Raw genomic sequence first — 44792 nt, forward strand, 5'->3', positions numbered from 1 at the left:
TTATCTTATAAAATATAAATTAAAACCTGGTCAAGGACTTCTTATAGCAAATGATAAAATATCTCATGGAAGAAAGGAGTTTATTGATTCTGAGCAATATAAAAGGATAATGACCAGGGGGTTGTTTATCCAGAGACCCCATAAAAACTGAGTTTAAAAGGGAATCTCTAAAATACGAGATTCCCTTTTCTTATTGTATACTTTGTTTTAGATAAGAAATTATCTCTTTTAGCTCTTCATGAGTACATTTATTTCTGGAATAAATATACTTTTCGTTCCCCTCGACTTCACCTATAACTAATGGAGAATCATCCTGAATATTATATGTTAAAGCTATGGTTGCTGTAAAATCACCTTCATCAACTTCCGAAGAATGAAAATCACCTCTTTTAACTGAATAATAGTCCCCTTTTTTATAGATTCCCTCAATCCTTTTCTCAACTATCACTTTTTGGCCTGTCTGCTTTATAATAGATTCTCTAGAATTATATTCTACATTATAAATTATATTTTGTTCAGAAGAGACGAAACTACTATCATAAATATAATTTCTTAAACTGCCGCTTAAAATATGACTTTTTAGCTCAAATTTATGAGTGTGTATTGGATAGAATGGTTTCTGACTTCTTCTCTCTCTGTGAGACCAAATATGCAACCTAATAGCATGGTCTTCGAATGTACCCAAAGGTATATGTATAAAACCCAGAGGATGCCAATTTCCTTCTATATATCCAGATTCTTCAAGATGATTAATAGCCTCTATAACAGAATTTAATATATTAAAATGGTTATCTTCGTTATTTATTTGATAGCAAATTTTTTTAAGAATATCATGCATAAGGGTTTTCCCCCTTTCTTATCAAACCAATAATTTCTTCAAGATTAATATCATTTAAACTTTCGTCATAAATTTCTAACTTTTTAAGAATATATATCAGTTTTTCTTTACTCAGCTCACTAAATATAAACCCCTTTATATCAGTTCTTAAAACTCTACTTTGTTCCAAGCTTAATCTTAGTTCCTCTTTATATGCTTTATGAAAAAAGGTTCCTTGAACGCAAAATAACGCAGGTTCGGCAGGATCTTCCTTAGTAATAACCAATACTGAAGAGGATAGATCAAAACGGAATAGTGATACTTCCTTTTTTAAACCAAGTGTTACCTCTATTAACGGCTGTTCTCTTTTCCATATATATACAGAAATGATAGTGGCGTAAATTTCCTTTTTAGCTCTTTCAATATTCCAAGGATCTTTTGCACCGGTCCTCACCCGATTTCTATAGTTTACATATGATTCTAAGACATCATTGTTTGTGGGATCAAGTACTTGAATATAAATTCTTTTAGTTGTATTCGAAGTCCTAGAAGCTTTCGCAAGTTCTGGTAACGTGACAGCTCTAGTATGTCGGCCAGTCCCACCACTATACCAATATTCATCCGCTTCTCGTCCTTCTCTTAACTTTTCCTTGATTTGATATGGAGAAATCACTTCCATATTTGAATTATTCATAACTTTTGGTGTCAACCAAAAAACTAAATAAGCTATTAAAATTGTGGTAAACCCTGTAGAAAACAAATTCTCTAATACGCTATTAATTAGTGCAATTTCTATTTTAAGATTTGGTAATAATAGATATCGAATCATTAAAATAAAAAACAAAATGAGTAAAGATAAAGCAAGAAATTTGTTTCTACTTGTTGCTGAATAGAGCAATTTCTCCAATTTCCAACCCCCAAAATCAAATTATAAATTCTCAGTAATTAACAATCTAAAATCGCGATAAAAACTCTTGGATATTCACCCTGTTTAATGAGATCTTATCCTAAGATTAATAGCAATTTCTATAAAATTTATAGTTCTAAATACATCTTACACCTTTTAAGTTGTATTACTCACTAAATCTTTTGCTCTCATTAATTTTTTGACGAGTTTCTTCTATTATATATTAATATTATCTAGGCCTTATTCTACTCCTGTAAAATCTTATCCTTATCCAAAATTATCTCGTTTATCTTTATGATGATATATTTTTAAAAATATAAATCTGCTTAATGTACCACCTTTTGTTTTCTTTTAGCCCTAATCAAGGTACTCTTAGAAATACCGGTCATGTTTTCCACTTGCTTATAAGAGTTAGAGTCTAATAGCTGAAGAGCATGTTCTATCTGTATCTTACTAAATTTCTTAGGCCTACCTTCTCTAAAATCATCACGCAGTTTCGCAATAGCTTTCCCTTCTTGAGTTCGCTCTACAATCATGTCTCGTTCAAACTCTGCAAAAGCACTCATCACGCTAAATATCAATTTTCCTGTAGGTGTATTCTCTACCAGACCCATATTCAAAATATGTACCTTGACTCCTTTTTCAAACAATGACTTTATTGTCTTAAGAGCATCCACCGTTGACCGTGCAAAACGATCCAGCTTGGTAACGACCAAGGTGTCCCCCACTTGTAGCAAAGAAAGTAATTCTTGAAATTGTGGACGATCTGATTTAGTACCCGTGAACTTTTCAGAGTAAATTTTTTCACACCCTTCTTTTTCTAATGCTTGAAGTTGTGCTGCCAAATCCTGGCTGACTGTACTGACCCTTGCATACCCGTATTTCATGTTCTATTTCCCCTTTTTACATAACATTTATAACCCTAAGTTATGACACCTGTCTATCTACTGATATTACTACACTAAAAAAATAGGGTCAAATCTTTTGAGTTATGCCACCAATCAAAAAAGCCAATTTAATTCATCTTGGATTATTCAATCAATTATGGAGGCACGTTTAATATACTTATATAAGGTCGATTCCCTAACTACAAAAATAAATACAGAAGTCAAAATAAGAAATACCAATTCTATCAAGATACGGAGGAAGGAAATTTTTTACAATAAAAATCAAACTACTCAACGCTACCTTTACCCATTTCAATTTTTTAACCGCCTTATGATTGGGCTTATTGAGAACCAAGTTCAAATGCTTATTGTTCAACAATCGGTCTATCTTCGAGTTTATTCAATATCGGTTTTTCGACAAATACCAAAAAAGAGACAGGCACAAGTCCTGTCTCAAATACTATTTGGTTATGCATGAAAATTCATACCGTCTGTTGTTGCTTTAATGACTCCCGTGCGGACGACGAAGTTTCCAAAGTGTTCGCCTTCTTGTCGTTCTTTTGCATAACGTGAAAGCAGTACACGCAATTCGCTTAATATTTCTTCTTCGCCAATATTTTCGCGGTACATTTTACTGAGTCGGCTGCCATCAAAAGCCGCTCCGAGATACATATTGTATTTACCGGGGGCTTTCCCGATAAAACCAATTTCTGCGAGGGCTGGACGGGCACAACTGTTAGGGCAGCCCGTCATACGGATGGTGATTTCTTTATCCCGTAGACCATTTTCATCAACAATGCTCTCGATTTTTTCAAGTAAATCCGGTAAATAACGCTCAGCTTCCGCCATCGCCAATCCGCATGTAGGAAGAGCTACGCATGCAAGTGAGCTACGACGGAGTGCTGAATAATGCTTGCCATCCGTCAAACCGTATTGTTCCATCAGTTCATTGATTATTTTCTTTTTTTGACTGGAGACATTGGCAATGATCAGATTTTGATTGGCTGTTAACCGGATATCCCCTGTATGGACTTTCGCAATTTCACGCAAGCCGGTCATCAGCTTGTAATCATCAAAATCGGCAATACGGCCACTTTGGACAAACAGGGTATAATGCCACTTACCTTGCACGCCTTTCACCCAGCCATAGCGGTCCCCATTATGATCGAAATGGTATTCCTTCGCTTCAGCCAAGTTCCAGCCAAGACGGTTTTCCAGTTCGGCTTTTACATTTTCCAAGCCAAGTCGATCAAGCGTATACTTGAATCGGGCATTTTTTCGGACGGAACGATTTCCATAATCCCGTTGAATCGTAATGACCTTTTCCGCCACATCCAAAATTTGGTCTGGTGTACAAAAGCCGATTACCTTGGCAAGCTGAGGGTATGTCGCAGTGTCGCCATGGGTCATGCCCATGCCCCCGCCTATCGCTACATTGAATCCGACAAGTTTAGCATCTTCAACGATTGCAATGAAGCCTAAATCTTGTGAATATACATCGATGTCATTCGATGGCGGAACAGCGATACCAATTTTGAACTTCCGTGGTAAATAAAGCGGTCCGTACATCGGTTCCACTTCTTCCACATCCGGTGTTCCGACCACCTTCTCTTCATCAAGCCAAATTTCATGATAGGCCCTTGTTCGTGGCAATAGATAGTCACTCAACCTTTTTGACCATTCATATACTTCCGTATGTATCTCTGATTGATAGGGATTCGAGTTGCACATGACGTTTCGGTTCACATCACCGCATGCTGCAATCGTATCAAGCATGGACGCATGGATATCCTGTATCGTCTTTTTCATATTCCATTTTAAAATGCCATGCATTTGAAACGTCTCACGTGTTGTCAGCTTTAACGTGCCGTTTCCATATTTCTGGGCAAGTTCATCCATGACAAGCCACTGAGCTGGCTGGGCCACACCTCCAGGCATGCGTACACGGAGCATGAATTGATAAGCTGGTTCAAGCTTTTGTTTTTGTCTTTCATTTCGAAGATCCCGATCATCCTGCAAGTAACTGCCGTGATGCTTCATCAAACGATTATCATCATCGGGAATACCGGCACTTATCCGGTCTTGCATCACTTCCTTAAGCGTTCCACGCAAGTAGTTGCTTCTTTCTTTTATCTCCTCGACGTCACTAGGCGGGCCGTCTGGTGCTTTTAGTATTGATTTTAATAAAGGATCCACCATATTATTTTATCTCCTTTCCGTCCGAAATCAGTATACATCTCGCTGATAGCGTTTTTCTTTTTGCATGTTGTTAAGATAGCTTACCGCTTCCTCACGGCTCATGCTGCCTTCTTTTTGGATAATTCCTATAAGGGTTTCATGGACATCATGTGCCATATTTTTCTCATCCCCGCAAATATAAACAGCAGCACCCTCTTGCAACCACTTGAATAGCTCATCACTATGTTCAAGCATGCGGTTCTGTACATATACTTTTTCATCGGTGTCACGCGAAAACGCAACATCCATCTTAGATAACACACCTGATTTCAACCACTTTTGCCATTCGGTCTGATAAAGGAAATCCGTGACGAAATGCTGATCCCCGAAAAACATCCACGATTTACCTTGTATTCCCGCTTCCTCACGTTCTTGCATAAACGAACGGAATGGAGCAACACCTGTACCTGGTCCTACCATAATGATTGGGGTGTCTGGATTACTCGGCAGCTTGAAATTTTGGTTAGATTGAATGTAGATTGGCAAGGTGTCACCTGGTTGTAACCGTTCCGCACATAATATAGAACAAACTCCATTTCGTTCACGTCCATACGTATTGTACCGCACTGTTCCGATTGTTAAATGGACTTCATCTGGATTCGCGGATAAAGAGCTCGCAATCGAATAAAGACGGGCCGGCATTTTCCGAAGAGTGGAGACGAACTCCTGTGCCGATTCCCCCCATTGACCAAAGTCGCGGATTAAATCAAGCAAATCTCTTCCTTGACGGTAGGCTTTTAGTTTTTCTTCATTTCCTGGTGACACTAGCTCCCGTAATTTTTCATTGCTTGAAAGCTGTGCCGCCTGTTCAAGAAGCGATTTAGTCAAAACAGTTATCTCCAAATGGGAGCTGAGTGCTTCTTTAAGCGAAAGAACATCTCCCTGTTTGTTTACGGTCACCTTTTCTTCAGGCTCCCACTCGATCTCCTCAAGAATAAGGTCTACAAGAGCAGGATCATTTTCTGGATATACACCAAGACTATCACCAGGCTCAAATGTGAGTCCAGAGCCTTCTAGCGACAACTCCAGATGACATGTTTCTTTATTTGAACCTCGGCCATTCAAATTCAAGTTTTCCAGAACTTCGGCTTTGAATGGATTTTTTCTTGAATATACGGATTCACCAACAACTGATTGCTCAGCAGGAGCAACAATAGCCGCTTCCCCGGCCTCACTTAAGCTCGCAATAACACCTTCTAGCCACTCCGTTGCAGGTTCATCATAATCCAAATCGCAATCAACGCGAGGATAAAGCCTTTTGCCACCAAGCTCTTCCAAACGCTCATCGAAGTCCTTGCCCGTTTGGCAGAAAAACTCATACGAGCTATCACCAAGCGACAACACGGAAAAATGGAGATCATCCAGTTTCGGTGCACGTCTTCCATTCACAAATTCATGAAACGTCAAAGCATTATCCGGCGGGTCACCTTCACCATGTGTACTAACTGCAATAAGAAGGTTTTTGACTTTCTTCAACTGATTCGGCTTGAAATCACTCATGGAGGAAACGGCTACTTGAAAGCCTTTTTCCTCTAACTTCTTAGCCGCGTTCTCCGCAATCCTTTGGGCGTTGCCTGTCTGGGACCCGTAGAGAATGGTCACTTCTTTTGATATTGTCTTTTCTTGTTGTTTAACAAGAAGTTCTTGCAGTGGTGCCTCTGTTATCGCAGAAAAAGACTGCGTCGCAGACAAATAACCGTTCAGCCAAACTTTTTGCGTTTCTGTCAAAGTTGGCAAAAGACGATTAAGAAGTTCTACTTGTTCTTGGTTAAACGGACTGTTCATTACCTGAAGTTGCAACGATTTCCACCTCGCAAAAGAATAATAACTATCATTTTATGTATAACGAATATTCAAATAATTATTGTTATAGTCGCAAAACCTTTTATTCTAGTATACAAGCATAACAATAATGAAACGACATTTTTTCAATTCTATATATTTCTAGTTAAACTTTACCAGATGTAAAATCATTAGTAAAATATATATATGTTATTTAAACTATTAGGAATACTAATGATTAGGTGGGATATATTTGTATTACGATGCATTAAAAACGTTTGTAACCCTTGTCGAAGTCAAAAATTTCACAAAAACTGCCGATAGACTTCTAATGTCACAGCCCAATGTTAGTTTACATATAAAAAAACTGGAACAAGAGTTTCAGACAAAATTGCTTCTGCGATCGCCAAAATATATAAAAATCACCCCAACCGGAGAAATTTTATACGAGCGGGCAAAGCAGATGATCACGATTTACGAACAAACGAGACGAGACATCGAGGAGCGTCACAACACGATAAAAGGAGAATTAAAGATTGGTGCTAGTTTTACAATTGGCGAGTATATACTCCCCTCTTTACTCATCGATCTACAAAATGACTATCCCGAACTCGAGCTTCAAGTCATGATAGGAAATACGGAAGAAATCGTTCAATCCGTCCAGTTATACAAAGTGGATATAGGCTTGATTGAAGGCCAGACCAATGAAAAGGAGCTTTCCGTGCACTCCTTCATGCAAGATGAGTTATTTATTATTTCATCCAACAAACATGAACTAGCCAAGAAAAAAGATCTAACGATATCCGACCTGCAAAATCAGGCATGGGTCACTCGAGAAGTAGGATCGGGTACCCGTGAATACCTGAACCACCTTATCCGTTCAAACGGGCTGAAAGTCAAGTCGCTCCTGACCATCAGTAGTAACCAAGGAATTAAAGAAACACTTATAAAAAATGGAATGGGCCTCTCTCTCCTGTCCCGTAGTGTCATAGAAAGAGATGTACAGCATCATACCCTTTCTATCTTACAGGTGAAAAATGAGACGTTTCCACGTACGCTTTCCTATGTTTACTCTCCTATTATGAAAGATAAGAAAAACGTTCAAACTTTTATAAGTTCGTTAAAACAAAAATGGCCAACACAATAAGAATCAAACGAAATATAAAGGGAGGAAACGTCATATAAGTATTAACTTCCAAATGCAACCTGTTCTTACTGGCATTGAAAAGTAATGTGAGTAATATACATCATGTAGTACTGTTTAATTTCAATTAAACGGGATGGATTAAGGAGGTAAATCATTGACGAAGCCGATTGATTTTACAGTGTATGCGGATAGAATACCTGAACCGATTCGAGCTGACGGTGCTGGTGCAACAGATCTCGGACCACGTGATATTTTACGAGCATTGGAAAATCCGGATATGCTTGTGCCCCCAGTGACGGATGAGGGAACTGTTCCGAATTTACGGTTTTCCTTCTCCGACACGAATATGGTTTTAAAGCACGGTGGATGGTCAAGACAGATTACAATACGTGAATTGCCGGTCGCCACGACACTTGCAGGAGTTAATATGCGTTTAACGCCAGGTGGCGTAAGGGAACTGCATTGGCATAAAGAAGTCGAATGGAGTTTTATGCTTGCAGGCAGAGCGAGGATAACCGCTGTAGACCAGAATGGGAAAAACTTCATTGCAGACGTTGGTGTTGGCGACCTATGGTATTTCCCACCTGGCATCCCCCACTCGATTCAAGGTTTGGAGGAAGGGTGTGAGTTTTTATTGGTGTTTGATAACGGGGCTTTCTCGGATTTAGACACCTTCGCAATCTCAGATTGGTTCGCCCATACCCCTAAAGAAGTTCTATCTGCTAATTTTGGTGTACCGGAAAGTGCATTTAAAGATATCCCGAAGCAGGAAAAGTACATTTATCAAGGGGAAGTTCCCGGTCCAATCGATCAAGTAGCGATTCCAGATCCTTTCGGTACCCGGAATTTTACGCATAGCCTCCTTGGTCAAGAGCCTGTTACATCTCCAGGGGGATCAGTCCGTGTGGCGGATTCCACCAATTTCCCTGTGTCGGAAAATATATCTGTAGCGCTTGTAGAAGTCTTGCCGGGAGCGATGAGGGAATTACACTGGCATCCGAATAATGATGAATGGCAATACTTCCTGACTGGCCAAGGACGGATGACCGGTTATGCAGCTGATGGAACAGCTCGTACGTTTGATGTAAGAGCAGGAGATGTTGGGTACATGCCGTTCTGCTTTGGACATTATATCCAAAATACAGGCAGCGAGACGCTTACGTACCTAGAAGTATTCAAAAGCCCCAAATATGCCGATATTTCATTAACACAGTGGATGGCATTGGTTCCTAAAGAAATTGTGGAAAGTAATTTAAATGTGGCATCTGAAGTGATGGACGCATTAAGGAAAAAGAAATGGGAAGTGGTCAAATTCCCTGGATATACGTACAATGATTTCGAATAATGATAAGAAACCTTTCATCTAACAAATACGATTACTTCTTCGAACAGGGTCCCTTTAATAAAGGAACTCTGTTTCTCTCGAACGCCTGGTGATCTACTTTCTCACTATACTTGTAGGTGGATCTGTTGCTTCGTTAAATGAAGTACTCCAGGAGTCTATTCTCGATAGCCAAACCATTTTTCTTAAGTTTCACAGGAAATAGAGCCCAAGCAGGTTCGCTACGGCTCTATTTTTTGACTTTTACATTTTTTCTTAATTCTCCTGTCCTGAACATCATTCACCGGCTTGATCACTCTATCAGGCAGGGTTTGAGCCAATCGCTTCAGAACAAACGAACAAGCTTCTGCTGCTATCCATGCATACAGAATACTGAAAACCGCTATGAGAAATAAGGATGGAAAATGAAAAGACGTACCAAAGCCTGGGCCTAACACAGGAAAGCGGAAAATGAAAAGAATCGCTATGATTCCCATAAATAAGGTAACTCCCGACAAGAAAACAACCATAAGCCTTGTTTTCGACTTATAGAAGGAAACACCAAGTACCCATCCTAGAATACCCGTTGTGAAGGAAAAAATAAGTAGTTCGCTAGGCTGGATAAACAATACCAGAAGGATTGTCACAGAATAAGAAAGAAATCCGTATCTAACCGATACAATCGTTGCTAAACATATAGGTAATGTCGTCATCGCACTTACGACAAAACCAATGCCGGGCATATATCCCCCTGCTGATTGAAATATGGCTGCAAACGAACTTAATATCGCGGTGAGTATTAGTTTAGTGGTAGGTAACCATTCCGTAAGGTCACGTTTGATTTCAAAAAAAGGATGCTGCCAATACTGTACGGCTATACTTTTTACCCTCTTCAGAAATCCCACCTCCATCAAATAGTAACCTAACTTTATACTATTCACTGTTTTATCTAAAAATCACTGGATATCTATCCAACTTAACGATAGATAGCTGATTTATGAAGGCATAGTACATTATGACAACCTCTTTTTCTAGCTGGCTACGAAAAGATGGTCAACTCCTAGTTCGCTCCTTCATTATTTGGTATTAATAAAACAGGTCTAATCATATCTTTATAAAAGAAAAACGAAGAAGGAGTGTAAATTTATTGAAAAGAGTGAAGGTTGGTTTACGGCCCATTGTAAGTAAGATAAATTTACCGACTGTTTTGAAAACAGCGATACTCCCGGGTGACTCAAAAGAAACAATATTCATCGCAACCCAAGTAGGGGAAATTTTTTATATAAGAGACGGAGTTATACGGACGTTTATAGATATTCGCCTGCGTATCGTAAAACTAGGTGCTTCTGGAGGTGGATATGATGAACGCGGATTGTTAGGACTAGCGTTTCATCCCCAATTTTATGATAACGGTCTGTTTTATCTTCATTATTCAGTAGCTGGAGCACAGGGCCCTGGTGCTCTTCCTGATTCTTTTTCACCTAACCCGTGCGATTTAAGGACGTTAAACCTAAAGTGGAACGATAGAGAAACTCGATATGACCATATTGATACTTTGGAAGAGTGGGTTTTACCTTCGAATGGTGAACCTCAACAACGACGGACATTACTAAACGTAAGAAGACCATTTTCTAATCATAATGGTGTAAATAGCTTAAACTTTTCACCTGAAACAGGAAGACTCGTTTTAACCACAGGGGATGGTGGATCAGGCTTTGATCCATTCAATTTAAGCCAGAACGACATGGAAATCGCCGGTAAAATAATTGAAATTGATGTAGGTAAGAATACATTCATCCAAAATCCCCCCATCGTCACACGGTTCAATGAACTTCCCCTACCTATTCAGGAAACACTTACGGTAATTGTTAAAGGAGTACGGAATATACCTGGCATTTCATTTCAAAGATTTAATAATCAGTACATCAAATATGCGGGAAATGTCGGACAGGATGTGGTAGAGTCCATTTTTTCATTCGGTCCGTATAAACCAATACCGGTCACCCATCTTGTTCGAGCTTTCCTCATGAAATTTGAAGCGGACCAAGAAGAATTGATTAACTTTGGCTGGCGAGCGTGGGAAGGTATCCTCCCTACTCCGATTGTAAAGGGTTGCTCTGCGAATCCAACATTGGAAGAGAAAATAATGGCTTATTATGATGAGGCCCTAAAGGTATCAGGAAATCGTCTTGAACCTGTGACTAGTTATTTTCATAAAGATCCCCGACCCGATAAATTTGGAGGAACTGCACTGACAGGAGTGCAACCCTATATGGGGGATAAAATCCCCGCCTTAGCAGGAAATATTGTGTTTACTGATCTTGCACGGAAGAAAGAAAGTCAATCTCCGGCTAGAGGGGTTTTAGCTTACACTAGTATAAGAGAAGATTGTAAACGAAATGATTATAACGTGATTCAAACCGATTATAATTTTGGTTCCCAATCAGCTTATTATGTGAGCTTGGGAACCAATCTTGATCAAACTACACTATATTTAGGGGTTTATGGCTCGATGAAAGTGACTGATTTTAACCAAGGTACTATTTTTGAAATTATTCCGTGAAGAACTTATCAAAGCAAGAACACCCTGAAGCCATTGAGGGCTTGTGAAATCAGTTTACTTAAAGAAAGAATTTATCTTATGTTTATTGAAATAGTCATACTAAATAAGATTTTTTAAATATTCTTAGGTATATTTTTACGGTAATTATTTTCTTATTGTGGAGGGTTGTGATTGAAAACACTTTTCAGATATAACTGGATGGTAAGAGAAGACTGGTATCGTTGGTGTGAAGAGTTAAGTGAAGATGAGCTTTTGCAAAACCGAACAGGTGGAATGGGGAGTATCTTGCACACACTTTTCCATATTGTTGATGTCGAGTGGAGCTGGATACGTCTCTTACAGGGGAAAACTGATTTTCAGGAGAGTTTCCATAATTATAAAAGCTTGAATAAGGTTCGACAATTGGACGCAGAATTTCATTTAGAAGTGGAGAACTTTGTGAATAACTGGGATGTTAGTATGGAAAATCAATTATTTTACGATACCCTGCCAGATGGAAGAATTGTAACGGATACTTGGGGCGAAGTTATGAGACATACCATTGTTCACGAAATTCATCATATAGGACAACTATCCATTTGGGCAAGAGAATTGGGAAGAAAGCCTGTTTCTGCAAACCTTATCGGACGAGGTCTTTCTTCTAATTCTAAAAAATAATCCAAATAGATAATAGTTTATTTTTCTGGTTTATTAGCGGAAACGATGCTCTAAAGTGCATCACCTTTATTGTTTACTGACGGGACTTTTTTTGTGGAGCAAAAAGTATTTGTGAAGCATTATAATTAAACAAACAGGGGCATTAGTTGAATGATCAAGTAGGAGGAGGCGCTTAGCCTCCGACCTCTCGCACGACCGTCAGCATTGTTCAATATACGGCGATTCAGGTAACTTCGACATAGTTTTTTTGTACTCGTTCCTATGCTTTTCTAATCCCTTATTATCAAGGGGGTTCAGGGGGTGTTACTTCCTATCATGATTCCGATTACCCCACCCAAAATGGATGCGAATAACTTATGAGCGACCGACTAAAAACGTAATGTGACCTTCCTGGTTTCGGTTATTTTTCCACACTCTTGCAATTATCAATATACTTGCTTCCCCATTCCGTGAGCTCATTAATCGTTGGGAAGAGCTTTTCCCCCAATTCGGTTAGGGAGTATTCCACTTTTGGCGGAACTTGATGATAGACCTCACGGTGAATAAGTTGAAAGTTTTCCAGCTGCCTCAGTTGTTTAGTCAGTGACGAGTGCGTTAGGCCGTCGAATTTCCTTAACAGTTCGTTGAATCGTATGGGTCCGTTCTTTAGATGAAAGATAATTACGAGGGACCATTTACCCGACAATACTTTCTGAGCTGTAGTGAACGGGCAAATTAAGTCAGCACTTGTTAATTCAATCATGGAACTCCACCTCTTCCTTTACTCTACGTTCATATTACCTCTATCATGCTAAAAAACAAGCCTGCATTTAACTGTTGTCCGCCATTCTTAATATCCCCTTTGATCGTAACGACACATAAATATCGTACTATTCAGAATCATTATAATCTTTTAATATTGATAATGCATTCAATTTATCTTTAAAGGAGTAGATGATATGTCGACGAATAAAGGAAAATTCAATGGTAAAGTGGCATTGGTTACAGGGGCAAGTCGTGGGATAGGGGCTGAAATAGCCAAAAAATTAGCTGTTGGCGGAGCGGCATTTATAGGAGTTCATTACGCCAATAATAAGGATGCTGCTTTAAAAGTTGTGGATGATGTCAAGTCCTTGGGTTCAAAAGCTGTGGCTCTGCAAGGAGATTTAACCACTGGTATTTCCGGTATAAAAAAGCTTTGGACCGCATTTGAAGATGCTACTCGCTCGGAGTTGGGGACTGTACACTTAGATATCTTAATCAATAACGCAGGTATCTCACCGGCCATTCCATTTGAAGAAACATCGATTGAAACGTTTGAAGATGTCATGAATGTTAACCTTAAAGCTCCGTACTTCATTACTCAAGCAGCTAGCCCATTTATTCGGAACGGTGGACGAATCATTAACATTTCTTCTGGCTTTACTCGTGTGGCTGGTCCCATGCATACCATTTATTCCGCTTCCAAGGGAGCCATAGACACACTTACTTTGGCCTTAGCTCCCCATTTTGCATCCAAAGGCATTACTGTGAATGCAGTGGCCCCGGGAATTACGGCTACTGATATGAACGAGGATATGCTCTCCACCCCAGAAGGACGTGCCGGAGCGGAGGCATTTTCTGCATTCTCTAGAGTGGGCACCACTGAAGATGTTGCCGATATCGTTGCATTTGTAGCATCTGAGGAAGCACGATGGATCACGGGGCAAGTTATCGATGCCTCTGGTGGAAGCAGGCTTTAAAAGCAAAAAACGACTAGAAGTTATGGGTTTTATGCGACTTAATAATATACGAAAAAGCAAAAGAAAATATAGATCATTTTGCTATTGGTCCCTTTAATCAGAATAAGAGAAACCTGCATTGTTTGGGGTTTCTCTATACTTCGTTCTTGTGATATTTATTTTTAAATCAAAGTATGAATCCTTCTAAAAATAATATTCTGCCATGTTTATGACATCGGAAGACTCATATATTACAGAAAGCTGCCTCGTAGTTACCTAAGCAGATAATTTTCAGTCGTTTAAATACAAATGAAGCTCTATATACATTCCCTATAACTCAATATTTTGACATGAATCAGCTAGAGTTAATTGGAGCGATATTCATTCAAACACAAGCAATCAGAAAGAAAGTGTCTGGGAACACACCGCCTGTTTAATGTTTATTAGGTTCTCATTGATGCAGGAATCCATTCTATGAATATACATCACTCGTGAACGTCCATTCAATCAGCCACAATTAAAACATCGAGGTGTCTTGCTTCTCTTAAAAGTTGTGCGACAATCGAACCTTGAATGATTTCTTGCCACCTTTCTTTTGCTGAATGTCCAATGATGACTTGTGTAGCTTTTTTGTCTTGTAATTGTTTAGTGACTTCACTTACCACCATTCGCCTGTTGGTTGTTGAATATATTTCGAAAGTGCCACCTAATCGTTTCGTAAGGTTCTTTATTTTATCCAATATAATTTGCTTGTCATTAGGTAATGTTCGTTGATCCTTCACATACACTACATACCACTTTGCTTTAAGTCGATAGGCTATCCGGAAACCCCTTCTAATCAAACGCTCAGAGTCTGGTTTAAGGTTAACGCAAACAAAGATTACTTCTGCTTTTCTCCAAGGGCCCCTTACTCCTTCTTTTCGCTTGAATGATTCTAACCTATCGTCTACATCATCTGCTAATTCACGGAGTGCAAGTTCTCTCAAGGCTATAAGATTTCGAGTCTTAAAAAAATTATTCAAGGACTGCTCCACTTTATCCATGGTATAAATATTCCCTTCTTGCATTCGCTGCCTAAGCGCCTTTGGGGAGACATCAATTAATTCAAGCTCATCGGCCAATTGTAGAATCCTGTCAGGAACCGTTTCACGTACGCGAACCCCTGTAATTTGCTCTACACTATCATTCAAGCTTTCTACATGTTGAATATTCATAGTAGAAATAACGGATATCCCAGACTCCAATATGTTCATAACGTCTTGATAACGTTTTTGGTTTTTACTTCCTGGCACATTTGTATGAGCCAATTCATCAACAAGCACAACTTCAGGATTACGGATGATGATTCTGTCAAGATCCATTTCCTCTAACAAGACGTTCTTATACGGCACCTGTTTCCGGGGTATTGTTTCTAACGTGTCAACTTGGGAAGCCGTTTCTTTACGACCATGTGTCTCCAATAATCCAATCACAATATCAATTTCACTTTTCTTTAATTGATTGGCCTCCCTCAGCATGGTATATGTTTTCCCTACGCCAGGAGCAGAACCAATATACACCTTTAATGTTCCTCTTTTCACTCCCTGTATTTTTTCTTTTATTTCTTCAGGCGAGAGTCTTCGGTATGGATTCTTTTTCTTTTTTTTTGACTGAACGGCAGGCAATACCCTTTCCCCTTCTCCTTTTGTCCTATCCGCTACAACACATACATCCATGTTTTTCGTTTGGCCCAATATCTTATTGACTATAGAACCATGGATGATTTCTTCCCATCTCGTCCTTTTGGATTGACCCAGGATAATCCGGGTTATATAGTGCTTCATGGCATACCCAACGATTTCTTTTGCAATATCACCCCCGTTTATGGCTCTTTCTTCAAACTTCCCATTTAGCTTTACGATAAGTTTTTGTATAGAACTTTTAAATAACGACTCCTCTTTAGATAGCTCTTTCTGACTTGGAATAAAGCTAACCACCACTAAATCTCCGCCTAATCGTTTGGCTATTTGATCGCCTCTTCGAATTAAAATGGAGCCATTCCAATGGTATTGTACACATACCAAGATTCGTTCAGAAGCACCTGATGGTCCCATTAACCCTTCCTGTTCTCTATGTTCAGTAAGATCTTCTTCCACTTCTCCAGCCAAAAAACGGAGTGACAGCTCCCTAAGAACCGCTAAGTTATCTTGATTATATAGTTTCATATCGGCTTCTGTTTTCTTGTTGTTTTCCATGATTTTTCCTTCTTGCAGACGTTTAAGTATTGCTTCGGGTGTCACATCCAAGAGGCGTACTTCGTCAGCCAGCGTCAACGTATTCTCGGGTAGGATCTCACTTACATGAAGCGGGAGATTCAGTAGATGTTCAGCAACTTTCTTTACTCCTTTCAATTCATAAATATTTATTGTTGTGATAACGCTGATATCACTTTTTATTAATTCCATAACATCTTCTAATCTAGTAGGATTTTTAGCAGACGGCCGGTTTTTGTGAGCTAACTGGTCAACTAAAACCACTTCAGGATTTCTTTTTTGAATTTCATCTACATGTAAATCTTTCCTAATAAGTCCATTACTCTTCCATTCAATTGTGGGCACTGCCTCTAGGCAACCTACTTGCTCCATTGTCATTTGGTTGCACCCATCACTAATAATCCCGATAACTACGTCAATACCACGCCCTTTCAACTCATTTCCTTCCATAAGCAAATGATAGGTTTTTCCGGACCCACTAACAGATCCGAGTATGATCTTCAGTCTGCCTTTTTTAATGTCGGAAATAGATTGTAGAATTTCATCTGGTGTTTTCCTTCGAAAGTGTTCGTTCATAAAACTCCCCCCAGATTCCTTTCTAGAGTGTTAGGAGAAAATAGAACTCTCCTAAACTCGATCATTTTAGATCATCCAAAGCAATATTTAATTTCAACACATTAATATGAGGTTCGCCGAAAAGTCCAAATGAACGATTTTCCGTATTTTCTTCGACTAGATTATATAAACTTTGTTCAGATATATCCCTCTCTTTTGCGATACGCGGAACCTGAACAAGTGCTCCTTTTGGAGAAATATTTGGATCAAGACCTGACCCAGAGTTTGTCATCAAGTCAGAAGGTATTTCCTCTTTTTTAATTGAAGGATTCGCTTTTAGAAATTCAGACATTTCATTTTTGGTTCGCTTGATCATTTCTTCATTAGATGGTGAATAGTTTGGCGACCCTGAGCCTGCAGCGTCATATTCTATAGAAGAAACCCGGCCATGAAAATAGCCAGCCTCTTCAAAAGATTGACCAATTAATTCTGACCCGATGATTTTCCCTTTTTCATTTTTAATTAAGCTGCCTTCAGCTTGTGCAGGCATCATCACTTGTGAAAGTCCTGTTATGAGTAACGGGTAAGCCATACCACATATCATGAATAGCACAAAAACTACACGTATATTTTTCAACATCTATTCTCACCCTTATATTTGATTTTAAGCTACTTTAAACAGTTCAAGTATTAGGTCTATACATTTAATGCCAATGAAAGGAACGACCACGCCACCTAATCCATAAAGGAACAAATTCTTAGTCAATAATCTTGAAGCGCTCATCGGAACATATTTTACACCCTTCATGGCTAACGGGATCAGGAGCGGGATAATAATGGCATTGAATATCAATGCTGATAATATCGCACTTTGCGGTGTGGCTAATCCCATTATATTTAAGGCATTCATTTGCGGGATAGCCAGCATGAACATGGCTGGTATGATCGCAAAGTATTTAGCCACATCATTGGCAATGCTGAACGTTGTTAATGCTCCACGTGTCATGAGTAACTGTTTTCCAATCGCCACTACTTCAATGATTTTTGTAGGATCTGAATCCAGATCCACCATGTTTGCTGCTTCTTTGGCTGCATTTGTTCCTGTATTCATTGCTAGCCCCACATCTGCCTGTGCCAATGCAGGGGCATCGTTCGTGCCATCCCCGGTCATCGCGACAAGTTTGCCTTCCGCTTGTTCACGCTTAATTACGGCAATTTTATCTTCCGGCTTTGCCTCTGCAATGTAATCGTCTACCCCGGCTTCTTTCGCGATTGTGGCGGCCGTTAAAGGATTATCTCCGGTACACATGACGGTTTTGATGCCCATTTTCCTCAATTCATCAAATCGCTCTTTCATACCTGCTTTAACGGTATCTTTCAAATAAATGACACCTAGGATCCGATTTCCTTCTGCGACTACTAAGGGCGTTCCCCCTTGGCTTGCTACTTCATCACTAATGTCTTGCAAATCGCTGGGAATGTTTCCGCCTTCTTGCTTTATATAGTTCTTTATTGAATCGACGGCACCTTTTCTGACGATTCTTCCATCGGAAAAATCTGTCCCGCTCATCCTCGTTTCTGCCGTAAAGTCAATGCCTTCCGAGTCACTTTTTTCCAATTCTTTTTCAAGTAATCCTGATCTTTTGGCCAATTCGACAACAGAGCGGCCTTCCGGTGTCTCATCATGTAAAGATGAATAGGCTGCGAATGTAGTAAGTTCCTTCTGATTCACACCCTGTACTGGTAGCAAGGCATGAGCCATCCGGTTACCATGTGTGATCGTGCCTGTTTTATCGAGAATGATAGTATTGATGTCTCCTGCAGCTTCTACCGATTTGCCCGATTTGGCAATCACATTGAATTGTGTCACTCTGTCCATTCCAGCTATGCCTATCGCTGAAAGAAGACCCCCTATGGTTGTTGGGATTAAACATACCAATAATGCCACCAAAGTTGCGATTGGCAATGTCACTTTAATATAGGAAGCAATAGGTACGAGTGTCACGCAAACAAGCAAAAAGATAAGCGTCAAACTCACAAGGAGTGTACTAAGTGCAATTTCATTCGGTGTTTTTTGCCGTTTAGCTCCTTCTACCAAGTCAATCATTCGATCCAGGAATGACTCCCCCGGATCACTACTAACTTTTATTTTTATATAGTCACTCATTACTTTTGTTCCTCCAGTAACAGAACTGAAGTCTCCACCCGGTTCTTTTATGACATTCGCGGATTCACCAGTTATGGCCGATTCGTCAACAGCAGCCACCCCTTCAATGACATCTCCATCACTAGGAATTAAATCATTGGCCTCCACTAAAACCATGTCACCTTTTTGCAGTTCCGTGGCATCGATTATCTTTACAGATCCATCTTTTTGGATTAACTTTGCTTTTGAATCAAGCTTTGTCTTTTTCAGACTATCCGCTTGTGCTTTACCACGACCTTCCGCTAATGCTTCAGCAAAGTTGGCAAACAGGATGGTTAGGAGCAAAATGAAAGTCACTGCACTGGTATATCCCCTATCTGATATTCCACCAAATAAATCGGGAAATATAGTCAGAAAAAGGGTCAAGACAAATCCTATTTCCACCACAAACATGACTGGATTTCGTGCCATGGCTCTGGGATTCATTTTTTTGAAAGCATCTTTTATTGCTTCAAAAAGCATTTCATTATTTACTTTTCCATTACGCATCGTATTCATCTGTACTACTCCTCTTCATCGTTTATCTAATCGTTAACCATTCTGCGACAGGTCCTAGGGTAATCACTGGGAAGAAAGTCAAAGCTCCAATAATTAAAACCGTACATAAAAGAATGACAAGGAATGTAGGATTATCTGTTTTAAATGTACCCATCGTCTCTGGGACACGTTTTTTTGCAAGTAATGATCCAGCAACAGCAATCATGGCTATCATGGAAAAATAACGGCCAAACAACATGACCAAACCTGTGGAAATGTTCCAAAAAGGTGTATTATCCCCTAAGCCCTCGAAACCAGAACCGTTATTGGCTGCAGCTGAAGTAAACTCATATACAATTTGAGAGAGCCCATGGAAACCTGGATTTGAAATGGCCGATGTCCCCATCTGTGCCGTTAGTGCAATAGCAGATGGTACCAAAATGATTAACGGATGTAGAAGGATCGTCATGGCTATTAATTTCATTTCCGGCCCTTCAATTTTCTTACCTAAAAACTCTGGCGTACGCCCGACCATCAGTCCAGCAATGAATACAGCCAATATGGAATACATAAGAATGTTCATCGTGCCTACCCCATCACCGCCAAATACACAGTTCAGCATCATCATGGCCAGTGGCGCTATACTACCGAGCGGTGTCAGCGTATCATGCATATTATTAACTGAACCTGTAGTGGCAGCTGTAGTCACCGTTGTAAATAGGGCACTCTGAGCCATCCCAAATCGGACTTCTTTCCCCTCTAAGTTTCCACTCTCTTGTGAAAGGCCTATTGCCTCCAATCGGGGATTGCCATTTTGTTCACTAGCGTAATTCACACTTTGGAAAACAAGCATCATGAGTCCCATTGCTGAAAATAAGATCCATCCTTGTTTGTTATTTTTCGCCATATATCCGAATGTTAATGGAAGGGCAGCAGGAATGAGAAACATCGATAAAATCTCTAATACATTCGTAAATCCATTAGGGTTCTCAAATGGATGCGCCGAGTTGACACCGAAGAATCCACCGCCGTTTGTGCCAAGGTGCTTTATTGACTCCAATGCAGCCACAGGTCCTCTTGCAATATGTTGGGTGGCTCCCTCTAACGTAGTAGCCATTACCGTAGAACCAAGGGTCTGTGGTACCCCCTGGGATACCAGAACCAAACTGACAAAAATGGAGAGAGGCAGTAGCACCCGAGTGATCGAACGAATTAAATCTACATAAAAGTTCCCTAAACTCCTCTGACCGGTCAAACCCCTGAAAAAAGCGATGCATAAGGAAAGACCGGTTGCTGGTGTCGTGAACATCAAGAAGATGATGACAATCATTTGTGATAAATACGAAAGTCCGGATTCTCCGCTATAGTGCTGTAAATTGGTATTAGTAAGAAAACTTGCTGCCGTATTGAATGCCAATGACGGATCCATGTTGGCTATCCCACTTGGATTACCCGGTAAAACTCCCTGAAGCCGTACAATCATGTATGAGATGACAAACATGACTAAGTTACTTAGGAGTAATGCCTGTGCATATTGCTTCCAATTCATATCAAATGTCTTAATACCAGATATTTTAAAAATGCCTCGTTCTAACCACCCGAACATACGATCTTGCCTTGTGGTTTCAAGGGAATATACTGCCGCTAAATATTGGGCCAATGGTATGGCTAGGATCACTACCAAAAACAACACCACAATGATTTGTAAAAAATCCATTTACATTTCCTCCGTTATCGTTCTATTAATATTTCTCTGGGTATAATAAAGCGTGAATTAAATACACGGTAACCGCTGGGACAATAAGAATGAATAACATGTTCTACTCCTCTCCTTTTTTCGTTATAACTTTGTTACAAAAATGAATGAATCCATAGAAAAGTAAAAAGGGTGTACCCATTAGAAAGATAGTTATAGCATCCATCCGAACCTTCCTTTCACTTTTTTAAAAATCTTTACAATTTACCTCCTTCACGATTAGTAGAGAAATTGGTGCCAAAAGAACACAAAAAATAGACCAATGCTTACCCCTTCTCCAATAGTCCGCATTGCATGGCTATCCTAGTTTCAATAGTGAAAAAAATGATTCACAATCCAAACAAGAATATTTGCAAAAGCAAACAGTATTAGTGGAGAAAAAGTACTCATTGGTCTACTTATCGCCCAGCAAGCTTTTCAGCGCTCTTTGCGATCTGTCTTCCAAGAAACCTTTTCATGTAATTATAGGCATAATAAAAAGACCTACTGAAATGACAGGTTGCTATTTTGCTACAAACACAACAAAAAAGCCTCCTGGATCAAGGTGGTCTTATGACCTCCTTCGCTTTAGCCGACGAAGTTAGCTGACGGGTAGGATGGCGAAAGAGTTCACATCCCTTCTGCAAAAGCAGAATTAACCCCATAAATAATGGGTCCTCCGTTCTCAATTACTTGAGATTTGGCCGATATCAAATTGTTATTGATGAGCATATTCTACGCTCATCAGCAAACCTTTGTAAACCCCATTAAAATTCCATATATTCGCAAATAGATTCATATTCGACCATATACTTCTGTTTTTCTATATAAAAGTATTATTTACTCATTAATCCTATATATTTCTAATATTTTAATATATATACAAACTTGTATTGACAAAAACTTGAATCCGGCATTATGATGAATCCCATATACGATCGATGAAAAAAATCGGAGGCATTATGTTAAACCAAAAAAAGAAAATTGAAGCCGAAATTAGTGCAGCATTCATTAAATTCCAGCGTGATTTAATAGGCAGAGGACCACAAGAAGTTAAAACCTACATTATTAATGACATGCTGATCACTCGTTTTAAAGGAGTCTTGACTGTCGAAGAAAAACACCTCGTCAGTCAGGATTCTGGAAAGAAGCTTGTAAAAAAAATGCGCTCTCTTCTACGTGAAATGTACAGTCAGGATTATGAAAAAATTGTCGAGGATCTAACAGGTTGTAAAGTCCTTTCTTCACACAGTGACATTAGTACCAAAACGGGAGAACGGATTGAAGTTTTCATAGTTGATAAGGATTTGGAGAAATACCTAGAAAATCTAAAATGAGTGGGGTGATTTAGTTGACATCGACTCAATTGGAAGAGCAGAAACATGGACAAAATTTCTGCTCTTCATGCTTTTATTATGACAACTCTATTGTATTTCACGCCTTCACCTTATCGGAAACGTGACTATTAATTTCTCTTTATACTCATGTAAAAAAAGCAATCCCTTAATCTTACCGATTAAGGGATTAACATCATTTATACCTAAAAATCACTTGGCTAATTTATTCTTCATTCACGTATTATCGCCACAATATTTAAGGTGATCTAGTAAACTATAAGACACAGCGTTACCAAACAAACAATCCAACAATCATGGCACTTAGCATGGAGACTGCCATTCCACTAAGCAATAGCTTCCACACATTTCTTCCAATGATACTCGATTTTTCCTCGTCTAGAATCGAATTGAACGTTCCGTAAATCATGCCGACTGTACTAAAATTCGCAAATGAGGTCAGGTACGTAACGACCACAGCTACTGTATGCGGGGCCAAACCGCTGATCTGTGTTTTCAAGTCGAGCAAGGCTACGAATTCATTCGTTGCCAGTTTGATTCCCATCAATTGAGCAACATACATCGTATCATCCCAGTTTAATCCAAACAAGAAAGCGAATGGGCTAAAGATGACAGAAAAGATTTTTTGGATTGTTAACCCATCTACCGCAAGCCCTAAAATACCGTTAAGGCTAGCCGTTAATGCGACATAGCCGATTACCATGGCCATAATGACGATCACCATCTTGACTCCAACTAGCATACTGTTTGAAATGGTTGAAAAGAAGTCTTTACGTTCCTCTTTTGTAGGAATATATACGACATCTTCCTCTTTACTGACAGTAACAGGATTTAACATATTGGCTATAAGTAAGGCATTTAAACAATTCAATGGAATAGCGACGAATACAAATTCAGCCGGAACCATGGATAAATACGCACCTATAATCGAACCGCTTATACTGCTCATACTCATAATTCCAAAGGTCAGCAAACGCTGATCCTTTAAAGAACTTAATTGCATCCTGATAACAGCGAGAGCCTCCGTATTCCCAAGAAACATCATCTGGATAGAAAAGAAGCTCTCCAATTTCGGTAATCCTGACACTTTCGAAATGAGCCAACCGACTTTGTCTATTATCCAGGTCAGGATGCCGAAATACGATAGAATATCAAAAAACGTAATAATGAAGATGATCGGCATCAACGCACTGAAAAAGAAATCCACTTGTTCGTTTGCCATAACAGAAGGAAAAACGAAAGAGATTCCTTCATTAGCACATGCAATCAACCAGGTGAAGAAAGTAGCAATCTGTTTAATGACCCATGTTCCGATGGTGGTCGACAACATGAACCATGTAATAATCAATTCAATGCCAAGCAACGTAAGAATGATTTTCCACTTCACGTTTTTTCTATTAGGTGAGCACAAGTATACGATACCCATGACAACCAATACCCCTAGAATATTCAATAAGAAATACATACGGCACCCTCTTCCTTTATCTTTTACTGTTGAATGCATACATAAAAAAGCCCTTATTTTTCATGCTTTCGGCCACTGGACAGAAAGCATGAAAAATAAGAGCCTCTTCAAAAAAACAAAGTAATAGTGGGACCTTCTGCAAGAATCACAAAGTGACTTACAAAATGCTACCTATAACTGTTTCATCTCTTTTATTCATGCTTCCCTGTAGTCCGGCTTTTTATGGCAGCCAGGTAGAAACTATCAGACCTTATCACTGATATTATACAAGGATATTTATATGATGATGATTCGTAGTAATGGGTATTATTCTAAATGAAAGTATTAACTATTACAATATGCTTTAAAATAGTCGGAATCATTCTACTACTATACTCTTTTCAGACAATTTATGGCGAAGTATATCGTTTAAAATATATAAGGCCATCTTGTATATTGTGTTACATTTTACCTTTTCAAAATTGCAATGTAGCAATCAATCCATTTAAGGGTACCTTTAACAAAAATAAATCATTGACTTGCAATATATATATTTTCTAAATTATTGAAACCTTATAGGTAATAGGGTTCACCCTTCACTTGCTCACATCAACATTCCGACACTTCGTAACATCCCTGTAATATAAGCAATGATAATTTAATGTTTAAATCAGAATTTTTTTCTATTTTTAATATTTTATTGGGTTAATTGCCTTATAATATTATTGCGCTATAAAAATAGTGCAATAATATTATAGAATATCAGGAGGAATCTTCCTTTTTATGAATAGTTCAAAAAAATCTTTCATTATCGCGGGTTCTATCATAGGTACCCTATTTGCCAGCAATTCAGCTTATGCTAGTACATACCATGTAAAATCAGGTGATAGTCTATATAAAATTGCTAAAGCAAATCATACAACCGTTCAAAAATTAAAATCGCAAAATAAACTTTCTAATAACCTTATCTTCCCTGGACAAGTGTTAAAGATAAATGAATCCACGGTGAAAAGTACAACTTCAACAAAGAAACATGTGGTTAAACTTGGGGATACGTTAAGTGGAATTGCTAAAAAATATAATCTTTCGCTAAATGCATTATTGAAGTTGAACCCTACCATTTCCAATTCGGACCGAATTCGTATTGGACAATCCATCATTGTTTCTGGAAAAGCTACTTCAACTAGTGCTACTGCTGCAAAAAGCAGTTCAACCAGTACATATAAGGTTAAGTCAGGAGACAGTCTCTCCAAAATTGCAAGCAAAAATAAAACGACCGTCAAAGCTATACTTTCATTAAATCCTAGCATCAAAAATGCTAATACTTTACGTATTGGACAGTCCATAAAACTTTCTGGAAAAGCCACTACATCTAGTGCAACCAGTACAGCAAACAAATCGGGCAGTACATATAAAGTTAAGTCTGGGGACAGTCTCTCCAAAATTGCAAGTAAAAATAAAACGACCGTCAAAGCTATACTTTCATTAAATCCTAGCATCAAAAATGCTAATACTTTACGTATTGGACAGACTATTAAACTTTCTGGAAAGGCAACTACAGCTGCTACAAAGACTGTGTCTTCTGCCTCTTCTGAAGTGGACCGCGTTTTAAACGCCGCTAAAAAATACTTAGGGGCCAAGTATCAATATGCTGCAAGCACATCGCGCACTGATGCCTTTGATTGCTCATCATTTACCATGAAAGCATTCCAAGCAGCAGGGATCTCCTTGCCTCGCACATCAACTGGCCAAGCTCAAATGGGAGTACCTGTTTCTTCATATTCATTGAAAAAGGGTGATTTGGTGTTTTATGATACTAATCATGATGGAGTGATTAATCACGTAGGAATTTATGCGGGGAATAATCAAATGATTAATGCTTCAACTTCCAAAGGTGTATCGTATGCAAACATCAACGGTTCATACTGGAAACCTCTTTTCGTAAAAGCCGTTCGAATTCTTAACTAATGATTTGAATGCCATTAAGCGCATTACAGAAAACCAACTAGAGTAAGCATCAAACACTGTAACTGTTTGATGTTTACTCTTTTTTTACTTCAGATTAGTATATCCCCGCTCTATACATTACATTAGAATGGGTTTCCCAGGATGAGTTCTTTCACCCCGCATACATACTTCGTCATTTGACACGTTATCGTTACATTTCTAAAATAATTAAGGTATGATAAGTTACATAGAATATGTCCAAAGAGTAAGCAAACCAGCTCTTTCATTTAAATCGCATATCGTAGCAAGTAGGAGGAAAGACGTTGAATAGTTTTATTGTCATGCAAGGTACTACTTATCAAGAAGAAAAACATTTAGGGATCATCTGGTCCCCTCAAATCGATAAATCCGGTTTAGTACCTCACTCATCTAAACTGATGCAAGAAGTTAAAAGTGGCGATCGGATTTTCCATTACGTAAAGGGATCGATTGTCGCGATAAGTATTGTAAAGAAGGGATGTCAAGAAGATAATAAACCTCAAAAAATTCGAAATCATACTAGATGGACAGATAATGGTTATCTAGTTGAAACCGAGTATCGTGAATTGGAGGTCCCCCTGAATATACGTGAATACTTTGACGGTATTGCTCCATATCTTCCTATTAAATATTCAGCATTCCAGGAGGATGCAACCGGCAATTCAGGATACCTATATCCTTGTAATGAAGAACTTACACTAAAACTTTTAGAATATATGAGTATGCTTAACATCTTCAATTCGGACGAAGATCAATTAGAACTCTCTGTCGATGAAGTCATTGCTAAAGAGCGGAATCCGCTACAAGCACTTCTTGCTGAAACAGAATCGGAAGCCAAAATGAACATTCGCTGTGGCCAAAAAAAATTCAGAAAATCGGTTATGCCTCTTTGGAATCATAAATGCCCGCTATGTGGAATAGAAATGGATGCCCTGCTAAAGAGTAGTCACTCTAAACCATGGAAGGACAGCACCGATGATGAGCGCCTTAACCCGTATAATGGATTATTATTATGCTTCAATCATGATGCCTTGTACGAAAAAGGCCTTATCTCCTTTGACGGTCAAGGCAGACTACATATTTCTAATCAGATTCCTGAAGAAGAATATGAGACGTACCAGCTAAGAAAGGGCATAAAAATCCCCCTTCATCCTGATAATAAACCATACTTTAAATGGCATAAGAGAAATGTATTCGTTGATTGAATACACTATTATAAGTTAACCACAGGAAAAGCCCTGTAAAATAAGCCACTCTTATTTACAGGGCTTTTTTTAATAATATTCTACCGAGATGTATGGAACAATAAGACGTTTAAGTCATTCATCCTCCTTAGTCCGTTTGTTCCTTCTTTTTCATATCTGCTTCATTTCTCTATCCTATCTTAGAAACATTAGGCTAACTATTACTACTGCCACCATAGATTGGGACTTACCTATATTTAGATTGCACCCAAGCCAGGCCGTACAAAAAAGCCCAGCCATTCCTTGAAATGGTTGAGCTTTTCTTATGAACCCATATCGACCCTAATATTTGTTTTACTTATCAATAAACACCAACATCACTTTCGGTCGTTTTGTAAATGTCTTCGATTTTCTTCCCTCTAGCTCGTGACAAAATTTCCATTCTGACTTTTAGCTGTTTCATAGCAAAATTCACGAATTCGTCGGGTTCATTATTGAACGCTTCCAGGTCAGGTTCTTGAAAGCCTTCATCTATAATCTTGAATGCCAAAGGAGTAAGCTCCTCCATTCGTTTCATGACGACATCATCATATATATGTGGATGTTCGCAAATCAATCGTTGCAACAGAAATGTTCCATACCCTATATGGCGAGATTCGTCTCTTTTCAAGTTACCGACTCCCTCAAGTAAACCAGGCATTAATTTCGATGTTTCCAAAGACTTATAGAATGAAAAATAACCAGTTTCAGCTAGAACCCCTTCGACAAACATGTTATATACAGTGGCTGCATCGGCAATGGCCTCTGGTGACTGATCTGTAATCAGACGCTCCATGGCAGTAGGTAATATAACATGGAAAACTTGCTTGTACGTGTCAGTTAACAAAGGGTTCAGTTCACCTTTTTCACCTATAGCATCCAAAACCGTCCTGAAGAATTCTGTATGCTTCGCTTCTTCAAATAGGAAAGTGGTCAGATACATCTCCTCTTCAATCCGTCCATCTTTTGCTATTGCCATGATGAGCGGTAATAAATCGAGGGTAACGGCTTCTTCTCCGGCCTGAAATTGCGAAAGTAGTCGAAGGATGCTATTTTTTTGTCCTATCGATAAAATCCCCCAGTCCTCAGCATCCTTTGTATAATCAATGGTAGCGGGATTCCATGTTCCCACCTTTTTTGCTTTTTGATATAAGCGATATGGAAATGAATCTATCATTAAGCCTCTTGAAGTTGCGGTAATGGTTTTTCTCATCATTGAAAACCCCTCTCAAGATTGGAAATCATCCTTTTTTAGAATCTGTTAAATCCATCACATTTACCATTTTTCTTAAATGGGTCTTTAAAATCTTTCCTACTCCATTTCGTGGCAAACTATCTAAAAATATGATTCTCTTTGGCGTTTTATGTTTGGCAAGGTTGTCCTGACAATAAAGAATCAATTCTTCTTCCAATACGCACGAGGACGGGTCTTTCACAACACAGGCAACTAATTCCTCACCCATTCTCTCGTCTGGTACACCAACAACCGCAACTTCTGAAATGCCTGAATGCTTACTAAGGATTTCTTCCAAATCTCTAGAATAAATATTAAATCCTCCCCGAATGATAAGATCTTTTTTTCTATCGACAATGTATAGATATCCTTCATCATCCAAGCGTCCTAGATCTCCGGTATATAACCAGCCTTCCTTTACAGTACGATCGGTTTCTTCATCATTCCGGAAATAGCCAGGTGTCACATTATCTCCACGGACAAGTAATTCACCGATTTCTCCTCTTGGAACCTCTTCGTTCTTTTCATTCACAATCTTTATTGTTACCCCTGGTATCGGAATCCCCACGGATCCTGGTTTAATCGGGCGATTTTTAGTATGTGCCGTTACGATAGGAGCCGCTTCAGATAATCCGTATCCTTCAAACACCTTAGCACCGAATTTTTGTTCAAATGCATTCAGTAATGCTATAGGCAAGGGTGCAGATCCAGAACTTACTGATTCCAAACTGCTTGTGTCATAGTTACCGGCTGTGGGGAAAGCTACCAAAGCATGAATCATGGCAGGGACTACAGAAAACGCTCTTACTTTATGGGTTTCAATCGCTGCCAATACTTCTTTCGGTTCGAAGCGCGGGAATACTACAATGGAACTTCCCACTATGTAGCATGTATGAGAAATGGTAAGCCCAAACACATGTGCAAGCGGAAGAATTCCAAGTGTTGTTCCACGTTCTACATTAGAGTGTTTTACTGAGTTTTCTGCATTGGAACACAGATTTCTATGAGTTAGCTTGACTCCTTTTGGATTCCCGGTTGTTCCTGACGTGTAAAGGATGACAGCCGTATCCTCAGGCATCGCTTCAATCAACTTCTCATCACGATCAGGTGATGGGGACAGATAATCATAGAAATTCTGGGCTTGTTCGGTAGTAGGTGCATCAACTACAAGTACGGATGGCCGCTTATCCATTAACTCAATCGCCTGTCCAATATTATCAAGAAGTAAAGAAGAGGTAATAATCAACTTGGCTCCGCAATTATCGGCAATAAAGGCGATTTCCTTTGGATGTAAAGTATACATGACAGGTACAATTACCGCTCCCGCCCTTGTGATTCCCTGATAGGCAAATAACACTTCCGGGGAATTCGGCATAATGACGATTACCCGTTCTCCGTTATCCACTCCATGATCTCGCAATCCATTGGCGAGCTGATTGGCATAGTTCATGGTTTCTACATTTGTATACTGTTTGCCTCCGGAGAATATAAGAGGATATTCACCGAACTCTCGAATGTTCTTATCAAGTAATTCTGAAAGCTTCATACCTGCACCCCCTGCAATGATATTGAGACCAAGCGATTCTCGGTGCTTTTTCATTCTAGATGTACTGTATCCCCAGTCAGTCAAGATAACCATGAAGCCAGGAAAAAAGAATTTAACCTTCTCCCTATGCTATGGCAGCAATTTGTGACAAATGCCCTCGATATCACTTTATTCGGTAAAATCTCTTTTACTATAGAAATCATCCATAGTCTTTAATTGGTTGGGATAACGCTCATAATTTCTCACACTTAAAATTTTCAAAAAAGGAAGCGTTTACATTATGTTGCGACTAGAATAGCACGTTTCCGAATCATGCCCACATTTGAACATTCATGATTTTTGCCTATGAATCTTTTTCTTTTATCTAAACTAACCATAAAATAAAAGGTATATTTTTACAATAGGTAAAATCATTTATAATTTGGTTTTTAGATGAAATAGGGTAAACGAGGTGGATAAAGCAGGTTTGACCATAACGCCTTTATACCTACATTAACTAGTCCCCTAACGCAAAAATAAAAGGCAGAAATGTTGTTAAACCACATTTTCGCCTTTTACTTTTGCAATTTTCGATGCACCTTTTCGATTAATTAAATAGATGCTAAGTAAGATGAGGACCATGCCTTCAAGGAGGGATATAGTAAATGGTTCACCTAAGAATATGGTTCCTATCCCTACAGCGATTAAAGGAACAAGAAATGTAAAAGATCCGACTTTGCTTGCTTCGCCAGAACTCATTAACTTGAAATACACTGCGGTAGCTAATGCCATACTAAAGATTGATCCGAAAATCAAACAGGATATGTACGTTGAATTCCACTCAATATTCGATGCATTTTCTACTGCTAAACCACTGCCTGTCAGAAACAAACCACCAATGATGCTTTGCATCGCCACCAGCCAAAGTCCATGCACTTGTGTACTGGTCTTCTTTACATAGACCACACCGAATGCCCAACCAATTGCAGTAATAAGTGCTAGTATAATACCAACATAAGAGATTTCACCGGAAATCCCATCCAGACATACAAGCACCACCCCCGTAAAACCGATCATCAACCCCATGATTTTAATGGCGGATAATGGTTCTTTCAACCATTTCCAAGCTATTAACACGACTAAAACCGGCTGAAGATAAACGATGACCGAAAACAACCCCGAAGGTAAATATTGAAGGCCAATCGTCTGGACACCATTGAATATGATTGTATTGAAAAATGCAACAATTACATAGATGTACCAATTTTTCTTCCACTGAATTTTCTTCCATTGAGGAAGAAGGGTTAAGGCTAATAACAGTCCACCTAATAATGTACGCATTCCTGCATAAAGCAGTGGTGGTGAATAATCGAGTGCCACTTTATAGACCGGCCAACATAGTCCCCATATGATCACAACGAAAGCGATGCTTATCGCTGTTACTGGTCGAGAGAGTGATTTCATTCTCTATTCCCCCTACTGAAGGTCTTGGCTACATGAAACTATGAAGTTTTACATCCCAATTTCCAAGAAATCTGTTTAGCTGCATTCGTTACTTTTTCAATTAATTCTGGTAAACGATCTTCTTTAAATCGTGCTTCGATACCCGCTACACTAATACCGGCGACAATTTGATTATCCCCATTAAGTATGGGTGCACTAACGGATTTTGTATAATTTTCAAGTTCAGAAGAAGTGATCGTATACCCGTTTTTCTTCGCCTCATCCAAAGCCTGACGAAGGATTGTTTTATCATTGATCGTTCCTATGGCCATTGACTTTAATTCTACCTTTTCTATATACGATTCCCGATCTTCTTCAGGTAAATAGGCAAGGATGATTCTAGAATCCCCTGCATAAAGTGGTGAGCGCCTACCAATGGAGGTATATAGGCGTACAGGCTGCTTCGTATCAACTTTTTCTATATACATCGCTTCGTCTGCATCCCTGATAATGAGATTCACAGCCTCTTCAACGTCATCCCGAAGTTCTTTCATAATGGGGTAGGCGATTTTCCTAATATCTAAACGTTCACTTACTAGTTGACCAAGCTGTAAGAAAATAAGGCCTAATGAATAATAGCCATCATCATCTTTTGTTAAAAATCCCATTTCTTCTAATGACACGACCATACGATGCAAGGAGGTTTTGGGTAGGTTGGAATAATCCATCATTTCGTTAAATGACAGTTTGGGATGATTCAGGAAAAGAGTAAGAATTTGCATGGATTTGACTACCGTTTTATTATGAGCTTGCATACAATGTCCCCATTCTTATTTTAAGTATCATTTATTCATTGGAAGCGTTTTGTTCACCTCTCCCATATTTCATTATAAATGATGGAAAAAAATAAGTAGAGGCCCATTCCCAAAAGAATGTCTTAAGTAAGACGTTCATGGTAATTGAACCTTTCCCTACATTAATGCTTTATTTAAACCCCTTCAGAGCTAATGCAATCGAAGTCTTCAATTCTTTTAGAAGTTGTTCCTTTTGAAGATATGAATGTTCCGCATCTCTTAAAGTAACCATAGCAAACTGAATGGAATCCCCTGGTTTGACTTGTCCGATGAATGGGATATCAGCCGTAATGACTTGAGCAATTTTGGGGTATCCCCCGGTTGTTTGGCTATCCGCTAGTAAGATGATAGGATTACCATCCGGTGGAACTTGAATGGAACCATTTGTTACCGCCTCTGACAACAGCTCCCGCTTTTCCTTTAATTCAAGCGAAGGCCCTGAAATTCGATACCCCATCCTGTCAGACTGGTTGGATACTTTAAATAACTCTTGTTCGAATTGAACTTTACTGGACTCCGTAAAAAATTCGTATTGGCTTCCATTTATAACTCGGATAACGGGCTTATTTTCGGGCATAAAATCTTTTTCGTCAACAAACCATTTGACTGTTGAGAATACGTTTAACCCGTACTTCGCATGATGAGGAGAAGCTTCATTAAAATCTAGCACATCATCCACTTGTAAGGCCCTTCCCTTATATCCGCCCATTCCTGCCCTTAAATAGGTACTTTTGCTATTCATGATGGAGGGAATGGAGTATCCACCCGCAACAGATAAATATGCGCGACAGCCTGATCGACATCCCGAGAATGCAAGAACCGCTCCTTTTTTCACAAAAACAGGTCTCCACATCGGCACGGCTTCTCCATTAATGGTCGGTGATAAATTGCCGCCCGTTATTGCAATTAAACAATCTTTTTCTATTATAAGAGTCGGTCCCAATAAGGTGATTTCCAGGGCGGCCTCTCCTTCTTCATTGCCAACCAACATATTGGCAATGCGAAGAGAGTAAGGATCCATGGCACCGCTTACGATCACTCCGTGCTGCTGAAATCCTTTTCTTCCAAGGTCCTGGATGCTTGTTAACAATCCTGGTTTCAAGACACGCATACTCATTTTAACTCCTCCTTACGAGCAATTTCTTTATACTCCACAGAAGAAATGGGAATGAACTTCACCTTATCTCCTGCTTGTAATAAGCTCGGCGGTGATTCATTAGGGAGAAATAAAGTAGATGGTGTTTGGCCAATTAATTGCCATCCCCCTGGTGTTGAGATGGGATATACACCCGTTTGCATTCCTGCAATTCCAACGGCACCTTTTGGTATGTTCATTCTAGGTGACCTCCTCCTAGACGTCGCGATTTTTTCAGAAAGCCCACCCAAAAATGGAAAACCTGGTGCAAAACCAATCATATAAGCTAAGTATTCTCCACTGGAATGGATATGAATGACTTCATCTGTGGTTAAATGATTGAATCGGGCAACATGCTCCAGATCCGGTCCAAATTCCCCTCCATAACAAACAGGCAGACAAATCGTCCGTTGGTCCAGGGCTTTATCCTTCTTCACCCGCTTTAATTTTGCTTCGATGAATGTCCGAACGACTGCATATGGGGAAATGCTTGCCTCTTTACTTTTTTGCTTTTGTTCGTTATAAATCATCAACGCATCATAATAGACCGTCAAGTTTGTAAAAGCCGGTACACATTCTATGAAACCTATAAATGGTTCTTCTTCAAGCATGTCCTTGAATATTTTTATTTTTTTATGAACGTTACCCTTCATTTCATTTCCAAATGTAATCACGATTGCGGAATCGCCTAATGGAGACAGTACAACATTTGTATTACTTGAAAGCTTCTCCGGCATAGAACTCATCTCTTTCCTTTTATTATAAAACACCCAACTTTTCATCCCGGATATCTGTTATGAACATATGTCCTGGTGCATGCGTAATCATAATGGCTGGTTTTGTTTCCATCGCGATGGATTGAGGCGTCACGCCACATGCCCAGAAAACCGGTACTTCCCCATCATGAATGGTTACCGCATCGCCAAAATCCGGTTGATCAATAGAGGCGATGCCAATCGCCTCTGGGTTTCCAACATGGATTGGTCCACCATGTACGGCAGGAAAACGTGAGGTAACCTGAGTAGCTCGAACGACATCCTTTTGAGGAATCGGACGCATGCTTACTACCATTTCCCCATGGAAAATCCCTGCTTCTATACAAGGAATGTTCGTTTTATACATAGGAACATTGCAGTCTTCCTCAATATGACGAATCGAAATATCATTGTTCAACAAAGCATGTTCGAAAGTGAAGCTGCAACCGATTAGGAATCCCACCATATCATCTTCCCAATAATCCGAAATATCCGTCACTTCTTCTACCCATTCACCGTATTTATAAATGCGATATTTAGGGATATCTGTCCGGATATCTCCTGCTTGAGCAGCGAACTTAGGAACAGGAGAACCTATTTCAGTTACATCCAGTAATGGACAAGACTTAGGGTTACGTTGACAAAATAACAAAAAATCGAATGCATGCTCCTTTTTTAAGATAGCTAGGTTTGCTTGGGCATAACCATTTGCCATCCCAGCAGTCGGTTTGGTCCATTCATTATTACGGATCATGGAGCGTAACTCTGCAGGGCTCGCTTTGGAAAAATCAATCATATTAGACATCTCCTATGTAATTGGATTTTGCTCTTTTATTGAATGCTATTAAAATAGTGATGGTAGTTGGGTAATTAATGTATACCCACCCATTAATGCCATAACAACGACAACGAACACACCGGAAATCGTTAGCCACAATGGATGTTTATAGTCACCTACAATATTCTTCCTATAAGCGGCGATTAATAGTGTTCCAAGAGCTATCGGTAAAATGAGGCCGTTAATTGCCCCTACCACAAGGAGTACTTTAACCGGTTTACCTATTAATAAAAAGCAAATGGTGGAAAGAAGGATAAAGCCAATAATAATCCAATTCGCTTTTTTCTCTATCCTTTGGCTGAATGTTCTGATAAATGAAACGGAGGTATAAGCAGCACCTACTACTGATGTTATGGCAGCTCCCCACATAACAACACCAAAAATTTTATAGCCAGCATTTCCAGCGGCAAGTTGAAATACGGATGCTGCGGGGTTTTCAGAATCAATTTGTAAACCTTTTGAAACAACGCCCAAGACAGCTAGAAATAAAGCAATTCTCATAACGGTGGTAATTAAAATGCCTACTACGGAACTTTTCGTAACTTCTGGAAGGGCACCGACACCTTTGACTCCCGCATCTAATAGACGATGTCCACCTGCAAATGTAATATAACCACCCACAGATCCCCCAACTAACGTAACGATTGCAATAATATCTATCTTATCGGGAGCAAATGTCTTCACTACCGCTTCCCCTACTGGAGGAGAGGTTGTCCATGCTACGTAAACCATCAAGCAGATCATTACAAAGCCAGCTATCTGGGTAAACCGATCCATGGCTTTTCCTGCTTCTTTCACCACAAAAATTAAAACAGCAATGACTGCGCTAATGGCAGCTCCAGTTGTTGGAGACATCCCTGTCATCGCATTTAAACCAAGTCCAGCTCCAGCGATATTCCCTATATTAAATGCGAGTCCCCCCAGAACGATGAGAGCCGCTAGAACGTAACCTAGCCCAGGAAGAACCATATTAGCAATCTCTTGTCCTCTTTTTTCAGAAACAGCAATAATCCGCCACACATTTGTTTGAGCAAAAATATCGAGAATAACAGAAATAAGAATGACGAATCCAAAACTTGCTGCCAGACTTTGAGTATAAACCGTTGTTTGCATTAAAAATCCTGGTCCAATAGCTGACGTTGCCATAAGGAATGCTGCACCCAACAATAAAGTCTTATTGGTCTTTGGCTTATTTGAAATTTTATGTACCGATGTATTTTTGATTGGCTCCAATAGAATCTACCTCCTAGATGTTTGTTATTAAGTGAAGGAACTAACTGTAATTTCAGACAGTTCTAGCGATTTTTTAACATGACTCGCAAAGCTTAGTGCGTGAGTTCCATCTCCATGTATACAAATCGTATCTGCCTTAATTGCTACTTCCGTTCCTTGCTGGGACAGGACCTTTCCTTCCTTAACCATGGTAATGACTTGAGCTACAGCTTCATCCTCACTTTCAATTAATGCATTCTTTTCCCTTCGAGATGTCAATGAGCCATCATCTTGATACGTACGATCGGCAAACACTTCACTAGCAGTCCGTAAACCAATAGATTGACCAGCACGTATCAATTCACTTCCCGACAAACCGAATAATATTAGTTGTGGATTAATTTTATATACGGCTTCTGCAATGGCAAGTGACAAATCTTTGTTTTGAGCCGCCATATTATAGAGTGCCCCGTGTGGTTTGACATGCTGCATCCGGCCTCCTTCAGATTGCAAGAAACCATTCAATGCACCCATCTGATACACCACAATATCATAAGCTTCCTGAGGGGAAATATTAATATTCCGTCGCCCAAATCCCATTAAATCTTGTAAACCAGGATGGGCACCGATCTTTACATCCTTTTCCAAAGCTAACTGAACTGTTTTTCTCATGACTGATGGGTCACCAGCGTGAAAACCGCACGCAACATTCACTGAAGTAACGTAATTTAAAATTTCTTCATCATTTCCCATTCGATAGGCCCCAAAGCTTTCTCCTAAATCACAATTCAAATCAACTGTATGCATGATTATTCCTCCATTTCAACTATAATTCCATTACGCTTCTCATAGATTGATAGTTTGTAAGCCAATTAATACAATTCCGAAATTCGGAATGCCAGTTTCACATTTCGGAATTTTCTAAATTGTATCATTTGTTTTTCAATTACACAATATACTTGTTAGATTACCTAACATTATGAAATGTTGAGATATGGAAAACATCACCCATTTTAATAGGTAGTTTTTCCTGAACGTTTAAATCCTTAATGACCCCGTTCTCATAAATGATTCTTGGTATGAGCTATCCGTTACTTCTTCACCCTTCTGACTTTGATCCCATCTATACACCTGAATAATTCCATAGTACTATTAAAAATATTTTTTTTATTTCAAAAAGGCTATGTTCGTATAATTTGTTGCTGAGGATACCATACTGTTATAATAATTGAACTTATTATGACAGGAGCAATTCTATTGATGTGGCTAGATATGTATGAACAATTTTCAGACCTTACCAAAGATGAACAGTTAAAGCTTTTCTTTGCTATGAAGGAAGATTTGTTCCCAGATTCTAAGACCAATATTTCAAACAAGATTGTGGGAATTCGGGAGAAACGTTTTTCTAATGGATTAGCCTGTGTACATTGCGGGAGTATGTCTGTTAAAAGAAATGGTACATATAAAGCTCGTCAACGTTATCTATGTAAAGATTGTGGAAAGTCGTTTAACGATATGACCGCCAGCCCTTTGTCTGGTACTAAATATCCTCATAAATGGCTTAAATACATAGAAATGATGGTGGACGGTTGTTCATTAAGAGCTATCGCTAAAGAATTAAAAATCCACCTTAGTACCGCCTTTTATTGGAGACATAAGGTACTGTTTGCCTTGCAATCAATTGGTCATCAGAAACTTTTAGGTGTAGTTGAAAGGGACGAAACCTTTTTCTTGGAGAGTGATAAAGGGAAGAAGAATCTTACTCATCGTAAACCTCGAAAAAGAGGCGGTTCTGCTTCTAAAAGAGGTATATCTAAAGAACAAATATGTGTGGTTGTTGCTTACGATAGAAACGGTCAAATCCTCTCTGAAGTTGCTGGTAAAGGGCGAATAACAGCATTTGATATAGATAATGTACTAGGTGATTATTTAGATGATTCTGCTTTGCTATGCACAGATACGGCAACGAACTATAAGAAATTTGCGGCTATGAAAGGGTTAAAACACGAAGCTATTAATGCACGTAAAAAGGAATATGTTCGGAAAAATATTTATCACATCCAGCACGTTAATAGCTATCATCGTCGATTAAAAGATTGGATGTTCCGTTTTAATGGTGTAGCAACAAAATACCTAAACGGTTATTTGATATGGCATCGTTTCTTAGAATTAAACAAAAAGATTCCCTCTAAAGAAAATACAGATGAAATGTTGTTGAACGCCTGTAAAAAGGCAAATTTCACCACTGTAATTGATATTAGGAATTTTAAATGATGTATTTTACTAATATGCCTTATTTCACTATCGGAGCAGTTTAGTTTAACAAGCCATTGAGATAGTGAGAAAATAATAAAGGACTAGCAAATAAAATCATCTGCTAATCCTTTTTTTTTTTAGTTAACTTATTCCATAATTTTCGTATACTGAGTAAAACAACAGAGAGTATACTTGTTCTAAATAAAAAAATAATAGTTGTAATCACGATTAATGGCAGAACATCTTTAAATGTTAATTTTTCTAATCGAGATAAATCGAAGTCTTTTAGAGAAAAATATAACATAATCAGTGCTGCAATTAATACAAACCATCTCTTATTATTAGGACTTTTATTATTCATAATCAATCACCTCTCACCGAATTTATTAATAAACTTAGTATTATTTGTATCGTTCTTCAATATTTTGATTTTAAGAACACATAGGTTACCCAATATATAATTAATTGACCACACAGAACCGTTAAGATTACTTGGGCAATTTCTGCTTTTCCTATTATGTGTAAGACAATACCAACAATCGCTTCTAGTAAAATAGAATTATAAAAAGCGGTAGAACGAGCTTTATTAGCAAGAAATTGATTGCGCTCATCATTATTTGCTACTGTTATTTTTTTAGCATACTCATCATTATTTTTATAACGCGCAATTTGAACTAAACGAAGCCCAGAAATAACGACAAACCCTAACCCCATTCCACTCCAAAAACTATCAATTAACTCCATTAATTCTGCCAATATATATAGTGTAGCTCCTACAACTAAAAGTGCTGTATACCATATTTTTCTGTTTTCTATATTTTTCATCGTGTTCACTCCTTTACTCTTCTTCAAAAATAAATACTTCTTCAATTGTTTTACCGAATAGCTTGGCTATTTGGTAAGCCAAAAGAATAGATGGATTGTACTTTTCATTTTCAAGAGAAATAATCGTCTGACGTGAGACGCTTAACTTCTCAGCCATAATTTGCTGCGTAAAGCCCAATTGTTTTCGTAATTCTGGGATTCTATTTTTCATATTTAACTCCCCTCTCAAATGTAAAGTTAGCTTTACTTATATTATTATATAGCAATCGAAACAAAAGTAAAGTATACTTTACTTTTTTTGAACAACAGAGACAGCATAAAAGATGTCTCTGTTTTACCATTAGCAACAATATTTTAGAACAGAGCCTTCAAAAAAGAACAAATTAAAAAACTCCAGGAAAACAACTCCCAGAGTATTAGGTATTAAAAAAACAGAGATAGAACGTATATAGGATGTTACTTTAAGAACCTTTCATTATTAGTCAATCTTCATTGCAGATTATTCCGTATTTATTCATGATTAAACTTTTTTTTGTCAATCCAATAAATCATGACAAAGAGTATCAGGAAAATCCAAAGTAGAGTAACAAGCAGATTTCCTAGCACGTTAGAATTTACTGATTCCACGATTAGCGTTTCCATGGCATGTATACTCATACTAGCAGGATTAAACTGGTCGATTAGTGGACTCAAACCGACGATCAATCTATAACCTATTAGGACTACAATAGAAATCAATGCAATTATCCCTTGACTCGAAAAAATTGTACTAATCATGGTGGTAAAGGCAACAATGAAAAGAATCCAAACAAGGTAAAATAATAATCCACTTATCATCTGTGAAAATGGAACATCTGTAAACAGAAAATTCACGTATAAAAATGAAGTGAGGTATCCAATGGCTACACTAAAAGCCGCTATCAGATAATAGGAAGCAAGCTTTCCAGTGATATATGAAATAACAGACACAGGCCGTGTTAAAATAAAGGATAGCATCCCATTTTCCTTGTCTGATTGAATAATTCCCATCATTGAAATGACAAGTACCATAAGCCCAAGTTGATCAAATTGAGATCCTACCGTACTAGCTAATACTTCCCCTCCTTTTTGATTGGCCAGGTTCGGGTCAATGGTAATTCCCTGACCACCTCCAATTTCTTCCAAAATGGATGGCAAGTAATAAGTGAGCACCGGCTGTGTAGCTCCAAGAAAAATAAAGACAATCGGTAGCCAAACCACTTTATACTCGCGGATCATTTGAACAAATTCCTTTTTTACCAATACAAGAAAGTTATTCATTTCTGTACCACCAGTTTCAAGAAGATTTCTTCTAACGTATCATGATGGATTTCGAATTTAACGATGTCCACATCATGCGCGATTGCATTCTCCAGTATCATTTTTTTGTTTTCCTCTATATTTTCAACGTTTATTTTCACTTTATGTCCGATGACATCTACTCCATTCACATAGGGTAATTTCTTTACGACATCAATCCACATTTGATCTTTTGCTGCAATTTCGATATAGACCTTATTTTCACTGTGGCGGTTTATTAATTCGGTATTTGTCGTATCTTCAATTTTTGTGCCGTTTTTTATAATGACAAATCGTTCGCATATTTCTTCCGCGTCACTCAAAATATGGGTTGATAATAAAATGGTTGTCTCCTTTTTGATTTCCTCAATCAGGTTTAACACTTCTCTTCGGCCGATCGGATCTAATGCGGATACCGGTTCATCCATGACAATAAGCGAAGGCTTGTGCAGTAATGCTTGTGCGATCCCAAGTCGTTGTTTCATTCCTCCTGAGAATGTACCAACCTTTGAGTTTCCTTCGCCAATTAGGCCGACTTTCCCCAAAATATCCGGTATCGAATGTGATAATTCTTTTTTATTCAAACCTGATAGTTTTCCCATAAACGTAAGGGTCTCATTCGCTGACATCCAATGAAAAAAGTTAGGGTACTGTGGTAAGTAACCAATTTCCTTTTTCATTTTTGATATTTTTATACCATTCAACAAGACTTCACCTTTATTTGGATCGATAATATCAGAAATCACTTTAATCAAAGTTGATTTACCAGCACCATTAGGCCCGATTAACCCGACACATTCCCCCGATTGCAATTCCATCGAAAAATGATTTACAGCGATTTTTCCTTTAAATGCTTTCGTCACATTCTTGATTTCTAATTTCATGGTTTCTCCATATCCTTTCGTCCTAATACAAAGTACAAAATGGGTCCAAATGTATTAACAAACAAAATAATCAAAGTCCAAATGAGAACGTTCTCTCTTGTCTTTCTATGTTTATATAAATCAAGTAAGGCAATCGAAACTAATAGGATACCTATTGCGATAACCGGTAATATGATGGGCAGAATGGCCATCATATCAATCTCTTTAAAATCATCTAATCCATAATGCAATTTCATTTCCAACGCTCCTTCCAATTTTCCAATCTCATTATCGTTATTGATAATAACAATGCTAACCTCAAAAGGAATAAATTGCAATACTCATTCTCATTATTTATAATAAGAATTAGATAATTCATAAGTTAATATACAAGGAGAATATAATGATTGATAAAGTAGACGTTTTAATGCATCCCGTAAGAATGAAAATTGCACAGGTGTTGATGAGGAATAAAGACAATGGATTAACCCCATTGGAAATGGTCAAGATCATTAAAAACGTTCCACAAGCGACCCTATATAGACATATACAAACCATGCTAGATTCTGATGTTATCCGAGTGATTAAAGAAAAGAAGGTTAAATCCGTTTCCGAAAAATATTATGCACTCAATGAAATCGAGGCCAGACTTAGTGTGGAAGAATGGAAAAATGTTTCTAGTGAAAAGAAGCTTGATTATTTTTCCTATTATCAATTATCATTGCTGACTCAATATCAAAGTTATCTTAAAAAACTAGAAGAAAAAAAACAACTAGAGGATGGCGCTACCTTTTCTTTAGTAGAATTAAAGATGGATGAGGAAAACTTTACGCTATTTCAAAACGAATTAAATGAATTAATAACTAAATACTATCAGGTTGTAAGCGATGGAATAGATGCTCCCGTTCGGGCAATCGCCGTAACGATTATTCCTGATGCTTAATAATCAGACCAGAAGATTGAAGTGATTACCGTCTATAATTTCTTAAACCCGAAACCTCTATGAACACAAATAAAGAACATGTCTGGAACGAAACTGTTCCAGACATGTTCTTTATCATTCTATTTATTTTCTATATAACCTTACCGTGCTCAGAAAATGAAGAGATTCATCTCCTGTCATCCTCGCGTACATTTTTTTGCAAAAGGTCACGGATATCCTTTAAATATTGTTCAGTTGCTGGTGCTTCCACCACGACCTCTTCTTGCTCTTTTTTTCTAAAAATGGAATTTGCCAACTTCATAAATATGAAAATAGCAAACGCAATAATCAAGAAATCAATCACGGCTTGAATAAACGATCCATATTGAATGACCGCACTTCCCACCGTTATGGACAGTGAAGAAAGATTGATTCCCCCTAGTAAAATCCCAACAATCGGCATGATAATATTTTCAACTAGTGACGAAACGATTTTTCCAAATGCCGCCCCCATCACTACTGCAATAGCCAGATCAAGTACGTTGCCTTTAGCAATAAACTCCCTAAATTCCTTAATCATAATACCTACACCTTTCAATCTATAAGTGCTACAAGTTTATCAGATTTACACGAAAAAATGAACAAGTCTAGAAGCATCAATACAAAAAAGGCATAAGCTAAAGTACGTAAAACAATCCTGCATTCCTTTTTCATTAATCATTTCATACTAAAATCAGAAATTTTCTTGCTCTTTACCCTTTTTCGAATATCGAAAAGGACAACTATAAAAAATCCTGTGAGCACTACACCCGTGAGCATAAACCCTCCAGCGATACCAATCCGTAAAAAACCAAGAACCGATGAACCAACAACCACACCGATAGAGAAAAATGCATAAAAATATCCATAAGCCTGTCCACGTGTTTCAGGCGTCGTGGATTGTATCAAGAGTGTATTAATAGACGGGAATAAACTTGAGAATCCAATCCCGTATAGAATCATTACAAGATATAATGTCAACGTCGTCGTCATTTGCCCAATCAGCATTTGGCTAATGGCTAAAACAGCCACACCAATAAGCATTGTATACACAGGATCTACCCGGTTAAACACTCGATTTGTCGGTAAAATAAATAGGAAAACCGCTACAATTCCAAACATGCTCATTAGTGTACCGGACATCCGGGAACTATAGCCAAGTGCTTCTACATGCAAAGGCAGCAAATAAGCCAATGCCCCTTGGGAAAACATCAAAAAGAACGCACCCATAAATGCTTTTTGTACATCCCGGTTCCAATTGAATGAGACATGCGACGCTTCTCTCTCTTGCTTCTTGACGTGTACTTGACGTAATAAAAAAGAGCAAACAAGTAATAAGACACCGAGTGCGCCTATTACGGTGAAGACATTCGGAACGGATGTTTTACTCGCCATTATTCCACTGAAAGCTGGTCCTATAATGGCAGCAATCCCCACGAATGATCCAGTTACCGCACTCTTACTCCCCTGTTTATCATGCGCAGTTGTATTCGCTAGGAGCGTAAATGCAGCGGGTACAATTAGGCCACCAAAAAAGCCGTGTAGAGATCGAACAATAAGCAAAGTCAGAGGGTCATCAACGAAATGATAAGAAAATAATGATGCACTCGTAGCGGCCAGTCCAAATAACATCATCGAGAGTGGACCAATTTTATCCGTTAATATTCCCGATGCGATATTGCCAAATGAGTTCGTAAAAGAATATAAACCGACCACAATGCCTGCAATAAATGCACTCGCCCCTACTGACTTCGCAAATGTACTCATGACCGGAAGCTGAGCAAATAAGTCTATAAATGAAAAGAATATAATGCTATAGATAATCCATGACATTTGGAAAGGCTTAACAGGGTAGCGATCTTTCACTTTTTTTAAATAAACGTCAAAGATAAAATTCCCAAATGGAATAAAAGCGACAAATACAGCGGCAAGTGACCAACTAATCGACCACTGGATGCGAATAGCTGCATATAGAATGCTTCCAATATACAAAAGGAAAATACCCCCGTGTATACTACCATTAATCGTCACTGCAAGCGGTAAATCAGCAAAATATTTTAGTGGCATAGCAATAAGTAATAACGTCAGTAATGAAATACCATCCAAGATTCCTGCTATGCGTAAATAATCTATAGGTGAACGACGCATTTTAGCTCTCCTTATCATTAAAGTAGTTTCTTTTCTTAATTTATACAGGTATACGGTAATTTTACTATAATCATATCTTAATTAGATTAATATTTGAATAAGAGTGCTTATAGGTTCTATAAAGATACATTTAAAACGAACTACGTATTATTATATTATTAAAATGAAAGGAAT

The 44792-nt window shown here is 38.5% G+C and carries 39 protein-coding genes and 2 riboswitches; of the genes, 10 read left to right on the forward strand and 29 right to left on the reverse strand.

Going from position 1 to position 44792, the window contains the following annotated elements:
* Nucleotides 1-190: 190 nt before the first annotated feature.
* From ACIQXQ_RS19830 to ACIQXQ_RS19850, 5 genes are all read right to left on the reverse strand, one after another.
* Nucleotides 191-838 carry a hypothetical protein gene (locus ACIQXQ_RS19830; RefSeq protein WP_402959617.1) on the reverse strand — a complete coding sequence of 216 codons (648 nt, stop codon included), beginning with the start codon at nt 836-838 and terminating at the stop codon, nt 191-193.
* The gene (locus ACIQXQ_RS19835; RefSeq protein ID WP_402959619.1) at nt 831-1724 is read right to left on the reverse strand and encodes a hypothetical protein; all 894 of its coding nucleotides are present in this window, start codon (nt 1722-1724) and stop codon (nt 831-833) included. The genes ACIQXQ_RS19830 and ACIQXQ_RS19835 overlap by 8 nt, the downstream gene beginning before the upstream one ends.
* Before the next feature lie 326 nt (nt 1725-2050).
* Complete coding sequence (locus tag ACIQXQ_RS19840) at nt 2051-2611, reverse strand: recombinase family protein (RefSeq protein ID WP_402959621.1); 561 nt, start codon at nt 2609-2611, stop codon at nt 2051-2053.
* Between the two features lie 468 nt (nt 2612-3079).
* Nucleotides 3080-4810, reverse strand: a complete 1731-nt coding sequence (gene cysI / locus ACIQXQ_RS19845; protein WP_402959623.1) for an assimilatory sulfite reductase (NADPH) hemoprotein subunit — start codon at nt 4808-4810, stop codon at nt 3080-3082.
* 27 nt (nt 4811-4837) lie between these two features.
* A complete protein-coding gene (locus ACIQXQ_RS19850) occupies nt 4838-6649 on the reverse strand; it encodes an assimilatory sulfite reductase (NADPH) flavoprotein subunit (RefSeq protein WP_402959625.1) in 1812 nt (603 codons plus the stop codon).
* Nucleotides 6650-6884: 235 nt separating this feature from the next.
* Here ACIQXQ_RS19850 and ACIQXQ_RS19855 point away from each other — a divergent pair, with 235 nt between their 5' ends.
* Both ACIQXQ_RS19855 and ACIQXQ_RS19860 read left to right on the forward strand, forming a co-directional pair.
* Nucleotides 6885-7778, forward strand: coding sequence for a LysR family transcriptional regulator (locus ACIQXQ_RS19855; protein WP_402959627.1), 894 nt, complete (start codon nt 6885-6887; stop codon nt 7776-7778).
* Between the two features lie 154 nt (nt 7779-7932).
* Nucleotides 7933-9123, forward strand: coding sequence for an oxalate decarboxylase family bicupin (locus ACIQXQ_RS19860; RefSeq protein ID WP_402959629.1), 1191 nt, complete (start codon nt 7933-7935; stop codon nt 9121-9123).
* A gap of 218 nt (nt 9124-9341) precedes the next feature.
* On the opposite strand, the gene ACIQXQ_RS19865 is transcribed toward ACIQXQ_RS19860, so the two are convergent.
* Nucleotides 9342-10010 (reverse strand): YybS family protein, encoded by a 669-nt coding sequence (locus ACIQXQ_RS19865; protein WP_402959631.1) that lies wholly within the window; start codon nt 10008-10010, stop codon nt 9342-9344.
* Nucleotides 10011-10246: 236 nt separating this feature from the next.
* Between ACIQXQ_RS19865 and ACIQXQ_RS19870 the strand changes: the two genes are divergently transcribed.
* Entirely contained in the window at nt 10247-11662 is a 1416-nt protein-coding gene (locus ACIQXQ_RS19870; RefSeq protein WP_402959633.1) for a PQQ-dependent sugar dehydrogenase, read from the forward strand.
* Nucleotides 11663-11833: 171 nt separating this feature from the next.
* Nucleotides 11834-12319: a DinB family protein gene (locus ACIQXQ_RS19875; protein ID WP_402959635.1), complete on the forward strand. Its 486-nt coding sequence runs from the start codon at nt 11834-11836 to the stop codon at nt 12317-12319.
* 400 nt (nt 12320-12719) lie between these two features.
* Here the strand turns inward: ACIQXQ_RS19875 and ACIQXQ_RS19880 are convergent, their stop codons facing one another.
* Nucleotides 12720-13061 carry a winged helix-turn-helix transcriptional regulator gene (locus ACIQXQ_RS19880; RefSeq protein ID WP_402959637.1) on the reverse strand — a complete coding sequence of 114 codons (342 nt, stop codon included), beginning with the start codon at nt 13059-13061 and terminating at the stop codon, nt 12720-12722.
* A gap of 196 nt (nt 13062-13257) precedes the next feature.
* On the opposite strand from ACIQXQ_RS19880, the gene ACIQXQ_RS19885 reads away from it, so the two are divergent.
* The gene (locus tag ACIQXQ_RS19885) at nt 13258-14040 is read left to right on the forward strand and encodes an SDR family oxidoreductase (RefSeq protein WP_402959639.1); all 783 of its coding nucleotides are present in this window, start codon (nt 13258-13260) and stop codon (nt 14038-14040) included.
* Nucleotides 14041-14522: 482 nt separating this feature from the next.
* Here the strand turns inward: ACIQXQ_RS19885 and ACIQXQ_RS19890 are convergent, their stop codons facing one another.
* The 5 genes from ACIQXQ_RS19890 to ACIQXQ_RS19910 all read right to left on the reverse strand — a co-directional run bounded on the left by ACIQXQ_RS19890 (nt 14523) and on the right by ACIQXQ_RS19910 (nt 21326).
* Nucleotides 14523-16847 carry a histidine kinase gene (locus ACIQXQ_RS19890; protein ID WP_402959641.1) on the reverse strand — a complete coding sequence of 775 codons (2325 nt, stop codon included), beginning with the start codon at nt 16845-16847 and terminating at the stop codon, nt 14523-14525.
* A 61-nt stretch (nt 16848-16908) separates the two neighbouring features.
* On the reverse strand, nt 16909-17466 hold the full coding sequence (kdpC, locus tag ACIQXQ_RS19895; protein ID WP_402959643.1) for a potassium-transporting ATPase subunit KdpC: 558 nt from the start codon (nt 17464-17466) through the stop codon (nt 16909-16911).
* 24 nt (nt 17467-17490) lie between these two features.
* Nucleotides 17491-19530 carry a potassium-transporting ATPase subunit KdpB gene (gene kdpB, locus ACIQXQ_RS19900; RefSeq protein WP_402959646.1) on the reverse strand — a complete coding sequence of 680 codons (2040 nt, stop codon included), beginning with the start codon at nt 19528-19530 and terminating at the stop codon, nt 17491-17493.
* A 22-nt stretch (nt 19531-19552) separates the two neighbouring features.
* Entirely contained in the window at nt 19553-21226 is a 1674-nt protein-coding gene (gene kdpA / locus ACIQXQ_RS19905) for a potassium-transporting ATPase subunit KdpA (RefSeq protein ID WP_402959649.1), read from the reverse strand.
* Between the two features lie 25 nt (nt 21227-21251).
* Nucleotides 21252-21326 (reverse strand): potassium-transporting ATPase subunit F, encoded by a 75-nt coding sequence (locus ACIQXQ_RS19910; protein ID WP_402873169.1) that lies wholly within the window; start codon nt 21324-21326, stop codon nt 21252-21254.
* Between the two features lie 493 nt (nt 21327-21819).
* Nucleotides 21820-21960, reverse strand: a riboswitch (cyclic di-AMP (ydaO/yuaA leader).
* 246 nt (nt 21961-22206) lie between these two features.
* On the opposite strand from ACIQXQ_RS19910, the gene ACIQXQ_RS19915 reads away from it, so the two are divergent.
* Nucleotides 22207-22581: a Na-translocating system protein MpsC family protein gene (locus ACIQXQ_RS19915; protein WP_402872487.1), complete on the forward strand. Its 375-nt coding sequence runs from the start codon at nt 22207-22209 to the stop codon at nt 22579-22581.
* A 289-nt stretch (nt 22582-22870) separates the two neighbouring features.
* Here ACIQXQ_RS19915 and ACIQXQ_RS19920 read toward each other — a convergent pair whose 3' ends face one another.
* Complete coding sequence (locus tag ACIQXQ_RS19920) at nt 22871-24064, reverse strand: NupC/NupG family nucleoside CNT transporter (RefSeq protein WP_402959651.1); 1194 nt, start codon at nt 24062-24064, stop codon at nt 22871-22873.
* 188 nt (nt 24065-24252) lie between these two features.
* Nucleotides 24253-24354: riboswitch (purine riboswitch) on the reverse strand.
* 472 nt (nt 24355-24826) lie between these two features.
* On the opposite strand from ACIQXQ_RS19920, the gene ACIQXQ_RS19925 reads away from it, so the two are divergent.
* Both ACIQXQ_RS19925 and ACIQXQ_RS19930 read left to right on the forward strand, forming a co-directional pair.
* Entirely contained in the window at nt 24827-26011 is a 1185-nt protein-coding gene (locus ACIQXQ_RS19925) for a C40 family peptidase (protein ID WP_402872482.1), read from the forward strand.
* Nucleotides 26012-26313: 302 nt separating this feature from the next.
* Entirely contained in the window at nt 26314-27234 is a 921-nt protein-coding gene (locus tag ACIQXQ_RS19930; RefSeq protein WP_402959653.1) for an HNH endonuclease, read from the forward strand.
* A gap of 340 nt (nt 27235-27574) precedes the next feature.
* Here the strand turns inward: ACIQXQ_RS19930 and ACIQXQ_RS19935 are convergent, their stop codons facing one another.
* From ACIQXQ_RS19935 to pxpA, 9 genes are all read right to left on the reverse strand, one after another.
* Nucleotides 27575-28465, reverse strand: coding sequence for a R2-like ligand-binding oxidase (locus ACIQXQ_RS19935; RefSeq protein ID WP_402872476.1), 891 nt, complete (start codon nt 28463-28465; stop codon nt 27575-27577).
* A 28-nt stretch (nt 28466-28493) separates the two neighbouring features.
* Nucleotides 28494-30032: a class I adenylate-forming enzyme family protein gene (locus tag ACIQXQ_RS19940; RefSeq protein ID WP_402959655.1), complete on the reverse strand. Its 1539-nt coding sequence runs from the start codon at nt 30030-30032 to the stop codon at nt 28494-28496.
* A gap of 534 nt (nt 30033-30566) precedes the next feature.
* Nucleotides 30567-31475: a DMT family transporter gene (locus ACIQXQ_RS19945; protein ID WP_402959657.1), complete on the reverse strand. Its 909-nt coding sequence runs from the start codon at nt 31473-31475 to the stop codon at nt 30567-30569.
* A 38-nt stretch (nt 31476-31513) separates the two neighbouring features.
* A complete protein-coding gene (locus tag ACIQXQ_RS19950; protein WP_402959659.1) occupies nt 31514-32269 on the reverse strand; it encodes an IclR family transcriptional regulator in 756 nt (251 codons plus the stop codon).
* A 169-nt stretch (nt 32270-32438) separates the two neighbouring features.
* On the reverse strand, nt 32439-33425 hold the full coding sequence (locus ACIQXQ_RS19955) for a 5-oxoprolinase subunit C family protein (RefSeq protein WP_402959661.1): 987 nt from the start codon (nt 33423-33425) through the stop codon (nt 32439-32441).
* Nucleotides 33422-34180: a 5-oxoprolinase subunit PxpB gene (pxpB, locus tag ACIQXQ_RS19960; RefSeq protein WP_402959664.1), complete on the reverse strand. Its 759-nt coding sequence runs from the start codon at nt 34178-34180 to the stop codon at nt 33422-33424. The genes ACIQXQ_RS19955 and pxpB overlap by 4 nt, the downstream gene beginning before the upstream one ends.
* 22 nt (nt 34181-34202) lie before the next feature.
* The gene (locus tag ACIQXQ_RS19965) at nt 34203-34994 is read right to left on the reverse strand and encodes a putative hydro-lyase (protein WP_402959667.1); all 792 of its coding nucleotides are present in this window, start codon (nt 34992-34994) and stop codon (nt 34203-34205) included.
* A 48-nt stretch (nt 34995-35042) separates the two neighbouring features.
* Entirely contained in the window at nt 35043-36182 is a 1140-nt protein-coding gene (locus tag ACIQXQ_RS19970; RefSeq protein ID WP_402873167.1) for an NRAMP family divalent metal transporter, read from the reverse strand.
* Nucleotides 36183-36296: 114 nt separating this feature from the next.
* Nucleotides 36297-37055 (reverse strand): 5-oxoprolinase subunit PxpA, encoded by a 759-nt coding sequence (gene pxpA, locus ACIQXQ_RS19975; protein ID WP_402959669.1) that lies wholly within the window; start codon nt 37053-37055, stop codon nt 36297-36299.
* A 453-nt stretch (nt 37056-37508) separates the two neighbouring features.
* Between pxpA and ACIQXQ_RS19980 the strand changes: the two genes are divergently transcribed.
* Complete coding sequence (locus ACIQXQ_RS19980) at nt 37509-38522, forward strand: IS1595 family transposase (RefSeq protein WP_402959687.1); 1014 nt, start codon at nt 37509-37511, stop codon at nt 38520-38522.
* Between the two features lie 399 nt (nt 38523-38921).
* Here the strand turns inward: ACIQXQ_RS19980 and ACIQXQ_RS19985 are convergent, their stop codons facing one another.
* From ACIQXQ_RS19985 to ACIQXQ_RS20005, 5 genes are all read right to left on the reverse strand, one after another.
* Nucleotides 38922-39329 carry a hypothetical protein gene (locus tag ACIQXQ_RS19985; protein ID WP_402959671.1) on the reverse strand — a complete coding sequence of 136 codons (408 nt, stop codon included), beginning with the start codon at nt 39327-39329 and terminating at the stop codon, nt 38922-38924.
* Nucleotides 39330-39342: 13 nt separating this feature from the next.
* On the reverse strand, nt 39343-39540 hold the full coding sequence (locus ACIQXQ_RS19990; protein WP_402959673.1) for a helix-turn-helix transcriptional regulator: 198 nt from the start codon (nt 39538-39540) through the stop codon (nt 39343-39345).
* Nucleotides 39541-39839: 299 nt separating this feature from the next.
* Complete coding sequence (locus ACIQXQ_RS19995; RefSeq protein WP_402959675.1) at nt 39840-40628, reverse strand: ABC transporter permease subunit; 789 nt, start codon at nt 40626-40628, stop codon at nt 39840-39842.
* Nucleotides 40625-41530, reverse strand: a complete 906-nt coding sequence (locus ACIQXQ_RS20000) for an ABC transporter ATP-binding protein (protein WP_402959677.1) — start codon at nt 41528-41530, stop codon at nt 40625-40627. The genes ACIQXQ_RS19995 and ACIQXQ_RS20000 overlap by 4 nt, the downstream gene beginning before the upstream one ends.
* Entirely contained in the window at nt 41527-41766 is a 240-nt protein-coding gene (locus ACIQXQ_RS20005; protein WP_402959679.1) for a PLD nuclease N-terminal domain-containing protein, read from the reverse strand. Before ACIQXQ_RS20005 ends, ACIQXQ_RS20000 begins: the two co-directional genes overlap by 4 nt.
* 146 nt (nt 41767-41912) lie before the next feature.
* Here ACIQXQ_RS20005 and ACIQXQ_RS20010 point away from each other — a divergent pair, with 146 nt between their 5' ends.
* The gene (locus ACIQXQ_RS20010) at nt 41913-42452 is read left to right on the forward strand and encodes a helix-turn-helix domain-containing protein (protein WP_402959681.1); all 540 of its coding nucleotides are present in this window, start codon (nt 41913-41915) and stop codon (nt 42450-42452) included.
* A gap of 166 nt (nt 42453-42618) precedes the next feature.
* Here the strand turns inward: ACIQXQ_RS20010 and mscL are convergent, their stop codons facing one another.
* Both mscL and ACIQXQ_RS20020 read right to left on the reverse strand, forming a co-directional pair.
* The gene (mscL, locus tag ACIQXQ_RS20015) at nt 42619-43011 is read right to left on the reverse strand and encodes a large conductance mechanosensitive channel protein MscL (protein WP_402959683.1); all 393 of its coding nucleotides are present in this window, start codon (nt 43009-43011) and stop codon (nt 42619-42621) included.
* 137 nt (nt 43012-43148) lie between these two features.
* Complete coding sequence (locus ACIQXQ_RS20020) at nt 43149-44618, reverse strand: MFS transporter (RefSeq protein ID WP_402959685.1); 1470 nt, start codon at nt 44616-44618, stop codon at nt 43149-43151.
* Nucleotides 44619-44792 lie beyond the last annotated feature (174 nt).

Source organism: Peribacillus sp. NPDC097198 (genome assembly GCF_044762055.1).
In the GTDB taxonomy this organism is placed as follows: domain Bacteria; phylum Bacillota; class Bacilli; order Bacillales; family DSM-1321; genus Peribacillus.

Excerpts from the sequence above, each read along its gene's own strand:
- ACIQXQ_RS19955 (WP_402959661.1), bottom strand. The coding sequence starts at position 33,425 with ATGAGTATGCGTGTCTTGAAACCAGGATTGTTAACAAGCATCCAGGAC.
- ACIQXQ_RS20020 (WP_402959685.1), bottom strand. The coding sequence starts at position 44,618 with ATGCGTCGTTCACCTATAGATTATTTACGCATAGCAGGAATCTTGGAT.
- ACIQXQ_RS19865 (WP_402959631.1), bottom strand. The coding sequence starts at position 10,010 with ATGGAGGTGGGATTTCTGAAGAGGGTAAAAAGTATAGCCGTACAGTAT.
- ACIQXQ_RS20000 (WP_402959677.1), bottom strand. The coding sequence starts at position 41,530 with ATGAAATTAGAAATCAAGAATGTGACGAAAGCATTTAAAGGAAAAATC.
- ACIQXQ_RS19970 (WP_402873167.1), bottom strand. The coding sequence starts at position 36,182 with ATGGCAACGTCAGCTATTGGACCAGGATTTTTAATGCAAACAACGGTT.
- ACIQXQ_RS19885 (WP_402959639.1), top strand. The coding sequence starts at position 13,258 with ATGTCGACGAATAAAGGAAAATTCAATGGTAAAGTGGCATTGGTTACA.
- ACIQXQ_RS19940 (WP_402959655.1), bottom strand. The coding sequence starts at position 30,032 with ATGAAGCTTTCAGAATTACTTGATAAGAACATTCGAGAGTTCGGTGAA.
- kdpB (WP_402959646.1), bottom strand. The coding sequence starts at position 19,530 with ATGAATACGATGCGTAATGGAAAAGTAAATAATGAAATGCTTTTTGAA.
- ACIQXQ_RS19945 (WP_402959657.1), bottom strand. The coding sequence starts at position 31,475 with ATGAAATCACTCTCTCGACCAGTAACAGCGATAAGCATCGCTTTCGTT.
- cysI (WP_402959623.1), bottom strand. The coding sequence starts at position 4,810 with ATGGTGGATCCTTTATTAAAATCAATACTAAAAGCACCAGACGGCCCG.
- ACIQXQ_RS19915 (WP_402872487.1), top strand. The coding sequence starts at position 22,207 with ATGTTAAACCAAAAAAAGAAAATTGAAGCCGAAATTAGTGCAGCATTC.
- ACIQXQ_RS19830 (WP_402959617.1), bottom strand. The coding sequence starts at position 838 with ATGCATGATATTCTTAAAAAAATTTGCTATCAAATAAATAACGAAGAT.
- pxpB (WP_402959664.1), bottom strand. The coding sequence starts at position 34,180 with ATGCCGGAGAAGCTTTCAAGTAATACAAATGTTGTACTGTCTCCATTA.
- ACIQXQ_RS19920 (WP_402959651.1), bottom strand. The coding sequence starts at position 24,064 with ATGTATTTCTTATTGAATATTCTAGGGGTATTGGTTGTCATGGGTATC.
- ACIQXQ_RS19965 (WP_402959667.1), bottom strand. The coding sequence starts at position 34,994 with ATGATTGATTTTTCCAAAGCGAGCCCTGCAGAGTTACGCTCCATGATC.
- pxpA (WP_402959669.1), bottom strand. The coding sequence starts at position 37,055 with ATGCATACAGTTGATTTGAATTGTGATTTAGGAGAAAGCTTTGGGGCC.
- ACIQXQ_RS20010 (WP_402959681.1), top strand. The coding sequence starts at position 41,913 with ATGATTGATAAAGTAGACGTTTTAATGCATCCCGTAAGAATGAAAATT.
- kdpC (WP_402959643.1), bottom strand. The coding sequence starts at position 17,466 with ATGTTGAAAAATATACGTGTAGTTTTTGTGCTATTCATGATATGTGGT.
- ACIQXQ_RS19880 (WP_402959637.1), bottom strand. The coding sequence starts at position 13,061 with ATGATTGAATTAACAAGTGCTGACTTAATTTGCCCGTTCACTACAGCT.
- ACIQXQ_RS19950 (WP_402959659.1), bottom strand. The coding sequence starts at position 32,269 with ATGCAAGCTCATAATAAAACGGTAGTCAAATCCATGCAAATTCTTACT.
- ACIQXQ_RS19995 (WP_402959675.1), bottom strand. The coding sequence starts at position 40,628 with ATGAATAACTTTCTTGTATTGGTAAAAAAGGAATTTGTTCAAATGATC.
- mscL (WP_402959683.1), bottom strand. The coding sequence starts at position 43,011 with ATGATTAAGGAATTTAGGGAGTTTATTGCTAAAGGCAACGTACTTGAT.
- ACIQXQ_RS19980 (WP_402959687.1), top strand. The coding sequence starts at position 37,509 with ATGTGGCTAGATATGTATGAACAATTTTCAGACCTTACCAAAGATGAA.
- ACIQXQ_RS19985 (WP_402959671.1), bottom strand. The coding sequence starts at position 39,329 with ATGAAAAATATAGAAAACAGAAAAATATGGTATACAGCACTTTTAGTT.
- ACIQXQ_RS19935 (WP_402872476.1), bottom strand. The coding sequence starts at position 28,465 with ATGAGAAAAACCATTACCGCAACTTCAAGAGGCTTAATGATAGATTCA.
- ACIQXQ_RS19840 (WP_402959621.1), bottom strand. The coding sequence starts at position 2,611 with ATGAAATACGGGTATGCAAGGGTCAGTACAGTCAGCCAGGATTTGGCA.
- ACIQXQ_RS19925 (WP_402872482.1), top strand. The coding sequence starts at position 24,827 with ATGAATAGTTCAAAAAAATCTTTCATTATCGCGGGTTCTATCATAGGT.
- ACIQXQ_RS19890 (WP_402959641.1), bottom strand. The coding sequence starts at position 16,847 with ATGAACGAACACTTTCGAAGGAAAACACCAGATGAAATTCTACAATCT.
- ACIQXQ_RS19990 (WP_402959673.1), bottom strand. The coding sequence starts at position 39,540 with ATGAAAAATAGAATCCCAGAATTACGAAAACAATTGGGCTTTACGCAG.
- ACIQXQ_RS20005 (WP_402959679.1), bottom strand. The coding sequence starts at position 41,766 with ATGAAATTGCATTATGGATTAGATGATTTTAAAGAGATTGATATGATG.
- kdpA (WP_402959649.1), bottom strand. The coding sequence starts at position 21,226 with ATGGATTTTTTACAAATCATTGTGGTGTTGTTTTTGGTAGTGATCCTA.